The 56,561-nt window shown below is 65.2% G+C and carries 52 protein-coding genes, 1 tRNA gene and 1 pseudogene (2 of these 54 only partly in view); 30 read left to right on the top strand and 24 right to left on the bottom strand.

The genetic code is table 11. The annotated features are described in order from the left end of the window. Positions 1–951, top strand: the 3' portion of a protein-coding gene (locus tag XI02_RS02390) for a threonine synthase (protein WP_172646077.1). Its footprint begins 180 nt before the window's first position; the window shows 951 of its 1,131 coding nt (coding positions 181–1,131); its start codon lies beyond the left edge, outside the window; the stop codon is at positions 949–951. Between the two features lie 215 nt (positions 952–1,166). Here XI02_RS02390 and XI02_RS02385 read toward each other — a convergent pair whose 3' ends face one another. The 3 genes from XI02_RS02385 to XI02_RS02375 form a co-directional block, all read right to left on the bottom strand. Further along, the gene (locus XI02_RS02385) at positions 1,167–2,207 is read right to left on the bottom strand and encodes a glycosyltransferase family 1 protein (protein WP_172646078.1); all 1,041 of its coding nucleotides are present in this window, start codon (positions 2,205–2,207) and stop codon (positions 1,167–1,169) included. 76 nt (positions 2,208–2,283) lie between these two features. Continuing rightward, complete coding sequence (locus tag XI02_RS02380; protein WP_141713403.1) at positions 2,284–2,943, bottom strand: DedA family protein; 660 nt, start codon at positions 2,941–2,943, stop codon at positions 2,284–2,286. Positions 2,944–2,954: 11 nt separating this feature from the next. Next, positions 2,955–3,533 (bottom strand): class I SAM-dependent methyltransferase, encoded by a 579-nt coding sequence (locus tag XI02_RS02375; protein WP_172646079.1) that lies wholly within the window; start codon positions 3,531–3,533, stop codon positions 2,955–2,957. On the opposite strand from XI02_RS02375, the gene XI02_RS45935 reads away from it, so the two are divergent. The 3 genes from XI02_RS45935 (at position 3,532) to XI02_RS02365 (ending at position 5,917) form a co-directional block, all read left to right on the top strand. Next, positions 3,532–3,657: a hypothetical protein gene (locus XI02_RS45935; protein ID WP_016848321.1), complete on the top strand. Its 126-nt coding sequence runs from the start codon at positions 3,532–3,534 to the stop codon at positions 3,655–3,657. The genes XI02_RS02375 and XI02_RS45935 overlap by 2 nt on opposite strands. Positions 3,658–3,869: 212 nt before the next feature. Further along, positions 3,870–4,544 carry a response regulator transcription factor gene (locus tag XI02_RS02370; RefSeq protein WP_016848320.1) on the top strand — a complete coding sequence of 225 codons (675 nt, stop codon included), beginning with the start codon at positions 3,870–3,872 and terminating at the stop codon, positions 4,542–4,544. A 5-nt stretch (positions 4,545–4,549) separates the two neighbouring features. Beyond that, positions 4,550–5,917 (top strand): HAMP domain-containing sensor histidine kinase, encoded by a 1,368-nt coding sequence (locus XI02_RS02365; RefSeq protein ID WP_172648972.1) that lies wholly within the window; start codon positions 4,550–4,552, stop codon positions 5,915–5,917. A 116-nt stretch (positions 5,918–6,033) separates the two neighbouring features. Here the strand turns inward: XI02_RS02365 and XI02_RS02360 are convergent. Together XI02_RS02360 and XI02_RS02355 are read right to left on the bottom strand one after the other, a co-directional pair. Further along, positions 6,034–7,226 (bottom strand): annotated as a pseudogene (locus XI02_RS02360) (serine hydrolase domain-containing protein). 123 nt (positions 7,227–7,349) lie between these two features. After that, complete coding sequence (locus tag XI02_RS02355) at positions 7,350–8,990, bottom strand: NAD(P)/FAD-dependent oxidoreductase (protein ID WP_172646081.1); 1,641 nt, start codon at positions 8,988–8,990, stop codon at positions 7,350–7,352. 292 nt (positions 8,991–9,282) lie between these two features. On the opposite strand from XI02_RS02355, the gene XI02_RS02350 reads away from it, so the two are divergent. Continuing rightward, on the top strand, positions 9,283–10,185 hold the full coding sequence (locus XI02_RS02350; protein ID WP_069277306.1) for a helix-turn-helix transcriptional regulator: 903 nt from the start codon (positions 9,283–9,285) through the stop codon (positions 10,183–10,185). Between the two features lie 19 nt (positions 10,186–10,204). Here XI02_RS02350 and XI02_RS02345 read toward each other — a convergent pair whose 3' ends face one another. Together XI02_RS02345 and XI02_RS02340 are read right to left on the bottom strand one after the other, a co-directional pair. Continuing rightward, a complete protein-coding gene (locus XI02_RS02345; RefSeq protein ID WP_172646082.1) occupies positions 10,205–11,239 on the bottom strand; it encodes an aldo/keto reductase in 1,035 nt (344 codons plus the stop codon). Between the two features lie 22 nt (positions 11,240–11,261). Continuing rightward, positions 11,262–12,443 (bottom strand): MFS transporter, encoded by a 1,182-nt coding sequence (locus tag XI02_RS02340; protein ID WP_172646083.1) that lies wholly within the window; start codon positions 12,441–12,443, stop codon positions 11,262–11,264. Between the two features lie 100 nt (positions 12,444–12,543). Here XI02_RS02340 and XI02_RS02335 point away from each other — a divergent pair, with 100 nt between their 5' ends. After that, positions 12,544–13,500, top strand: coding sequence for a LysR family transcriptional regulator (locus tag XI02_RS02335; RefSeq protein WP_172646084.1), 957 nt, complete (start codon positions 12,544–12,546; stop codon positions 13,498–13,500). Positions 13,501–13,507: 7 nt separating this feature from the next. Continuing rightward, positions 13,508–13,996 (top strand): SRPBCC domain-containing protein, encoded by a 489-nt coding sequence (locus XI02_RS02330; protein WP_172646085.1) that lies wholly within the window; start codon positions 13,508–13,510, stop codon positions 13,994–13,996. A 5-nt stretch (positions 13,997–14,001) separates the two neighbouring features. On the opposite strand, the gene XI02_RS02325 is transcribed toward XI02_RS02330, so the two are convergent. Next, positions 14,002–14,748, bottom strand: coding sequence for a class I SAM-dependent methyltransferase (locus tag XI02_RS02325; RefSeq protein ID WP_172646086.1), 747 nt, complete (start codon positions 14,746–14,748; stop codon positions 14,002–14,004). A 339-nt stretch (positions 14,749–15,087) separates the two neighbouring features. Between XI02_RS02325 and XI02_RS02320 the strand changes: the two genes are divergently transcribed. The 4 genes from XI02_RS02320 to XI02_RS02305 all read left to right on the top strand — a co-directional run bounded on the left by XI02_RS02320 (position 15,088) and on the right by XI02_RS02305 (position 22,105). Next, positions 15,088–17,463 (top strand): glucose/quinate/shikimate family membrane-bound PQQ-dependent dehydrogenase, encoded by a 2,376-nt coding sequence (locus XI02_RS02320; RefSeq protein WP_172646087.1) that lies wholly within the window; start codon positions 15,088–15,090, stop codon positions 17,461–17,463. Positions 17,464–17,716: 253 nt separating this feature from the next. Further along, a complete protein-coding gene (locus XI02_RS02315) occupies positions 17,717–19,036 on the top strand; it encodes an Hsp70 family protein (RefSeq protein ID WP_172646088.1) in 1,320 nt (439 codons plus the stop codon). 132 nt (positions 19,037–19,168) lie between these two features. Continuing rightward, positions 19,169–20,758, top strand: coding sequence for an ABC-F family ATP-binding cassette domain-containing protein (locus XI02_RS02310; RefSeq protein WP_172646089.1), 1,590 nt, complete (start codon positions 19,169–19,171; stop codon positions 20,756–20,758). A 981-nt stretch (positions 20,759–21,739) separates the two neighbouring features. Continuing rightward, complete coding sequence (locus tag XI02_RS02305) at positions 21,740–22,105, top strand: hypothetical protein (protein ID WP_244980865.1); 366 nt, start codon at positions 21,740–21,742, stop codon at positions 22,103–22,105. A 136-nt stretch (positions 22,106–22,241) separates the two neighbouring features. On the opposite strand, the gene XI02_RS02300 is transcribed toward XI02_RS02305, so the two are convergent. Next, positions 22,242–22,331 (bottom strand) — tRNA-Ser (locus XI02_RS02300). Between the two features lie 313 nt (positions 22,332–22,644). Between XI02_RS02300 and XI02_RS02295 the strand changes: the two genes are divergently transcribed. Beyond that, the gene (locus tag XI02_RS02295) at positions 22,645–23,508 is read left to right on the top strand and encodes an alpha/beta fold hydrolase (protein ID WP_172646090.1); all 864 of its coding nucleotides are present in this window, start codon (positions 22,645–22,647) and stop codon (positions 23,506–23,508) included. Between the two features lie 433 nt (positions 23,509–23,941). On the opposite strand, the gene XI02_RS02290 is transcribed toward XI02_RS02295, so the two are convergent. Beyond that, positions 23,942–25,096: an ROK family protein gene (locus tag XI02_RS02290; protein ID WP_172646091.1), complete on the bottom strand. Its 1,155-nt coding sequence runs from the start codon at positions 25,094–25,096 to the stop codon at positions 23,942–23,944. Between the two features lie 456 nt (positions 25,097–25,552). On the opposite strand from XI02_RS02290, the gene rplU reads away from it, so the two are divergent. The 3 genes from rplU (at position 25,553) to XI02_RS02275 (ending at position 27,160) form a co-directional block, all read left to right on the top strand. Next, complete coding sequence (rplU, locus tag XI02_RS02285; protein ID WP_016847849.1) at positions 25,553–26,020, top strand: 50S ribosomal protein L21; 468 nt, start codon at positions 25,553–25,555, stop codon at positions 26,018–26,020. 102 nt (positions 26,021–26,122) lie between these two features. Next, the gene (gene rpmA / locus XI02_RS02280) at positions 26,123–26,392 is read left to right on the top strand and encodes a 50S ribosomal protein L27 (protein ID WP_016847848.1); all 270 of its coding nucleotides are present in this window, start codon (positions 26,123–26,125) and stop codon (positions 26,390–26,392) included. A 171-nt stretch (positions 26,393–26,563) separates the two neighbouring features. Beyond that, positions 26,564–27,160, top strand: coding sequence for a GNAT family N-acetyltransferase (locus tag XI02_RS02275; protein WP_016847847.1), 597 nt, complete (start codon positions 26,564–26,566; stop codon positions 27,158–27,160). 375 nt (positions 27,161–27,535) lie between these two features. Here XI02_RS02275 and XI02_RS02270 read toward each other — a convergent pair whose 3' ends face one another. Continuing rightward, positions 27,536–28,450 carry a DMT family transporter gene (locus XI02_RS02270; RefSeq protein ID WP_016847846.1) on the bottom strand — a complete coding sequence of 305 codons (915 nt, stop codon included), beginning with the start codon at positions 28,448–28,450 and terminating at the stop codon, positions 27,536–27,538. A gap of 154 nt (positions 28,451–28,604) precedes the next feature. On the opposite strand from XI02_RS02270, the gene XI02_RS02265 reads away from it, so the two are divergent. From XI02_RS02265 to XI02_RS02210, 12 genes are all read left to right on the top strand, one after another. Continuing rightward, positions 28,605–29,084 carry a MaoC family dehydratase gene (locus tag XI02_RS02265; RefSeq protein ID WP_172646092.1) on the top strand — a complete coding sequence of 160 codons (480 nt, stop codon included), beginning with the start codon at positions 28,605–28,607 and terminating at the stop codon, positions 29,082–29,084. Between the two features lie 206 nt (positions 29,085–29,290). Further along, positions 29,291–30,340, top strand: a complete 1,050-nt coding sequence (gene obgE / locus XI02_RS02260; RefSeq protein WP_038384668.1) for a GTPase ObgE — start codon at positions 29,291–29,293, stop codon at positions 30,338–30,340. Positions 30,341–30,422: 82 nt separating this feature from the next. Then, the gene (proB, locus tag XI02_RS02255; protein ID WP_076834609.1) at positions 30,423–31,565 is read left to right on the top strand and encodes a glutamate 5-kinase; all 1,143 of its coding nucleotides are present in this window, start codon (positions 30,423–30,425) and stop codon (positions 31,563–31,565) included. Positions 31,566–31,687: 122 nt separating this feature from the next. Next, positions 31,688–32,980, top strand: a complete 1,293-nt coding sequence (locus XI02_RS02250; RefSeq protein ID WP_172646094.1) for a glutamate-5-semialdehyde dehydrogenase — start codon at positions 31,688–31,690, stop codon at positions 32,978–32,980. Between the two features lie 90 nt (positions 32,981–33,070). Beyond that, complete coding sequence (locus XI02_RS02245) at positions 33,071–33,649, top strand: nicotinate-nucleotide adenylyltransferase (RefSeq protein ID WP_240536761.1); 579 nt, start codon at positions 33,071–33,073, stop codon at positions 33,647–33,649. 185 nt (positions 33,650–33,834) lie between these two features. Next, positions 33,835–34,203, top strand: coding sequence for a ribosome silencing factor (gene rsfS, locus XI02_RS02240; protein ID WP_050386445.1), 369 nt, complete (start codon positions 33,835–33,837; stop codon positions 34,201–34,203). A 128-nt stretch (positions 34,204–34,331) separates the two neighbouring features. Beyond that, positions 34,332–34,814: a 23S rRNA (pseudouridine(1915)-N(3))-methyltransferase RlmH gene (rlmH, locus tag XI02_RS02235; RefSeq protein WP_092087094.1), complete on the top strand. Its 483-nt coding sequence runs from the start codon at positions 34,332–34,334 to the stop codon at positions 34,812–34,814. Between the two features lie 40 nt (positions 34,815–34,854). Continuing rightward, entirely contained in the window at positions 34,855–36,249 is a 1,395-nt protein-coding gene (locus tag XI02_RS02230) for a murein hydrolase activator EnvC (RefSeq protein ID WP_194483363.1), read from the top strand. After that, positions 36,246–37,613, top strand: a complete 1,368-nt coding sequence (locus XI02_RS02225) for a S41 family peptidase (RefSeq protein WP_018269401.1) — start codon at positions 36,246–36,248, stop codon at positions 37,611–37,613. Before XI02_RS02230 ends, XI02_RS02225 begins: the two co-directional genes overlap by 4 nt. Before the next feature lie 150 nt (positions 37,614–37,763). Next, a complete protein-coding gene (locus XI02_RS02220) occupies positions 37,764–38,978 on the top strand; it encodes a divergent polysaccharide deacetylase family protein (RefSeq protein WP_172646096.1) in 1,215 nt (404 codons plus the stop codon). Between the two features lie 81 nt (positions 38,979–39,059). Continuing rightward, entirely contained in the window at positions 39,060–39,563 is a 504-nt protein-coding gene (locus tag XI02_RS02215; protein ID WP_069277291.1) for an RNA pyrophosphohydrolase, read from the top strand. Between the two features lie 33 nt (positions 39,564–39,596). Further along, positions 39,597–40,097 (top strand): RNA pyrophosphohydrolase, encoded by a 501-nt coding sequence (locus tag XI02_RS02210; RefSeq protein WP_069277290.1) that lies wholly within the window; start codon positions 39,597–39,599, stop codon positions 40,095–40,097. Here the strand turns inward: XI02_RS02210 and XI02_RS02205 are convergent. The 7 genes from XI02_RS02205 to XI02_RS02175 form a co-directional block, all read right to left on the bottom strand. Next, the gene (locus XI02_RS02205) at positions 40,055–41,050 is read right to left on the bottom strand and encodes a helix-turn-helix domain-containing protein (protein WP_172646097.1); all 996 of its coding nucleotides are present in this window, start codon (positions 41,048–41,050) and stop codon (positions 40,055–40,057) included. The genes XI02_RS02210 and XI02_RS02205 overlap by 43 nt on opposite strands. Positions 41,051–41,154: 104 nt before the next feature. Further along, a complete protein-coding gene (locus tag XI02_RS02200; protein ID WP_244620880.1) occupies positions 41,155–41,310 on the bottom strand; it encodes a hypothetical protein in 156 nt (51 codons plus the stop codon). 205 nt (positions 41,311–41,515) lie between these two features. Beyond that, positions 41,516–41,923, bottom strand: a complete 408-nt coding sequence (locus XI02_RS02195; RefSeq protein ID WP_026192102.1) for a F0F1 ATP synthase subunit epsilon — start codon at positions 41,921–41,923, stop codon at positions 41,516–41,518. A 118-nt stretch (positions 41,924–42,041) separates the two neighbouring features. Then, a complete protein-coding gene (gene atpD, locus XI02_RS02190) occupies positions 42,042–43,484 on the bottom strand; it encodes a F0F1 ATP synthase subunit beta (protein ID WP_016843821.1) in 1,443 nt (480 codons plus the stop codon). 25 nt (positions 43,485–43,509) lie between these two features. After that, a complete protein-coding gene (locus XI02_RS02185; RefSeq protein ID WP_026192101.1) occupies positions 43,510–44,388 on the bottom strand; it encodes a F0F1 ATP synthase subunit gamma in 879 nt (292 codons plus the stop codon). Positions 44,389–44,479: 91 nt separating this feature from the next. After that, positions 44,480–46,009, bottom strand: a complete 1,530-nt coding sequence (atpA, locus tag XI02_RS02180) for a F0F1 ATP synthase subunit alpha (RefSeq protein ID WP_069277287.1) — start codon at positions 46,007–46,009, stop codon at positions 44,480–44,482. Continuing rightward, complete coding sequence (locus tag XI02_RS02175; RefSeq protein ID WP_028340805.1) at positions 46,009–46,569, bottom strand: F0F1 ATP synthase subunit delta; 561 nt, start codon at positions 46,567–46,569, stop codon at positions 46,009–46,011. Before XI02_RS02175 ends, atpA begins: the two co-directional genes overlap by 1 nt. 630 nt (positions 46,570–47,199) lie before the next feature. Here XI02_RS02175 and XI02_RS02170 point away from each other — a divergent pair. After that, entirely contained in the window at positions 47,200–47,691 is a 492-nt protein-coding gene (locus XI02_RS02170) for a septal ring lytic transglycosylase RlpA family protein (protein ID WP_016843825.1), read from the top strand. Positions 47,692–47,899: 208 nt separating this feature from the next. Here the strand turns inward: XI02_RS02170 and XI02_RS02165 are convergent, their stop codons facing one another. Continuing rightward, a complete protein-coding gene (locus tag XI02_RS02165; protein WP_172646098.1) occupies positions 47,900–50,110 on the bottom strand; it encodes a primosomal protein N' in 2,211 nt (736 codons plus the stop codon). Between the two features lie 222 nt (positions 50,111–50,332). Here XI02_RS02165 and XI02_RS02160 point away from each other — a divergent pair, with 222 nt between their 5' ends. Next, entirely contained in the window at positions 50,333–51,304 is a 972-nt protein-coding gene (locus tag XI02_RS02160; RefSeq protein WP_172646099.1) for a tyrosine recombinase XerC, read from the top strand. A gap of 147 nt (positions 51,305–51,451) precedes the next feature. Then, positions 51,452–52,042: a DUF4337 domain-containing protein gene (locus XI02_RS02155; RefSeq protein ID WP_026192099.1), complete on the top strand. Its 591-nt coding sequence runs from the start codon at positions 51,452–51,454 to the stop codon at positions 52,040–52,042. A 144-nt stretch (positions 52,043–52,186) separates the two neighbouring features. Here the strand turns inward: XI02_RS02155 and XI02_RS02150 are convergent, their stop codons facing one another. From XI02_RS02150 to XI02_RS02130, 5 genes are all read right to left on the bottom strand, one after another. Next, entirely contained in the window at positions 52,187–52,726 is a 540-nt protein-coding gene (locus XI02_RS02150) for a hypothetical protein (protein WP_016843829.1), read from the bottom strand. A 40-nt stretch (positions 52,727–52,766) separates the two neighbouring features. After that, positions 52,767–54,167 carry a dihydrolipoyl dehydrogenase gene (gene lpdA / locus XI02_RS02145; RefSeq protein WP_172646100.1) on the bottom strand — a complete coding sequence of 467 codons (1,401 nt, stop codon included), beginning with the start codon at positions 54,165–54,167 and terminating at the stop codon, positions 52,767–52,769. A gap of 84 nt (positions 54,168–54,251) precedes the next feature. After that, positions 54,252–55,001 carry an SDR family oxidoreductase gene (locus XI02_RS02140; RefSeq protein WP_172646101.1) on the bottom strand — a complete coding sequence of 250 codons (750 nt, stop codon included), beginning with the start codon at positions 54,999–55,001 and terminating at the stop codon, positions 54,252–54,254. A gap of 72 nt (positions 55,002–55,073) precedes the next feature. Continuing rightward, positions 55,074–56,318, bottom strand: coding sequence for a 2-oxoglutarate dehydrogenase complex dihydrolipoyllysine-residue succinyltransferase (odhB, locus tag XI02_RS02135; RefSeq protein ID WP_194483362.1), 1,245 nt, complete (start codon positions 56,316–56,318; stop codon positions 55,074–55,076). Between the two features lie 185 nt (positions 56,319–56,503). Then, positions 56,504–56,561: the 3' portion of a 2-oxoglutarate dehydrogenase E1 component gene (locus XI02_RS02130; RefSeq protein ID WP_069277283.1), read on the bottom strand. 2,903 nt of this gene lie beyond the right edge of the window; only the last 58 of its 2,961 coding nucleotides appear in the window; its start codon lies off the right edge, out of view — the gene reads right to left on this strand; its stop codon occupies positions 56,504–56,506.

Raw genomic sequence — 56,561 nt, 5'->3', positions numbered from 1 at the left:
ATCAGCCAACCGATCACGATGGGCGAAGGCTGCACGCCTGCCGTCGAGAAGGCGTGGGATGACCTGCGGCCGCATTTCAAGCTCGAATGGTTCAATCCGACGGCAAGCTTCAAGGATCGCGGCACCACGGTGATGCTGTCGTTCCTGCGCCAGCTCGGCGTCGATGCGGTGCTGGAGGACAGCTCCGGCAATGGTGGCGCGTCGGTTTCAGCCTATGGCGCGGCCGGCGGCATGCGAGTCAAAATCCTTGCGCCGGCGACGACGTCGCCGATGAAGGTGGCGCAGATGCACGCCTTCGGCGCCGAGGTGCAGCTGGTCGAAGGCCCGCGCGAGGAATCCGAGGCGGAGGCGATCCGCCAGTCGAAGCAGATCTTCTACTCCAGCCACAACTGGCAGCCGTTCTTCCTGCAGGGCACCAAGTCGCTGGCCTACGAGATCTGGGAAGATTTCGGCTTCACCGCGCCCGACAATGTCATCATGCCGGTCGGCGCCGGCAGCAGCCTGCTCGGCTGCTATATCGGCTTCAAGGAGCTCCTCGCGGCCGGACAGATCACGCGGCTGCCGCGCCTGTTCGCGGCGCAGCCGCTCAACTGCTCGCCGGTCGACGCCAGCTTCGCCGCCGGCGTCGACACGCCCATCGATCGCGCGGTCCGCAAGACCATCGCCGAGGGCACCGCGATCAAGCACCCCCTGCGGCTGAAGCAGATGATCGCGGCGCTGAAGGAGAGCGGGGGAGGCACGGTGGCAATTCCCGAAGACGGCATCGTCGCCGCGTTGAAGCGGCTGGCGCGCAGCGGCCTGTTCGTCGAGCCGACCTCGGCCTCGGCCGCCGCCGCGCTCGACGTCCTCAAGGCGCGCGGCGCGATCCGGCCGGCGGAGCGCACCGTCGTCATCATCAGCGGCACCGGGATCAAGGCCGCCGGTCTGATCACGGAGCTGCTGGGCAACTAAAGCTCGATGAGATTGATTTGAATTGGAGCAGCTTCCGAGCTTCACCTCTCCCTTGGGAGAGGTCGGCGCGTAGCGCCGGGTGAGGGGTTGCGGACCCTCGTTGGAACTGCGGCCCCTCACCCGATTTGCTAACGCAAATCGACCTCTCCCCACTGGGGAGAGGTGAACCGAACCAGGCGGCCAAATCGATTCAACTTAACTCCATCCCACTCTAATCAACCTGCAACCGCTCCCGTGACGGCTGCGTGCACCGGTGCGGCATGCGCCCGCCCGATATTGTCGAGGAACTGGCGCACGCTTTCCTGCCAGGTAAACGTCAGGGCGTGGGCACGGCATTTTTCGCGCGGCACCAGCAGCGCGCCGAGCGCCGCACGACGCAGGTCGTGATCGAGACATCCGCATCCCGATCGGCCGATCACGTCGAGCGGCCCCATCACCGGATAGGCTGCGACCGGCAGGCCACAGGCCAGCGCCTCGAGCATCACCATCCCGAACGTATCGGTCAGGCTCGGAAACACCATGACATCGGCCGACGCATAGGCATCGGCCAGCGCCTGGCCGGTCCGTGTCCCGAGAAAATGCGCCTGCGGAAATCGGGCTTGCAGGCCGCGGCGCAGCGGCCCATCCCCGACCACGACTTTCGACCCCGGCAGGTCGAGAGCGAGAAAGGCTTCGAGGTTCTTCTCGATCGCGACGCGGCCGACATAGAGAAACACCGGCGCCGGGAAGGCGAGCGGCCGCTCCGCGCGGGGACAGAACAGCTCGGCATCGACGCCGCGCGACCACGGCATCAGCTTGCGGAAACCATGCGCCTTCAGCGCCTGCTCGAGCGATGGCGAGCCGACCATGATGCCGTCGCCGCCATTGTGGAAGCGGCGCAGCGCCGCATAGCTCCACCGTAGCGGGACCGGCAGTCGCGCGGCGAGATATTCGGGAAAGCGGGTGTGATAGCTGGTCGTGAATGGATAGCCGCGCGTCCGGCAGATATGCCGGGCGATCCAGCCGATCGGGCCTTCGGTTGCGATGTGCACCGAGTCCGGGCGCGCGGCCGCGATCGCGCGCGCGATGCGCCGGACCGACGGCAGCGCGAGCCGGATCTCCGGATAACCGGGCAGCGGCACGGTGCGGAAATCGGCCGGCGTCAGGAAGCTGATCGTTGCGCCGAACGAGGGCGCCTCTTTGGCGAGGTATTCGAGCGAACGAACCACGCCGTTGATCTGCGGACGCCAGGCGTCGGTCGCCACCAGCACACGCATCAGCCAACCCCCTCCGATGCCGCGGCGACATACTCAAGCGTGTCCGAGCCTCGCTGCACGCGAAACGGCAGCGCTCTCATGCGCCCTCCTCGAGCGGCAAGTGCGGGGGAAGCGCAAGCGGCGGCGCGACGCTCCGCGGCGCGAGCGAACGCTTGTAGAGGCGAAATCCCAGCACGAGCGCGACCTCCACCGCGATCAGGATGACCACGACCCAGAAGCCGAGGCTGACCGGATCGTGACCGCTGCCGCGCAGCGCATAGCCCAGGCTGAGGAACGGCATGTTCCAGATCACGGTGCCGATCGCCGTCGCCGTCACGAAGGCACGCGGCTCCAGCCGCAGCACGCCGGCGGGCAGGGCCAGATAGATCCGCACGGTGGGCAGGGTCTGGCCGATCAGCGTCACCCAGAAATGATTGCCGCGATAGGCGTCGGTGAGCTGCCGGTAGAGCGAAGGCCGCAGCAACACGAACTTGCCGAAGCGCGTCACCAGCCGCTCGATGCGGCGCGAGCCGAGCGCGCGGCCGAGCCCGTACCAGCCGATCGCACCGACGACCGACCCGGCGCTGGTCGCCAGGATCGTCATCGCGAGCGTCGTGCCGTCGGAGACCGTCAGGCCGAGCAGCATCAGCAACACATAGGACGGCAGCAGCGGAATGAACTTCTCGGCGAGGGCGAGGCAGCCAACGCCCACCAGGCCGAAATGCAAAAAGACCGCGATCGTGCTCGACGTGTCCATGACGGCCTCGATCACATGTGGGGGTGGCGGCGGCTGATCCGATACACGGAAGCCGGAGGCAGGTTGCGAAACGTCTGTCCGATGCAGCTCGCCTGCAGATCGAGGCGATCCAGGATCGCGTCTGCGACGGGACAGCGCGGGCCATAGGTGATCTGGTAGAACGCGCCATCGGGCCGGAGATAGCCGAAGGCGCCGGCAAGGATCGCCGTGACCTTCTCCGGCGGCATCATGAGAAGCCCGAGGCCGCTCACGACCGCACCGACCGGCGCCCCGTCGAACAGCCTCTCCCTCTGCAGCCAGGCCGCATCCATCCAGAGCACTCGCGCGCCCGGGAAGCGCCGCTGCAGCAGCGGGATGAACTCGGAACCGTACTCCACCAGCGTCAGATCCCGCTGCCTGACGCCACGCTCCAGCAGCGCGCGGGTGAAGACGCCGGTGCCGGGACCGAGCTCGATCACGGGGCCGGTGTCTGCCGTGATCTCCTGCACCATGAGGGACGAGACCGTCGGCCCGGACGGCGCGACTGCAGCGACAGCCAGCGGATTGCGCACCCAGGCCCGGAAGAACGGCAGGATATCAGCGGGCGACATGCTGAAGCTCCCGCACGATGTGCGCATTGCCGGTCTGGCGCTGAAGATCAATGAGCAAAGCCATTCAAATGTCTTTCGCATTGCGGGTACCCCACGATCGCGCGTGGAGATTCCCGCCGGTTGAGCCGTGTCGGCCGGCAATGGGAAACGATTCGACCCGCTCCGGCAGGCGCTTTCGTCTCATGCGAAGCTTGCGTCAGCCTGTCGCGAATCCGCCCGTGTGCCAGATTTCGATCCGCGACGCATTGGCGCGGAGCAAATCGCAAGGTTGCCGCAATGAATGGGACATAAACCGGCAAATCGAGAGACGAAACGGTGCAGGGATAACGACGACGAATGCGAGTGCTGTTGGTGGAGGACCAGCCGGACATGGTCGCGGCGTTGCGCGCGGCGCTCGCACGCCACGACATGCTGGTCGATCATGCGCCGGATCTGTTGGAAGCCGAGGCGATCGCCGCAGCGGGAAGCTACGACGCGATCGTGCTCGACCGGCAATTGCCGGACGGCGACGGACTGTCGCTGATTGCGAAATTGCGCGCGAGCGGCAATGCCGTGCCGGTGCTGGTGCTGACCGCCCGCGGTGAGCTCGCGGACCGGGTCGCGGGTCTCGACAGCGGCGCGGACGATTATCTCGGCAAGCCGTTTGCGTTCGAGGAGCTGCTGGCTCGATTGCGGGCGCTGTTGCGCCGGCCGGCGGGCGTGCAGCAACACGCCGCGCGGATCGGGCGCTTGTCGTTCGACTTCACCCATCGCGAGGCCAGCGTGGACGGACGTCCCCTGGAACTGCCGCGTCGCGAACGGCTGGTGCTCGAGAGCCTGCTGCATCGAATGGGACGCATGGTGCAGCGTTCTGCGCTGATGGAGGCGGTCTACGGCCTTGACGACGACGTGCAGCCCAATGCGCTGGACAGCCATGTGTCGCGTCTGCGCCGCAGGCTCGCCGAGGCCGACGCCGGCGTCACCATCAATGGCGTGCGTGGCCTCGGCTATGTGCTGCGGGAAACACCGTGAGCGTATTGCGACCTCGATCCCTCACCTGGCGCCTGGTCGGCCGCCTCGCAGGCCTGCAAGCCGTCACGTTGACCCTTCTGATTCTCGTGATCGGCGCCGTCGCGATCGGGCTGCTGCGGGCGGGGCTGCTGATCGGCGAGTACGAAGGCAGCACGCTCGATACGCTGCGAGACGCTCTCACGCGCAATGAAGCGGGCGGCCTGATGTTGCGCGAAACGCCGGAACTGGCCGCCCTGCGTGCCGAGCATGCCGATCTCTGGTTCATCGTTCGCGACGCCGAGGGACAACAGCTGTCCGAGGGCATGGTGCCAACGCAATTGGCGCCGATCACCTCGGCCCTCGATCATGTGAGCGAAGCGCGGCTCAAATGGAACGCTGCGGAAACCGGGCGGCCTGCCGGGCTCGTCAAATGGGTCGATACGCCGGCTGGACGGCTCCAGATCCTGACCGGCACATACGGCGAGCTCTCGATGTGGCGAGCACTGGAGAGCACGCCCCTGCTATTCCTCAACATGATCCTGCCGATCGTCGTGCTGATGACGCTGGCGACGCTGGTCGCGACCCCGTTCGTGGTGCGCCGGGCCATGACGGGCCTTGCCCAGGTCGCAGCGCAAGCCGAACGCATCGACATCGACCAGCGCGGCGTGCAGTTGCCGCTCGATACGGTGCCGGTCGAGATCGTTCCGCTGGTCAAGGCCATCAATGCCGCGCTCGGTCGCCTCGACAAGGGCTACGAACGCCACCGGCGCTTCCTCGCCGCGGCCGCACACGAGCTGCGGACCCCGATCGCAATTCTTTCGGCACGGGTCGCCTCGCTGCAGGCCGGACTGGAGAAAACCCGTCTGCTCGAAGACGCCACCCGCCTCAGCGTGCTGGCCGGGCAGTTGCTCGACCTGCAACGGCTCGATCAGCAAACCGATACGTTCGTCGAAGTCGATCTCGTCGGCATCGCCCGGCAGGTCGTGCTCGATCTGGCGCCGCTCGCCTTCGCGGCGGGATATGAAATGTCCTTTGAACAGGAGGACGAGGCTGTCGTCGTTTCCGGCGACCACACCTCGCTGGAACGTGCCCTCACCAACCTCGTGCAGAACGCCATCGACCACGGACAGCGGCGCGGCACGATCCTGGTTCGGGTGACGACAGCCGGCCGGATCGAGGTCCACGACGACGGCAACGGTATTCCGCCCGAAGAGCGCGAGCAAATCTTCGAGCCGTTCCGCCGGCTGCATCCGGGCGGGCGCGGCGCCGGCCTCGGCCTCGATCTGGTACAGACCATCATGCGGCTGCACGGCGGCCGGATCGAGGTCGATCGGGCGCCGTCCGGCGGCGCCTGCATGCGAATGGTGTTTGCGACGGTTCAGCCGTCCTGCTGATCGCGCGGATGCGGCCACGGCGAGCGCCGCGAAACGAGAGTCCGCACCGATGGTATCGGAACGGCACTCTCGTTGGTTGTTTTGGCGCGTTTTCCGTATCCAGGTCGTTCGGAAGCCTAGCCCGCCTTGCGCAGCCTCAGGGATTCGTAGAACGCCGTTTCGAAATTGATGTAGCCGATAAAGGACGTCGGATCGCCAAACGGCAGGATCTGCGTCGCCCAGTATCCGCCAAAACCGTTCTGCCGATCGATCCAGTAGAACAAATTGGCGAGCCCGGCCCAGCCGAGCGCGCCGGCGGGGCGGCCGGTCGGAGCCTGCTCGTCATTGATCATGAAGCTCAACGCCCAGGATTTCGACTGGCCGGGGAAGAACTCGGCGTCGTTGGCAAGTGACGTGATCACGCCGGTGATCGCGGTGACCTTGTTGTTGCCGAGATGGTTCTTCTCCGCCATCCGCACGGTCTCCGCCTTGAGGACACGCCCGTGCTCGCCGGCGCCGTCGTTCAGCCACATCCGGATGAAGCGCATGTAGTCGCCGATGGTCCCGTAAAGCCCGTGGCCGCCCATGTGGATTTCGGGCTTGGCCGGCAATTCGAAATCCATCGGCGTGAGCGAACCGTCGGCGTTGCGGGCGTGGATGCCGGCAAGCTTGCGGCGCATCGCATCGATGAGATCGAACGTCGTGTCCAGATCCCGAGCGGTTCGAAGATCCGTGTCTTGAAGACTTCCCCGAGCCGCCTGCCGGTGATGGCCTCGACGATCTGGCCGCACCAATCCATGTTGGTGCCGTATTCCCAGCGCTCGCCCGGATCGAACAGCAGCGGCGTCATCAGCGAAGCCTTGGACGCCGTGATGACGCTGGGCTGCCCCTTCTCCTGCGCCAGCCGGTTATAGGTGTGATTGATGAAGTCGTAGCTCAGACCAGCGGAATGAACCATCAGCATGCGGGTTGTGATGTCGCGTTTCGGCGGACGCAGCCGCGGCTCGCCCTTGTCGTCAAAACCCTCGATCACCTGGAGCTTGCCGATGTCGGGCGCGTAGGTCCTGGCGGGCGCGTCGAGATCGAGCTTGCCTTCCTCGACGAGTTGCAGAACGGCCGTCCCGGTGATCGCCTTGGTGGTCGAAAAGATCGCGAACACGCTGTCGGTCGTCATGTCGGACGGCTGGTCGAGCCGGCGCTTGCCGGCGGCACCTTCATAGATGTTGCGATGGCGGTCGGTCACCATCGCCACGACGCCGGGAATGCGCGGGTTTGAAGTCACGACGCCGTCAAGGATTGCATCGGCGGCTGCACTGAAATTCGTGCTCATTGTCTTCCTCCACATTTTGTAATGTTGACCTGCGTAGCCCGGATGAAGCGAAGCGAAATCCGGGATCGTGATTTCGGGCGTTCCCGGATTGCGCTTCGCTCCATCCGGGCTACGAAATCAGCCCTACTGCACGGCGAAGCCGCGATAGCCGCTGGCGGCGACCTCGTCGCATTTCTGGCGGTAGGTGCCGACACCGCCGCAATAGGACAGCACCCGGCGCGGCTTGCCCTCGACATTCGAGCCCAGGTACCAGGAATTGGTCTTGGCGATCAGTGTTGCGTTGGCGGTCTCGTCGTGATGCGCCACCCACTGATCCTCGGTATCCCTGGTCGGCTCGATGACGTTCAGGTTCTTGCCACGCAAATATCCGATGCAATCGGCAATCCACTCCACTTGCTGCTGGAGGCAGGTGGTCATGTTGCAGAGTGCGGCCGAGGGCGCGAGCGGCACCGCCGTGGTGAACAGGTTCGGGTAGCCATGGACCTGCAGGCCCATCGTGGTGCGGATATCCCTGCCCCAATCGTCCTTCAGCGATCGCCCGTCGCGGCCGCGGATGTCGATGCGCGTCAACGCCCCCGTTCCGGCGTCGAAGCCGGTCGCCAGGATGATGACGTCGAACTCATGCACCGTGCCGTCGGCGGTCTGGATGCCCTCGGCCGTGATGCGGGCGATCGGATTGTTCTTGACGCTGACGATCTCGACATTGGGCCGGTGGAAGGCCTCGAGGAAATTGCTCTCCAGCGGCACCCGGTGCGTGCCAAAACCGTAATCGGCGGGAATCAGCTGTTCGCACAGCTTGGGGTCTTTGATCCGCTCGCGCATCTTCTCGCGCACGAATTCGGTGATCTCGGCGTTGACGGCTTCGTCGAAGAACAGTTCGGCGAAGGACGAGACCCACAGCTTCAGGGATCCGTCGTTCCAGCAATCCTCGATCATCTGGCGGCGCTGCTGTGGCGTCAGGTCGGCCCAGGCATGCTCGAAGTCGAATTCGAAGCCGGTGAACGTCTTGGGCAGCCGCTCGGTGAGGAACTTGAACTTCGACTTGTAGGCCTCGGCATCCGACGCATCCCATTTCGGGTTCTTCATCGGGATGATGTATTGCGGGGTGCGGATGAACACCTTGAGGTGGCCGACCTCACCGGCGATCGACTGGATCACCTGGATTCCGGTCGCGCCGTTGCCGACCACGCCGACGCGTTTGCCGGCGAGCTCGATCGGCCCCTTGGGCCAGCGCGCGGTGTGGAACAGCTTGCCGTTGAACGTCTCCTGTCCCGGGAAGGACACGTGCGGGGCCGAGAGCATGCCGCAGCAGGTGACGAGGAACTGGGTATCGATCACGTCGCCCTGGTCGGTCGCGACCAGCCAGCGTTGCGTCGCCTCATTGAAATGCGCGCTCTTCACCGTGGTGCCGAACTTGATGTCCTTCCTGAGGTCGAGGCGGTCGGCGACGTAGTTCAGCCAGCGCTCGATTTCCGGCTGACCCGGGAATCGTTCGCTCCAGCTCCAGCCTTTGTAGAGCTCCTCGGAGAACAGGTACTGATAGGTGTGGCCTTCGGAATCGAAGCGTGCCCCGGGATAGCGGTTCCAGTACCAGGTGCCGCCGACGCTGGACCCGGCATCGATCGCCTTCACACTCAGCCCCTGCTCGCGCAGGCGGAACAATTGATAGAGACCGGCGACGCCGGCGCCGACGACCACGGCGTCGAGCTTGGTCGTTGCATGCGCACCATTGCTTCCATTCGATCTCGTGACGGTCTCCGTCATGGTTTCCTCCTGTATCCTGCTTCACACACGCTCCAATCGCCGGCGTCGCCGGGTGATGGTGCATTGCGTCAATTTGGTCTCGGCCGCTGTCGCCGAAACGCAGAGCAGGCTACGGGCCGCTCGACCGAACGGCTTGGATGAAACCAACAATCTCTGGAACGCTGCCGTTCAATTGCCCGACTGGCCATTGGTCTCCTTGGCAAACGGCGAAAGCGGCCTATTCTGCGCTCCGCCATCCGGCCAAGAACAAGCGGTCAACCGCGCCACCAATCCCAGGGAGGAGGCTCGCGCGATGGGCCAGTTGATCACGGTCGAGGAGCTGCCGCGCTACGCTCCCGGCGAGCTGAAGCTGGATAGCGCCTCGGTCGGGAGGAACGATTTCCGGCTGCGCATCTTCCGCTATGCGCCGTCCGACATCTGGGTCCCGCCATCGGAGAACTTCCTCCTCGTGCTCTATCGCGACGGCACGACGTCGATGAACCGCCGTGTCACCGGCGCATGGAAGCAGGATCACGTCGGTCGCGGCGTCACGTCGCTCATGACGCGCGCAGAGCCGTCAAGCTGGCACTGGAAGAATGACATCGAGGTCAGCCATTTCTACATCTCCCCTGCCCTCATGACGAAGACCGCGAGCGATGCCTTCGACCGCGACGCCGAAACGATCGAGATTCACGACCTGCTCAAGGTCGAAGACCCGATGCTGACCTGGATCAACGATCAAATGGTCCAGGAAGTTGCCTCAGGAGGTCCGGGCGGACGCCTCTGCTATGATGCGCTGGCACTGCAGGCGAGCGTGCACATCCTGCGGAAATATGCTGCGATCGAGTTCAAGATGCCCTGCGCGCAAGGACGCTTTCGCCCGGCGCATGCCCGGCTGATCGAAGACTATATCGAGCAGAACATCTTCCGGAACATCACGCTGGAGGAGCTCGCGAACATCTGCAATTGCACGCCGGTCCAGTTCGCCCGCAAATTCCGCGTGCATTACGGCATGCGGCCGCACGCCTATGTCCTGCGGCGCAAGGTCGAGCATGCGTGCCAGCATCTGCGCAAGGACCGCGTCGCGCTGAAGGAGATCGCGTTGCTCGCCGGTTTCGCCGATCAAAGCCACCTCAATCGCGTCTTCCGGCAGCACATGAACGTCACGCCGGCGGAATATCGCCGGCAGGTCTGCGAGCACACCGTCCAGGCGTGAGACTGGGCCAGCGACGGCCTCACACCGGCGGCGGATTGAGGCGCGCAAAACCTTCCTGGATTCGGTAGGGGTAGTACGGATAGGCCGGCATCACCGCGCTCGCGCGGTCGAGACGCGCGATCTGGTGCGCCGAGAGCGACCATCCGACTGCGCCGAGATTGTCACGAAGCTGTGCCTCATCGCGCGCGCCCATGATCACCGACGATACGCTCGGCCGCGTCAGCAGCCAGGCAATCGCAACCTGCGGCACGCTGCGGCCGGTCTCGGCAGCCACAGCGTCCAGCGCATCGACGATGGCATAGAGCTTCTCGTCGTCGACCGGCGGCCCGAACTGCGCGGTCTCGTGCAGGCGGCTGTTGGTCGGCAACGGCTGGCCGCGCCTGATCTTGCCGGTGAGGCGGCCCCAGCCGAGCGGGCTCCAGACCAGCGCGCCGACGCCCTGGTCGAGCGCGAGCGGCATCAGCTCGGATTCATAGTCGCGGCCGACCAGCGAATAATAGACCTGGTGCGCCACATAGCGCGGCCAGCCGTGCCGCTCTGCGACACCGAGCGATTTCATCAGATGCCAGCCGGAAAAATTCGAGGCGCCGACATAGCGCAGCTTGCCGGCACGCACGAGCGCGTCGAGCGCCGACAGCACCTCGTCGACCGGCGTGAAGGCATCGAAGGCATGAAGCTGCAGGAGATCGATATAGTCGGTGCCGAGCCGCTGCAGCGCAGCGTCGACCGCGGCGACGAGACGGTATCGCGACGTGCCGGCATCGAGCGGACTGTCGCCCATCGGCAGGCCGGTCTTGGTCGAGATCAACACCTGGTCGCGGCGGCCCTTGATCGCGGCGCCGAGGATCTCCTCCGACGCGCCGTTCGAATAGACGTCGGCGGTGTCGAACAAATTGACGCCGGCCTCGAGGCAGATGTCGATCAGCCGTCGCGCCTCGCCGGCGCCGCTGCGGCCCCAGGCCGAAAACAGCGGTCCCTGTCCACCGAACGTGCCGGTGCCGAAACTGAGCACGGGGACTTTCAGGCCGGATGCACCGAGATTGCGGTATTCCATGGTCATGCTCCCTTGATCCGATTCATTCCGCCGGGCACTGCGCGGCGAGCGCGATCGGCCGATCGAGCCGCAGGCTCCACAGCGCAAGCACCAGGCCGATTGCAGTGATGACGGCGGCCACCAGCGGCAGCGCGCCGAGGCCAAGGCCGCGATCGATGGTGACGCCGCCGGCCCAGGCGCCGAGCGCGTTGCCGAGATTGAAGGCCGCAATGTTCAGGCTGGAGGCCAGCGTCCGTCCTTCGACGCCGGCGGCTTCGAGCACGCGGAGCTGCAGCGGCGCGACGGTCGCGAACGCGGCGATGCCGAGAACGAACAGCAGCACGACCGCCAATGCCTTGATCGAGACGACCGCCGTCAGCGCGACGAGCACGGCGGCGAGGCCACCGAGCGACACCAGCAGCGCGCGGGCAAGTCCCTTGTCGGCGAGCCGTCCGCCCGCGACGTTGCCGATCGCAAGGCCGGCACCGAACACCAGCAGGATCGGCGACACCGCGGCGTCGGAGAAGCCGGTGAGCCGCGTCAGGATCGGCTGCACATAGGTGAAGACCGCGAACAGCCCGCCGAAGCCGAACACCGTCATGGCAAGTCCGAGCAGGACCTGCGGGCGGCCGAGCACGGCGAGCTCCTCGCGCAGCGGCGCGGGCTTGTCGTTGGCGCCGACATGGCCGGGGACCAGCACCGCCAGCACGATGAACGCGATCACGCCGATCGCCGCCACCGCCCAGAACGCCGCGCGCCAGCCGAGCATCAGGCCGAACCAGGCGCCGAAGGGCACGCCGAGCAGGGTCGCGACGGTGAGCCCGATGAACATCGTGGCGATTGCCGAGGCGCGCTTGTCTTCCGGGACGAGGCTTGTCGCCACCACCGATCCGACGCCGAAGAAGGTGCCGTGCGCCAGCGAGGTGAGAATGCGCGCCGCCATCAAGAGCCCGTAGCTCGGCGCCAGCGCACACGCCGCATTGCCGAGCGTGAAGATCGCCATCAGCGCCAGCAAGACCGCCTTGCGCGGCATCCGCCGCGTTGCCAGCGTCAGGATCGGCGCGCCGACGAACACGCCGAGCGCATAGCCGGAGATCAGCAGGCCAGCCGCGGATACCGATACCTGCATGTCGGCGGCGACCTGCAGCAGCAGTCCCATGATGAGGAATTCGGTGGTGCCGATGCCAAAGGCACCGGCGGTCAAGGCAAGGACTGCAGCAGGCATGTGTCGCTCCGGACAGAAGGATTCCGCAAAGCGAGATAGCGGTCCGGGCCGGGAAGGATTAGAATGGCCGCAATCCAATCATTTGTGACTTGAATTCAAGATGGCCCGCACAGACACCAACCGCTCCGGCGAGATGGACGTATTCGTCCGCGTCGTCGATCTCGGCGGCTTCACGGCTGCCGCGAACAGCCTGCGCCAGACGCCGTCCGGCGTCAGCAAGCTGGTCTCGCGGCTCGAGACGCGGCTCGGCACGCGGCTGGTCAACCGCACCACGCGCAAGCTGCAGCTCACCGAGGAAGGCCAGGCCTTCTACCAGCGCGCCCAGCGCATCCTCGCCGATATCGACGAGGCCGAACGCGAGGCCGCCTCATGTGTGCCGCGCGGCCATCTCACCGTGAACAGCAACATCCCGTTCGGCATGCTGCATGTGATGCCGCTGCTGCCGCGCTTCATGCGCGAACATCCCGACATCACGCTCGACATCGTGCTGACCGACACGCTGGTCGATCTGATGCAGGAGCGCGCCGACGTCGCGATCCGCGCCGGGCCGCTCGGCGCCTCACGGCTGATCGCGCGCAAGCTCGGCACCAGCCGCATGGCGGTGGTCGCCGCGCCGTCCTACCTCGCCCGCTTCGGCACACCGAAGACGCCGGCCGACCTCGCCGCCCATCGCGGCATCGGCTGGACCTTTCCGCGCAGCATTCGCGGCTGGCCGTTCCGCCGCGCTGAGCGAATCGAGGAAGCGCTGCCGCCACCGGTCGCCCGCGTCAGCGACGGCGAAGCCGCGCGTCAGCTCACGCTCGGCGGGATCGGACTGGGCCGGCTGGCGCTGTTCCACATCGGCCCCGACATCGAGGCCGGGCGTCTGGTGCCGGTGCTGCAAAATCTCAATCCCGGCGACCGCGAGGACATCCATGCGGTCTATGTCGGCCATGCCGGCCCGCTGCCGGCGCGGGTCCGCGCTTTCATCGATTTTCTTGCACAGCACATCCGCATCGGCGATCCCTCGCTGCGGCGCGGCGCCGATGGAAGATGGAAAGTCGTGGGTGACAAGTGAGCATGCGATGACGCACGAGCCCCCGGCCTTCCAGTCCGTCACCGAAACGATCCGCATCGTTACCGAGCCAAAGCATGTGTGGGACGCGATCATGGACCCCAATGCGGGCGTGAGATGGCGCAATGCGCATTTCAGGACCGATTGGCGGATCGGCGCGCCGATCGACATCGAGGCGGAGATCGGCGCAAAGCGCTATCGCGACAAGGGCCGCGTCCTCCATGTCGAGCCGCCGATGCGGCTCGCATACTCCTATTGGTCGCAGGTCTCCGGCCTGCCGGATGTTCCGCAATCCTATGCGACGATCACGATGACGCTCGTGCCTGACGGCGGCGAAACGGTGCTGACCGTCACCCAGCAGGTGCCGCCTTCGCCGATCCGCCGCGGAAACGGCTGGGAAATCGGGCCCGACTCAGGCGCCAAACACGTTGCCTTCTACTGGCGCATGACGCTGCCGCGCCTGAAGCACGCGGTCGAGCAAGGACGCGCCGCGCAGTAGCGCGCCTAGGCCCGCTTCAGCAGGAAGAGCTGCGTGACATAGGGGAACACCACTTCGTCGGCGTCGCCGAGACCGGCCTCACTGAGGATGCCGCTGGTCTTCTCGCGCAGGATCGCCTTCTCCACATCGGGAAGATTGGCGACATAGCTCGTCGATGCGATGCGCTCGAAGACATCCCGTCGCTTCATCCGGTGCGGATGGTCCTGCACGATTTCCCTCTCGAGCACGAAGCGCGGGTCCTTCAGGATCCAGCGCCAGCGTCCGGTCCGTTGCCGGGGCGTGTCGCCCGCATAGCCCTCGATCATGACGGACAACGCCTCGACCCACGGCGTGCGGTCATCCCGGTTGTTCCAGACCAGCGCAAGCGTCCCGCCGGGATGCAGCAGCCGCGCGATCTCGGCGACCGACGCCTCGTTGTCGAACCAGTGAAACGCCTGGGCGCAGGTGACGAGGTCGACGCCGCCGGTTTCGAGGTTGATCGCATCGGCGCGCGCGTTGATGACCTCCACCCCGGCTTCCCTGGCCAGCCTGGCCGACATCTCGGCGACCGGCTCGACCGCGACGAGGTGCGCTGTCGCGGGCAAATGCTGCAGCAGGCGGGTGAACTTGCCGGTTCCGGCACCGAGGTCGACGACACAGCGCGCGGCCGCAAGCGGCAGCGCGGCGACGATCTCCGCAGGGTAGCTCGGTCGGCCCGCCTCGTAGGCGGCGACCGCGACACGATAGTTCTCGGCAGTGGGGTTCAGTGTCATTGTTGCTTCTCCTGCGTGCCAACCGTCCGCGGTGCGATCCGCGGAACGGTATAGAGCAGCGCCTGCACAGGACTGGAAGAGCGCGTCGATTCAAAATCGGCTGAAGACCTCTCACCTTTGCGTCAGCGCGCAGCTCCGCTGCTCCCTGTTGAAGGTGCACGCATTTTGAATGATTGGCTTCGGCGGGTTTCGCATGGCAACCTTTACGCGCTTGTGTTGCGTCAACGCCGCAGTTCCAGGTTGCAAGTTGCGGTTGGCTGAACGACAGTTCGCGATGGCGGACGCGGTCTGTCGCGCTTGTGCGGGACAAGCCCGATCCCGCCCCGCACCGGAGCGACCATGCAGCGATCCAGGGCAGTCTTCATCACGGCGATCGTCTACGCCTTGATCGGCCTCGTCCTCGCCGGCGGCGGCATTTGGCTCGCCGCATTGGGTGGATCCATCTTCTACATTATCCTCGGCGTCGGCGTTCTCGCCACGGCTATGCTGCTGCTGGCGCAACGCCATCAGGCGTTATGGCTGTTTGCGATCGTGCTGCTCGGCACGCTGGCGTGGGCCGTCTATGAGGTGCGGTTCGACTGGTGGCCGCTCGCGGCGCGTGGCGACGTCGTCTTCCCGATGGCGCTTTGGTTGCTCACGCCGGTGATCGTTCGCGCCCTGACAAGAAGCGGGCCGGTGCCTTACATGCGCGCGACGGCGCCGCTCTGGATCGGCGTCGTCGCTGCTGCGGCGGTGCTCATCGCCGGGCTGCTGTCCAGCTATCACGACATCAACGGCACGATGGCCGAGTCCGGCTCTGCCGTGCCGCAAAGCGAAGCCGACCCGCAGCCGGACGGCGACTGGCGCGCCTATGGACGCACGCAATTCGGACAGCGCTATTCGCCGCTGAAGCAGATCACGCCTGACAATGTCGGCAACCTCAAGGTCGCCTGGACCTTCCGCACCGGCGATGTGCCGACGCCGGAGGACTCCGGCGAGACGACCTTCGAGGTCACCCCGATCAAGGTGCGCGATACGCTCTATCTCTGCTCGCAGCACCAGGTGCTGTTCGCGCTCGACGCCAAGACCGGCACGGAGCGCTGGCGCTACGACCCCAAGCTCGTGCACAACAAGACGTTCCAGCACATGACCTGCCGCGGGGTCTCCTATCATGAAACCGCGCAGGGCGCCGTCGACAGCAGCGGCAATCCAGCGCCGGCCGAATGCCCGCGGCGGATCTTCCTGCCCGTCAATGACGGCCGCATGATCGCGCTCGATGCCGACAGCGGCAAGCTCTGCGAAGGTTTCGCCGATCACGGCATCCTCGACCTGCAGGAGGGGATGGGAATCAAGACCGCCGGCTTCTTCGAGCCGACGTCGCCGCCGGTCGTCAGCGACAAGATCCTGGTCGTGGCCGCCGCGGTGATCGACAATTATGCGGTCGAGGTGCCGTCGGGCGTGATCCGCGGCTTCGATGTCTACACCGGCAAACTGGTCTGGGCGTGGGATTCCGGCGCGGCGGACGAGAACGCATTGCCGTCGCCGACGCGGCATTACACCAACGGCTCACCGAATTCCTGGATCACGGCCTCGTTCGATCCAAAATTGAATCTGGTCTACATCCCGACCGGCAACAACGGACCGGACATCTGGGGCGGCAATCGCGATGCGCTGGTCGAGCGCTATTCCAGCGCCATCGTCGCGCTTGACGTCAACACCGGCAAGCGCGCCTGGTCGTACCAGACCGTGCATCACGATCTCTGGGACATGGACGTTCCCTCGCAGCCGAGCCTGGTCGATGTGACGACGGCCAAGGGCGTCGTTCCCGCGCTGATCCAGCCGACCAAGGTGGGCAACATCTTCGTGCTCGACCGCAGGACCGGCGAACTGATCGTGCCGGCGCCGGAGCGCGCGGTGCCGCAAGGGCCGGCGCCCGGCGACCGCTCGGCACCGACCCAGCCGTTCTCCGAACTGACCTTCCGCCCGGAGGCGAAGCTGACCGGCGCCGACATGTGGGGCGGCACGATCTTCGACCAGCTGCTGTGCCGGATCATGTTCCACCGCTTGCGCTACGAAGGCACCTTCACGCCGCCGTCGTTGCAGGGCACGCTGGTCTTTCCGGGCAATCTCGGCATGTTCGAATGGGGCGGCATCGCGGTCGATCCTGTCAGGCAGATCGCGATCGCCAATCCGATGTCGCTGCCGTTCGCCTCAAGACTCATTCCGCGCGGCCCGCAGAATCCTCCGGCGCCGACCGCCGAGAAGCCGGTCGGCAGCGAGGTCGGGGTGCAGCCGATGTATGGCACGCCGTTCGGGGTGGGTATCTCGAGCTTCCTCTCGCCCTTCTCCGTGCCGTGCTACCGGCCGCCATGGGGCTCGATGGCCGCAATCGACCTGAAGACGATGAAGATCGTCTGGCAGCATCCCAACGGCACGATCCGGGACACCACGCCGCTGCCGCTTCCATTCAGGATGGGCGTGCCGATGCTGGGCGGTCCGATCACCACCGCCGGCGGCGTTGCGTTCTACACCGGGACCTATGAGTACACGATCCGGGCCTACGATGTGCGCAACGGCAAGGTGCTCTGGGAGGATCGCCTGCCAGCCGGCGCCCAATCGACGCCGATGAGCTACGAGGCTGGCGGCAAGCAATACGTCGTCACCGCGGCCGGTGGCCACGGCTCGTTCGGCACCAAGCGCGGCGACTACGTCATCGCCTACGCATTGAAGGAGTGAGCCGCTTCATCGGGGCCGTCATTTTCCTTCTCCTTCCCCCTGAAAGGGGAAAGGTCGGGATGGGGGTCCGCCGCAGGCGATGCTCGCTGCGGAGGAAGCGGATCCCCACCTGATTTGCTCTGGTGAGCAAAGCGACCTCCCCCTTTCCAAGGGGAGGCGGAACTGGCCCAGCAGGATAGCGTCCAGACGGGTTGGCAAATCCGGCCAAAGCCGCTAAAGGTCCGCCCCCTTTCACAGACAATCCGAGCATGACATGTCGAGCGCCCCGCCCGCTGTCTCGATTGGCGTCGATTTTGGCACCAGCAACACCGTGGTCGCGCTGTCCGACGGCGACGGCCGCGTCGAGGCTGTTCGCTTCGACCATGGCGGCCGCACGCATAGCGTCTATGTGTCCGCGCTGTGCTTCTGGGAGGAACGGCCGGGCGCCGGCCTGCATCCGCGCGCCGAGGGCGGCCCGTGGGCAATCGAGCAGTTCCTCGAGGGACGCACGATCCATCGCTTCATCCAGTCGTTCAAGACGTTCGCGGCAAGCTCGGCCTTCAACACCACCCAGATCTTCCGGCAACGCTACAAATTCGAGGACCTGCTCGCGGCGTTCCTGCGCACGCTGACGCGCCATGCCGGCGACGGATTCGATCTCGGCGCGCCGACCATCATGGTCGGCCGACCGGTGCGCTTTGCCGGCGGCAATCCCAATGACGAGCTCGCGATGCAGCGCTACCGGGCCGCGTTCGAGCGGCTCGGCGCCGGCCATGCGCGCTATGTCTACGAGCCGGTGGGGGCGGCGTTCTCCTTCGCGCGCACACTCGACCACGACGCCACGGTGCTGGTCGCCGATTTCGGCGGCGGCACCAGCGACTTCTCCGTGATGCGGTTCTCGCGCAAGGGCGGCGTGCTGCGCGCCGAGCCGCTGGGACATGCCGGCATCGGCATCGCCGGCGACACCTTCGATTACCGGATCGTCGACCATATCGTCTCGCCGCGGCTCGGCAAGGGCACCAGCTACCGCTCGTTCGACAAGGTGCTGCCGATCCCCAATCACTATTATTCGAGCCTCGCCCGCTGGCATCAGCTGGCGATGATGCGGGGCAATGGCGATTTGCGCGAGTTGCAGCAGCTCGCGCGCACCGCGCTCGATCCGGCGCCGCTGCACGATTTCATCACCATCGTCGACCACGATCTCGGCTTCGCGCTTTATCGCGCCGTGTCCGACACCAAGGTCGCGCTGTCGAGTCGCGACCGCGTCGAGTTCCGCTTCGCCCGCGAAGGCATCGATATCGGCGCGACCGTGACGCGTGACGATTTCGAATCCTGGATCGCCGACGACATCGAACGGCTGGGCGCGACGGTCGACGAGGCGCTGGCGAAGTCCGACATCACCGCGCGCGACGTCGAGAAGGTGTTCCTGACCGGCGGCACATCGTTCGTGCCGGCCGTTCAGCGGCTGTTCGCCGAGCGCTTCGGCGCGGCACGGCTGACCTCGGCGGATCAATTCGAATCGATCGCCTACGGCCTCGCCTTGATCGGCCATACGCCCGATCCCGACCGCTGGACCTTCGCCGAAGCCGCGTGACAATACGCTTCGCGCCTTGATCCTGCCTTCACAGGCGACTACATCAGTTCAATCATCAATCCGACAGGATGCCGACGACCATGGATTTCACCCTCACAGCAACGCCCATCAGCCTTGCCCTCGGGGATATCCATGCCTGCATCGATCGCGCTCTCTCATCTGACCCTGTCCGCGCCTGACGGCCGGGTTCTCCTTTCCAATATCGATCTGAATTTCGGACCCGAACGCACCGGCCTTGTCGGCAGGAACGGCGTCGGCAAGACGACGCTGCTCGGCCTGATCGCGAGGGTGCGCGCGCCGCAATCCGGCACCATCTCGGTTCAGGGACGCGTCGCGATGCTGCATCAGACGGTTCAGCTGAAGCCGGATGAACGCGTCGTCGATCTGTTCGGCGCGCGCCGCGCACTGGTCGCGCTACGTCGTGCCGAACAGGGCCTTGCGAGCACGGAGGAGATCGCCGACCTCGACTGGACGCTCGACACGCGCATCGCGACCGCGCTCGGGCGCGTCGGACTGAGCGATGCGCTCGACGCGCCGCTGGCGACGCTGTCCGGCGGACAGGCCACCCGGGCACGGCTCGCGGCCCTGACCTTCGCGCAGCCCGACTTTCTGCTGCTGGATGAGCCCACCAACAATCTCGACCGTGCGGGACGCAAGGCGGTGATCGACCTGCTCGCCGACTGGCGACACGGCGCCATCGTCGTCAGCCACGACCGCGAATTGCTGGAGACGATGGACGCGATCATCGAACTGACCTCGCTGCAAGCCAGGCGCTACGGCGGCAACTGGAGCGCGTACCGCGCACGCAAGGCCATCGAGCTGTCGGCAGCACGGCACGATCTGGCGGATGCCGAAAAGCGCGTCGCCGAGATCGACCGCAACACAAGAGAAGCCAACGAACGGAAGGCGCGCAAGGACGGCGCAGGCGCAAGGAAGCGCGCCAAGGGCGATCTCCCGCGCATCGCCGCCGGGCTGCGCAAGGACCGCAGCGAAGACAGCGGCGGCGAGAACGCCCGTCTCGCCGAACGGCGGCGGACGCAAGCGCTCGAACTTGCCAGCGCGGCGCGGCAGCGCATCGAGGTGCTGCAACCGTTCTCGGTGCAGCTGCCCTCGACGCATCTGCCGGCGAGCAGGATCGTGCTGCGGATCGACGCGGCCGATGTCGGCTACAGCACGGATGCGCCGATCCTGCGTGACGTCACCTTCTCCATGTCGGGTCCGGAGCGCGTCGCGATCACCGGCCCCAACGGCGCCGGCAAGACGACGCTGCTCAAGCTCGTCAGCGGCGAATTGACCGCGGCGCGCGGCACCGTCGAGGTGATGACCCGGTTCGCGATGTTCGATCAGGCAGTCAGCCTGCTCGATGCGTCGGCCTCGATCCTGGAGAATTTCCGGCGCATCAATCCGGATGCCGGCGAGAACGCCTGCCGCGCGGCGCTGGCGCGATTCATGTTCCGCGCCGATGCCGCGCTGCAGCCCGTCGCGAGCCTCAGCGGCGGCCAGTTGCTGCGCGCCGGTCTCGCCTGTGTGCTGGGCGGCGTGAGGCCTCCGCCTCTCCTGATCCTCGATGAGCCGACCAATCACCTGGATATCGAATCCATGGAAGCGGTCGAGGCCGGCTTGCGCGCCTATGACGGCGCGCTGCTGGTCGTCAGCCACGACGAGGCCTTCCTCGAGGCCATCGCGATCACGCGCAGACTGAATCTCGCGTCGTGGAGGTGACGCGGAGAGCGAGAAATTGCCGTTACGCAATCAATGCTCGAACGACGAAGATCAGTCAGGAATTGAACAGCCGAGCACGCGTCGCCTTGGGGTAGGTCGTAAGGCGCGGTGCCCGGCTGTCAGGCCGCGCGGCGGTGCGGCCATTCCGCCAGCCTCGCTTGTCCCCAAGCGCGAGGCCGTCGGAGCTGAATCTGGTCTGTTGCTAAATCCGCGCCGTCGAATGGAGCGCGTTTCTCCAAAGGGCAAAACCGCGATCAGGACATGCGCGAGCGTCATCTTGGAACATCCCAATTGAAAGGCTTCATGCGGAGCGATATGCGCCGCAACCTGGCAATCAAAAGCACTTCAAAATTGATTTGCCCCGCCGGCCGCCGCCGGACAGCCCGAAAGGTGGCTGGCACTGCGCTCTGCCCACCCTTCGATTTCAGAGCGGTCGTCCAGCCACTCGGCTGTTGCCGCTCATCGTGCGGTTCGTCACACCGCTCAATGGCCACGAGGATAATCGATAAAACTTTATCGACAATCGAAACGAAAAATTAAGGTTACCGAGGCGACCCGAAGGCCGGCTCCCACCAAAATATCGAAAACAACCCCATGCAAAGGAGCCGGCGGCCGCCGCTCCGGCCCGCGCGGCGGTCAATTGGAGCAACATCCTCCGGACGAAAGTTCGCAGGGCATGTCACGTTTCGACGCGCTGCCTTGTCTTGGCTTCGGCAATGGCAGCAGCAGAGGACACCATGCACACACTCGGAACCGGAGGCGGTCGTACCCTGATCGCCATCGTCTATCATAGCGCCTACGGCCATACCCGCGAATCTAGAGGACCGTTTCAAGGGTAGTGTTTGCTTCGGCTGACCACACGAGAAAGGTCGCCGACACCGATGCAACGGCTCGAGTAAACTGGTTGCCACATCTTTACTCGATGATGAGGCTGTCCTTGCCAATGAGTGAGGTGCGCATGCCCTTACGGGCCATCCGTATGTGGTATCCCGCATCGAGCAGCGGGATTGCCTCTTCGAGCTTTCGCACGAAAACCGCATTCTCAACCAGGGCGCGTTGATCGAGAGCGATGGCGGCGGCCCGGTTCCGGCACCTATCCGACCTCTGGTCGGGCTCGAAGCCGCCATGGAGCGCTTCGCCGCGCTCGCCCGGCTCTTTGCCGTGCATCCCTCACGATTGATTCGCTACGCGACCATCAACGGATTGCCGGGCTTCATCACCATCGAGGACGACCTCGTTCAAACGACAGCCTTGCATATCGAAGAACAAAAGGTCGTTGCGATCTATGTGACCCGCAATCCGGACAAGCTGCAAAATGTGCCTGATATGACGGGGCGACGAAACTGATCGCACCCCTCGAAGCACCCGCGCGCTGGGTCATTGGCTGACAATCGCGCGCCGCGGACCGGGTCGCGACGACCGGCCGCGTCCTCCTGGTCCGGCGCAGCCGGATGCTTTGGCGGGGTCGGATCGATTGGTTAGATGGCGGAGAGGGAGGGATTCGAACCCCCGATAGGCTTGCACCTATGCCGCATTTCGAGTGCGGTGCATTCAACCACTCTGCCACCTCTCCGATGGCCCGGGTGATTTGCGCCACCCGCGGTCGGGGCGTGTTCTAGGCGAGGATGGCGGGACAGACAAGGCGCTGCAATAATATTTCCGTCACCCGTGCCTCGCGCCACCGAAGCACCGGGATACGCCAGGAAAGCGCGCGGAAACAAAGCACTAGAGCGTTTTCGAGCGAAGTGGAGACCGGTTCGCGTGAAGAAAACGCGTCAGAACAAGAATCCAGAGCTTCGGTTCTGATTCAATCAGAACCGAAGGTCTAGCAGAACGGTTCTGGTTCGATCGGCACGCGAGCGAACCAGCCGGAGCAGGAGCGGGCCATGGAGCATGTGACGATTCGAGCCAATGGTGCGGCGTTCCACGTCGCGCGGACCGGCGCTGGGAGGCCGCTGCTGCTGTTGCACGGCTGGCCGGAATTCTGGCTGACCTGGAAGCCGGTGATGGCCCGCCTCGCCGACCGCTACACCCTGATCGCGCCCGACCTGCGCGGCTTCGGCGACAGCGACAAGCCGCACGGCGCCTATGGCCCCGATCAGCATACCGACGACATGCTGGCGCTGCTGGACGCGCTCGGCGTCGACAAGGCCGGCGTGGTCGGCCACGACGTCGGCGGCGCCGTGATGCAGCCCCTCGCCCGCAAGGCGCCCGACCGCTTCGCCGGCTTGTTCTTGTTCGATTTCGTCTATCCCGGCATCGGGCCGCGGATGGCCGCGCCCGACCGGCTGAACCACATCTGGTACCAGTCGTTCCACCAGATGGAGATGGCGCCCGCGCTGGTCGGCGCCAGCAGAGACAGCTGCCGCACCTATATCCGTCATTTCCTGCACCACTGGTCGCACCGCAAGGCTGCGTTCGACGACGTGATCGAGGATTTCGCCGACAATTTCTGCAAGCCCGGCAATCTCGCCGGCGGCTTTGCGCATTATCGCGCGTCACATGCCGCGCGCGTGAAGATGATGCAGGGCGAGGCCCCGGCGCTGCCGCCGATCACTGTGCCGACCTGCATTCGCTGGGCCGAGCACGACCCGCTGTTTCCCTATGCCTGGACCGACCGGCTGGGCGAGACCTTCTCCGATCTGGACCTTGGGATGTTTCCCGATGTCGGGCATTTCCCGCATCGCGAGGACCCCGACCGCGCGGCCGCCGAGATCGCCGGCTTCTTCGCGCGGATCAATTGGAAGTAGAAGTGGTGGGACCGCCAGGACGCGACAAAAACTGGCGGTCCCGTGCCGCTTCTTAATATTGCTGGCCGGGAAGTGCGGCTTCGCCGGTCGGCGGGAGCGACACGGGCCACGGTAGCGAGCGACGTCGAAACGGCAACGGGAACCCGATCTTAACCTAACCGATCAACCTTACCGCGCGTAATCCGGGGCCGCTGGATCTGCGGATGGAGGTGCCCCGGATTTCGCTTCGCTGCATCCGGGGCTACGCAGGCTTACCTCCCCTTGAAAAGGGGAGGTCGCTTTGCTCGCCAGAGCAAAGCGGGTGGGGATCTGCTCTCTCCGCAAACAGCATCGCCTGCGGCTGACCCCCATCCCGACCTTCCCCCTTTCAGGGGGAAGGAGAAGGCAGACAGTAGCACGGATGGAGCGCGCGCGATCGCCGAGCCCGCACGGCTCAGGCATCGGCTTTCTTGGCCTTCTTGGCCTTTTTCCCGTTCTTTTCGCTCTCGTCGTTTTCTTTCTTCTCGGCCTTCTTCTCGTCCTTGCCGTTGTCTTTCTTGCGATTGGTGTAGCGGGCATTGCCAAGCCCGGTTCCGATCGTCAGCACGCCCCAGCGCGCGACATCCTGCATGAACGGGACCTCGGCCAGCCCCTGCACCACGCCGTCATTATGCATCACGATCGCGGTGTCATGATCGCCGATCTGCGGGATCGCCTCGACCAGGCTCGCCGGCAAGTTGAATTTGCTGCTCTCCCAATTGCCGGGCAGGTTCTGCGCTCCCTTTTCGATCGATCCGTCCTCATTGATGACGCCGGGACAGGCGATGCCGATGAACGGCGCGAGCTTGAGATTCTCCTTCTCGGCGGCGGCAATCAACTCCTTCAGCATCTTCACCAGCCGCTTCACCGCGCCCTCGCGCGTCGGCTCGTCATCGGCGTGGCGCCACAGCTCCGATTTCCAGACCGCCGCCTTGGAGAGATCGGGCGCCTTCTTCCAGCGCGTCTCGACAACGCCGCAGCGGATATTGGTGCCGCCGATGTCGACGGCGAGGACGCCGTCATGGGCCTCGAAAATCCACGATGGCGCCAGATGCAGCGTGCCGATCAGCCCGGCATCGTCGGGGTGAAAGCGGATCGGCAGCAAATCGACCTTGAAGTCCTCCGACTTCAGGATGATCTCGGTGCGCGCGATGGCGAGCTCACCGAGCCTGGAGTCGCGGAAGCCGCCGCCAACCACGATGCGCTCGGTCCTGGCCCAGGCCTTGGTGTTGAGGAAACGCCGCGTCACATAGGCGAGCTCCTGGGCAAACTCCTCGATCGCGCTATGCACGACCGCCGAGGCCTCGGTGTCGTCGCCGACCAGCAGCTCGTCGAGCTTCTTCTTGCTGATCTTGTCCGACGGCTCGTCGCCGAACGGATCCTCGTCCGACTTGCGCAGCGGCTTGCGCCAGCGGTCGAGGATCTTGCGGAAGGCGCCCTTGGAGGCGCGATCGCCGAGAAAGCCCTCGTCGTCCTTCAGCTCGATGTTGAAGCTGTCGATGTCGACAGACGGCAGCCGCGCGGCACCGTGGTGCGCGATGCCCGTGGTCAATCCTGCGTCGTCGGCCATTCGCCCTTGCCCGTCTTGAGGTCGGGTCGTTAACGGCGGGGAACCCAATTGGTTGCTTGCAGCGCGCGCCGGCGCCATTTGATGGACGGGTTTGGCGGCAAGACCGGCTCCACGGGTGCGGCGGTCACGCTGGGCCAGCCCGCTCCAGACCATACGGCGCCAAACGGACCGCCAGCCTGGCCGCGACCAAGCGTCGGCTTGGCCGCCGATTCGGGCCAAAACCATGCCAAACCCTTCATTTTTGGCCGGGTTTTGCCCTGCTTTACCTTGACTCTCGGTCGTTTGCGGCTATAAGTCCCCCCATCCGGCGCGGGGATTTCTCGCGCCGATTGTTTTTGTGCGGACCATTTGGGAATTCATTCCCTTCGCACGAGACACGCAACCCATAGCGACTGAACAAAAAGCCGACCCGGGCGAACCGTCCGAGGCCGGGATCGAACACGAAGGAATCAAACGATGTTCGCAGTCATCAAAACCGGCGGCCGGCAATACCGCGTCGTTCCGAATGATGTACTCGAGATAGGCAAGATCGCCGGCGATGTCGGCACGATCGTGCAGCTTGGCGAAGTTCTGGTGCTCGGCGGTGATACGCCGGTGCTGGGAACGCCCACCGTGGCAGGCGCATCCGTTGCAGCCGAAGTGCTGCAGCACAAGCGCGGCGCCAAGGTGATCGCGTTCAAGAAGCGTCGCCGCAAGAATTCACGCCGCAAGCGCGGCTATCGCGACGAGCTCACGGTGCTTCGCATCACCGAGATCCTCGCCGATAACGCCAAGCCGACCGTCGGCCCGCGGCCGAAGAAGGAAAAGGTCGCAGCGCCCGCCGATGGCGAGGACGCCGCGCCGAAGGCGGCCAAGAAGAAGGCGCCCGCAAAGGCGCCGGCCGCCAAGAAGGCTCCGGCCAAGAAGGCCGCGGCCAAGGCTTGAGAAGAAGTGATCGTCGCGCTTTCAGATGTGAAGCGTGACAAAACGTGAAATGATTCCGTCAAGGAATTGATCTAGAGATCAAAGCGAAGTCGGAGACGAGCCATGGCTCACAAAAAAGCAGGCGGTTCATCGCGCAACGGACGTGATTCCAAGGGCAAGCGCCTTGGCATCAAGGCGTTCGGTGGCGAGCGCGTGATCCCCGGAAACATCATCGCGCGTCAGCGCGGCACCACCTGGCATCCTGGCCTTAATGTCGGCATGGGCACCGATCATACTCTCTTCGCCAAGGTCGAGGGTCATGTCGAGTTCCGTGCCAAAGCCAACGGCCGCACGTTCGTATCGGTTATTCCGATGGCAGAGGCGGCCGAGTAGACGGTGGACACACATGAGTCCGCCGGGTCCTGTTGAACCGGCGGAGTCGCAAAGGGCTCCAAGGGGAGGCGGGATGACCGGCCTCCCCTTTTTTGTTGCGCGCGTTCGACTTCGAACGCGCGTGACGTTCCAAGCGTTGCGTATCGATTTTTCGCATCACAGGAGCTCGACATGTTGCAGGACATCCCGACGCCGACCTTGCGCGAGGCAAGAGCATGCGTCCTCGAGACCGAACGGCTGACATTGCGCAAGCCGACGCTCGCGGACGTAAAAGCAATCGCACGCCTCGCCAATGACCGCCGCATCGCGGAGAACACCCGCCGCCTGCCGCATCCCTATACCCACGACGACGCCATCGACTTCGTGCGCGCGCTCGGCGCCGGCGGACGTGAAACCGTTTTCCTGATCGAGAACAATCACACGCCGATCGGCATGGTCGGCATCGACTGGCGCGAGGAGACATCGGCCGAACTCGGCTACTGGCTCGGCGTCGACTATTGGGGCCAGGGTTTCGGCACCGAGGCCGCGCGCGCCGTGATCGATTACTTCTTCGAGGAATTCGATCTCGACCAGCTGATCTCGGGCGCCCGCGTCGTCAATCCGTCGTCGCGCAACATCCTCGAGAAGTGCGGCTTCCAGTGGGGCGGCGTCGAGCTGCACCGCTTCGAGGCGCTGGGCTCGTCGAGCCCGGTCGACTGCTTCCGCCTGTCGCGCGGCGTCTGGGCGTCGCTGAAGAGCTGGAACAACTCGACCCGGCGGGAGAGCTGAGACTTCTGGTCTTCACCCTCCCCTGGAGGGCAGGGCAATCGCATATGGAATGAACCGATTCTTCCGCGCCGTCATGGCCGGGCTTGTCCCGGCCATCCACGTCTTTTCTTCGCGTGGAAACGAAGACGTGGATGCCCGGGACAAGCCCGGGCATGACGAGTTTGTGGGAACTCCGATTACCTCAAACGCCACATGCGATTGCCCTGCCCTGGAGGGGGAGGGTCGCTGGGCATGCAGCGGAGCGGAATGCGCAGCAGGGTGGGGTGACAGTCGCTCCACCCGGATGCTGCCCGTGTTGAGAGATCACCCCACCCCGTCTCACATTTCGCTGCGCTCAATGTGATCCGACCCTCCCCCTCCAGGGGAGGGTAAACATCACGCCGGCGGATTCACTGCGGAATCCGGGCGCCCAAGCTGCTGCTCGCGGACGAAGATGTAGAGGCCGGCGGCGATGATGATGGCGGCGCCGATGATGGTGGCCCAGGACGGCACGTCGCCGAACACCACGAAGCCGAAGATCACCGCCCAGACGATCATCGAATACTGGTAGGGCACCACCACGCTCGCCGGCGCGAGCTTCAGCGAACGATTGACGCAGAGCAGCGCCGCGACCGAGATGATGCCGGCCGTGAAGAACAGCACGAGGCTGCCGGCTGACGGCGTCACCCAGCCGAACGGCGAGAGCACGAGGCCGAGGATGAAGGTGCCGCCGAACTGCGACGTCGCCAGCACGATATCGGGCGTCGCGCGCAGCGAGCGCGTGATCAGCATCAGCACCGCAAACGACAGGCTGCCGCCAAGCGCGATCATCGCCGGCCAGCTGATCGTCTGCGCCGACGGCCGGAGCGCGATCAACACCCCGCAGAAGCCGACCAGGATCGCGGTCCAGCGCCGCCAGCCGATATGCTCGCCGAGCACGAGGCCCGACATCGCGGTAACGAAGATCGGTCCGGCCAGATAGTAGGTGATGACGTCGGCGAGCGGCAGATAGACGGTCGCCAGGAAGAACGCCGCAACCTCCACCGTCGACAGCGTGACGCGCAGCAATTGCAGCCACGGGCGCTCCAGATGCAGGAAATCCGCGCGCCGCTGCCACACGATCGGCAGCAGCACGAGCAGCGCCGCGCAGGCGCGCAGCCACAGCAATTGCCCGACCGAATAGGTGGCGACGATGAATTTGCCCATCGCGTCGCCGAACGAGAACATGAAGATCGACAGCAGCATCAAGCCGATGCCGGCGAGCCGCGCCGACCGGTCGTCGTAGGAAGACAGTTTTGCGAACAGGCTCATGAGCAGACTTGCGCTATTGTTCCCGAGTCGTCCGGTTTTAAAGACGTGGATGCCCGGGACAAGCCCGGGCATGACGAATTGAACGGATTGCCGCACCTGCGTCGCTGCGATACCGGTAGCTGATCCCGGCAACAAGAAGAGCAGGAAACGCCGCATGAGCGAATTCGACCCCACCCAGCATCGCATGGTCCCCGCGCAGCGCTGGTTCGAGGATTTCGTGCTCGGCGAGCGCTTCGTGATTCCGAGCCGGACCCAGACCTCGGCCGTGTTCGCGGCATTCCAGACCGCCAGCGGCGACACCCATCCGATCCACTACGACGTCGAATATTGCCGCACGCGCGGCATGCCTGATCTGCTCGCCCACGGCTTCCAGACCCTGGTGCACACCGCGCCCGGCGCCGGATTGTTTCCCTATGTCGTGGAGGAGTCGCTGATCGGCTTCCTCGAGCAATCGAGCAAGTTCCTGAAGCCGGTCTATGCCGGCGATACCATCTACCCCGCGCTGGAGGTGATCGAGCTGTCGCCGGGCAAGACCACCGGCGTCGTGACGCTGCGCTCGACCGTGCACAACCAACGCCGCGAGCTGGTGCTGGAGGGGATGCAGAAATTCCTGGTCCGGCGGCGGCCTGCTTAGCCGCAAGGGTCGTAAAAAGGCCCGAAAATTAAGGCTTTTCGCTGAAGTCAGGGCCTTTCCGGGTTGCCGCCGCGGCCACCCTGCCCTAACTAGAGCACACCGGTCCTGATGAGATCAGAACCGGTGCACTCTCGATTCTCGTTTTGACGCGTTTTCTTCACGCGAACCGGCGACCACTTCGCTTGAAAACGCTATAGTTGAAAACCATGAAATTCCTCGATGAAGCCAAGGTCTATATTCGCTCGGGCGACGGCGGCAACGGCTGCGTCGCGTTCCGGCGCGAGAAGTTCATCGAGTTCGGCGGTCCCTCCGGCGGCAATGGCGGTCGCGGCGGTGACGTCATCATCGAGTCCGTCGACGGACTGAACACGCTGATCGATTACCGCTACCAGCAGCACTTCAAGGCACAGAAGGGCACCAATGGCATGGGCAAGGACCGCCATGGCGCCAACGGCAAGCCGATCGTGCTGAAGGTGCCGGTCGGCACCCAGGTGTTCGACGAGGACCGCGAGACCCTGCTGCACGACTTCACCGAACTCGGCGAGAAATTCGTGCTGGCTGAAGGCGGCAATGGCGGCTTCGGCAACGCGCATTTCAAATCCTCCACCAACCGCGCGCCGCGCAACGCCAATCCCGGCGCGCCCGGCGAAGAGCGCTGGATCTGGCTGCGGCTGAAGCTGATCGCCGATGCCGGCCTGGTCGGCCTGCCCAACGCCGGCAAATCGACCTTCCTGTCGGTGGTCAGCGCGGCACGGCCGAAGATCGCCGACTATCCCTTCACCACGCTGCATCCGCAGCTTGGCGTGGTGAATTTCGGCGGCCGCGAATTCGTGCTGGCCGACATCCCCGGCCTGATCGAAGGCGCGCATGAAGGCGCCGGCCTCGGCGACCGCTTCCTCGGTCACGTCGAGCGCTGCCGCGTGCTGCTGCATCTGGTCGACGCGACCTGCGAGCATGCCGGCAAGGCCTACAAGACGGTGCGCACCGAGCTCGAAGCCTATGAGGGCCATCTCGCCGACAAGATCGAGATCGTCGCGCTCAACAAGATCGACGCCGTCGCGCCCGACGAACTGAAGAAGCAGAAGGACCGCCTCAAGCGGGCGGCGAAGAAGACGCCGCTGTTGCTGTCAGGCGCGACCGGCGAAGGCGTGCAGGATGCGCTGCGCGCGCTGGTCGATGTGATCGGCGAGGCGCCGGTGTCCAACAAGGCCAAGGGTCAGGCGGAGCCGTGGGCGACGCCGGTTCCGCAGGGTTGAACGGCACAAGCCGCGCAACGCCTGGACTTCCCAAGCCACATCGTGGCGTCTATTGCTTCCACCTTCCTGCCAGACCGAATCCATGAAACGCCCCGCGCTCAAGAACTTTCGCCGCATCGTCGTCAAGGTCGGCTCATCGCTGCTGGTCGACTCGCAGGCCGGCGAGGTGCGCGCGTCCTGGCTCGCCGCGCTGGTCGAGGACATCGCAAAGCTGCACAAGCGAGGCTGCGAGGTCATGGTAGTGTCGTCGGGCTCGATCGCGCTCGGCCGCAGCCGCCTGAAGTTGCCGCGCGGCCCGCTGAAGCTCGAGGAGAGTCAGGCGGCCGCAGCGGTCGGCCAGATCGCGCTGGCTCGAATCTGGTCGGAGGTGCTCGGCCATCACGGCATCGGCGCCGGGCAGATCCTGGTGACGCTGCAGGACACCGAGGAGCGCCGCCGCTATCTCAACGCGCGCTCGACGATCGCCAAGCTGCTGGAATGGGGCGCGGTGCCCGTGATCAACGAGAACGACACGGTCGCCACCACCGAGATCCGCTATGGCGACAATGATCGCCTCGCCGCCCGCGTCGCCACCATGGCGAGCGCGGATCTTCTGATCCTGCTGTCCGATATCGACGGCCTCTACACCGCGCCGCCCGCGCTCGATCCCGACGCCAAGCTGATCCCGGTGGTCGAAAGCATCACCTCGGAGATCGAGGGGATGGCCGGCTCGGCCGGCTCGGAGCTGTCGCGCGGCGGCATGACCACCAAGATCGAGGCCGCGAAGATCGCGACCACGGCCGGCACCCATATGCTGATCGCGTCCGGCAAGATCGAGCATCCGCTTGCTGCGATCGCCGATGGCGGCCGCTGCACCTGGTTCCTGACCCCGGCCAATCCCGTCACCGCGCGCAAGCGCTGGATCGCGGGCTCGCTCGAGCCGAAGGGCACGCTGACCATCGACGCCGGCGCGGTGGCGGCGCTGCGCGCCGGCAAGAGCCTGCTGCCGGCCGGCGTGATCCGGGTCGACGGCCAGTTCGCCCGCGGCGATGCCGTGGTGGTGCGCGGCCCCGACACCCATGAGATCGGCCGCGGCCTGGTCGCCTACGACGCCGAAAACGCCGAGAAGATCATGGGCCGCTCTTCGCCCGACGTGATGACCATTCTGGGCATCAGCGGCCGGTCCGAGATGATCCATCGCGACGACCTCGTGATCGGCCCGGCCGGGGCGATCCCGCCCAAGTAGGCCATTGGATAGGCCATTGGCCGAGCGGGCGGCCTGCCGCCCACCTGCCATGCCGGTTCCGCGCCTCGCCACCCTTCAATTGCCATGCTAGAATATGGCCTTAGTCCAAAGCTGGTAGTTTCATGAGCGCCCCCCTGAAGGCGATCGACGGCAACGCCGATCTCACCGCCCTGATGACCGACCTCGCCGCCAAGGCGCGCGCCGCCGCGCGCGTGCTCGCGCTGGCGCCGCCGGAGCAGAAGGACCGGGCGCTCGCCGCGATCGAACGCGCGATCCGCGCCAATGCGCCGGCCATCCTCGCCGCCAATGCCGAGGACGTCGCCGAGGCGCGCGCGGGCGGCATGAGCTCTGCCTTCGTCGACCGCCTGACGCTGACAGAGGCGCGCGTCGCCGGCATGGCCGATGGCGTCGCCACCGTGCGCGAGATCATTGATCCGGTCGGCGCCGTCACCGAAAGCTGGCAGCGGCCGAACGGCATGACCATCGAGCGCGTCCGCGTGCCGCTCGGCGTGATCGGCGTGATCTTCGAGAGCCGGCCCAACGTCGCCGCCGACGCCGGTGTGCTGTGCCTGAAGTCCGGCAACGCGGTGATCCTGCGCGGCGGCTCGGACAGTTTCCGCTCCTGCCGCGCGATTCATGATTGCCTGGTGCAGGGCCTGCGCGAAGCCGGCCTGCCTGAGGCCGCGATTACCCTGGTGCCGACCCGCGACCGCGCGGCTGTCGGCCTGATGCTGACGGGATTGAACGGCGGCATCGATGTGATCGTGCCGCGTGGCGGCAAGAGTCTCGTCGCGCGCGTCGAGGCGGAGGCACGCGTGCCGGTGTTCGCGCATCTCGAGGGCGTCAACCACATTTACGTCGATGCCAGCGCCAGGCTCGATATGGCCAAGGCGGTCGTGCTGAACGCCAAGATGCGCCGTCCCGGCGTCTGCGGCGCCGTCGAGACCCTGCTGGTCGATCGCAACGCTGCCGCGACGCAGCTGAAGCCGCTGGTCGAGCTGTTGATCGATGCCGGTTGCGAGGTGCGCGGCGACGACGTCGTGCAAAGCGTCGATGCCCGGGTGAAGCCCGCATCCGACGAGGACTGGGACACCGAATACGAGGACGCGATCATCTCGGCGAAGATCGTCGACGGCCTCGATGAAGCGATTGCACATATTCATAATCACGGCTCGCATCACACCGATGCGATCGTGACGGAGGATGCCGCTGCCGCGCAAAGATTTCTCAACGAGGTCGATTCGGCGATCGTGCTGCACAACGCCTCGACCCAGTTCGCCGACGGCGGCGAGTTCGGCTTCGGCGCGGAGATCGGAATTGCCACCGGCAAATTCCACGCCCGCGGGCCTGTCGGCGCCGAGCAGCTGACGAGCTTCAAGTACCGCGTCCACGGCACCGGGCAGACGCGGCCGTGATCATTGTCGCACGCGCACGGTAAGCCATTGCAGCAAGCATCGAGCGTGTCGTTATCCGCAGCCCAGGCGCTTCCGTTCTATACCAACGGCATGCGCATCGGGCTGCTTGGCGGCTCGTTCAATCCACCGCACGCCGCGCATCGCGCCATCAGCCTGTTCGCGCTCAAGCGCCTGCAGCTCGACCGCGTGTGGTGGCTGCTGACGCCGGGCAATCCGCTGAAGAACCATGATGGCCTGCACGCGCTCGCCGAGCGCGCCGAGGCCGCGCGCCGCGTTGCCGACGATCCGCGCATCGACATCAGCTGTCTCGAAGCTGTCATCGGCGTCAGCTACACTGTGGACACGATCATCCACTTGCGCCGCCGTGTCTCCGGCGTGCACTTCGTCTGGATCATGGGCGCTGACAATCTCGCGCAATTTCATCGCTGGAAAGATTGGCGGCGCATCGCGTCCGATGTGCCGATTGCCGTGATCGATCGTCCGCCCCAAAGCTTCCGCGCCCTTGCCGCACCGGCGGCGCAGGCGCTCGCGCGCTATCGCATGCCCGAAAATCAGGCGACACGGCTGGCCGACCAGCGGGCGCCGGCCTGGGTGTTCCTGACAGGAATGAAATCCAATCTGTCTTCGACCGGACTTCGGAACCCGGACGGGAGCTGGAGAACGGCATGAAGCGCAAAAGGGTTACTGGAATATTGAAACCATTAACCCACATGCGTAGTATGGTGCGTGGGGCCGAGGATTCGGCACCCGCGATACAGTGAAAGGAATGGTCCCTGGCCACATCTGTATTGTCAAAGTCTGTTTTACCCAAGGTTCCAAAGACTGCGCGTAAAACATCGACCAAAACCGCGGCCTTGCAGGCGCAACCGGACGCCGACAAACCGGATGCCAACAAGACGCTGAGCCTGATCCTCTCCCGCCTCGAGGACATGAAGGCGGAAGAGACGGTCACCATCGACCTTCGGGGCAAATCCGCATATTCCGACTACATGATCGTCACCACGGGCCGGGTTAACCGGCACGTTGGCGCGATCGCGGAAAATGTGACGAAGAGCCTCAAGGAGAACGGGATCAAGAACATCCACGTCGAGGGCTTGCCCAATTGCGACTGGGTGCTGATCGATTCCGGCGAGGTGATCGTGCACGTGTTCAGGCCTGAGGTACGCGAGTTCTACAATCTCGAACGGTTGTGGACTCAGAACCCGGCGGTCGCGGCGGTCTAACGGGTATGAAGCCGATGCGAATCGGCTGCGGCGCATATAGCTTGTGCGCGCGCCCTAAGGCGCGCGAGTCATAGACTTGACGCGTTTTCTGCGGCAAACCGGTTTCCACTTTGCCGGAAAATGCGTGTATGCGCCTTGTCGTGATCTGTATCGGCCGTTTGAAACAGGGCCCTGAACGGGAGCTCGCCGAGCGTTACCGCGAGCGCTTCGAGGATATCGGCCGCAAGCTCGGGTTTCGCGGCCTCGACATCCACGAGATCGCGGAAAGCCGCGCGCGCGACACCGCCGCGCGCATTGCCGAGGAGGCTGCGGCGATCTCCGCATTGCTGCCTGAGAAGCACGCGCTGGTCGCGCTCGACGAACGCGGCAAGAGCATCGACAGCGCGAGCTTTGCCCGGCAGCTCGGCCGCTGGCGCGACGAGGGAACAGCGCATACTGTCTTCGTGATCGGCGGCGCAGACGGACTTTCGCCCGAATTGCAGCGCAAGGCTTTGTTGCGAATTGCATTCGGCTCCGCGACCTGGCCGCATCAAATGGTCCGCGTCATGCTTCTGGAACAGATTTATCGCGCCGCGACCATTTTGGCCGGCCACCCCTATCATCGCGCGTAAGGCGTGGTGACGGACAGTCGAAAGCGCTGAACTCACGCGAATGCAGCACAAGCGGGACACAGCTTCGTATTCGGCTTCGCATGCCGGCGCCGCGCGCCGCCGCTGGCTGCCGGCATCGCTGCCGCTGTCGATCGCGATGTTCGCCGCCTATCCGCTGGCCGCGGCGCATGGGCAAGCGACACCACCCGCACAACAGCCTGCGCCGCCAGCGACAGCAGAGACATCGCCCGACGCCATCAAGCAGCGCGAGCAGGAGCTCGAGGCCGCGCGCGAGCAGCAGCGCAAGGCGACCGAGTTGCAGGAGAAGCTGAAGGCCGACATCGCCGCGATCGGCCAGGACCGCAGCAAGCTCAATCAGCAGCTGATCGATATTGCCGGCCAGGTGCGCGGCGTCGAGACCCGGATCGCCGACGCCGAGGCACGCCTGCAGCCGCTCGACGGCCGTGAGCGCGACATCCGCGCCTCACTCGATTCGCGCCGCTCCGAGGTGATCGAGGTGCTGGCCGCGCTGCAGCGCGCCGGACGACGCACGCCGCCGGCGCTGCTGGTGCGGCCCGAGGACGCGCTGCAATCGCTCCGCACCGCGATGCTGCTCGGCGCCGTGGTGCCGGAGTTGCGGGTCCGCGCCGAGAAGCTTGCGACCGATCTCGGCGAGCTGGTGGCGCTGCGCAAGACCATCTCGACCGAGCGCGACGCGCTGGCGGCCGACCGCGACAAGCTGAGGGAAGACCAGACCCGCCTGGCGGCGCTGGTCGACGAACGGCAGCGGCAGCAGAGCGCAGCCGAAAAGGACATGGAGGCCGAAGGCGCCCGCGCCATCGCACTATCGAAGCAGGCCGACAATCTGCAGACCCTGATCGCCAAGATGGAGCAGGATCTCAAGAGCGCGGCCAAGGCCGCCGCCACGGCCAGCCTCCAGGGAGCGCCGGCGACGGTTAACGGCAAGCCGAATCTGGGGGCGCTCAAGGACCCGGCCCGCATGAGCCCGGCGGTCGCTTTCGCCTCGGCCAAAGGCCTGTTCTCCTATCCCGTGAATGGCACCAAGATTCGCGAATTTGGCGGTTCCGACGGCGCGGGGGGCGTACAAAAAGGCATTTCTTTGGCAGCCAAGCCGGGCGCGCAGGTCACAACCCCGTGTGACGGCTGGGTTGTTTACGCTGGTCCTTTCCGCAGCTATGGACAACTCTTGATCCTCAATGCCGGGGGCGGGTATCATATCCTGATCGCCGGGATGGAGCGTATTTCGGTAAACATCGGTCAGTTTGTACTTGCGGGGGAGCCGGTTGCGACCATGGGGTCGACGTCCCAAGTTGCATCCATTCTCGCCACCAATGCGAGCCAGCCAGTGCTCTATGTCGAGTTCCGGAAAGACGGCACTCCAATCGATCCAGGTCCATGGTGGGCCGCAAATGAAGGCGAAAAGGTTCGCGGATGATGCGCAAGACTTCGGTAATTCTCCTTAGCGCCGCCACCGGCGCGGCCCTGACGCTTTTCGTCACGCAGCCCCGCGCTGTGCTGATGGGATCGAGCGCGCGCGCCGCGACGTCGGACACCTATCGCCAGCTCAATCTGTTCGGCGACGTGTTCGAGCGGGTGCGCAGCGACTATGTCGAGAAGCCCGATGACAGCAAGCTGGTCGAATCCGCGATCTCCGGCATGCTGTCCGGCCTCGACCCGCACTCGAGCTACATGGACGCCAAGAGCTTCCGCGACATGCAGGTGCAGACCCGCGGCGAGTTCGGCGGCCTCGGCATCGAAGTCACGATGGAAGACGGCCTGATCAAAGTGGTCTCGCCGATCGACGACACCCCGGCCTCGAAGGCCGGCATCATGGCCAACGACATCATCACGACCCTCGACGACGAGGCCGTGCAGGGCCTGACCCTGAACCAGGCCGTCGAGAAGATGCGCGGTCCGGTCAACACCAAGATCAAGCTCAAGATCATCCGCAAGGGCCAGGACAATCCGATCGACGTCACGCTGGTGCGCGACAACATCCGCGTCCGCTCGGTGCGTGCGCGCGTCGAGGCCGATGACATCGCCTATATCCGCATCACCACCTTCAACGAGCAGACCACCGAAGGCCTGAAGAAGGAGATCACCAATCTGCAGGGCCAGATCGGCGACAAGCTGAAGGGCTACGTCATCGATCTTCGCAACAACCCGGGCGGCCTGCTCGAAGAGGCGGTCACGGTGTCCGACTCCTTCCTGGAGCGCGGCGAGATCGTCTCGACCCGCGGACGCAATGCCGAGGAAACCCAGCGCCGCGCCGCCCATCCGGGCGACCTCACCAAGGGCAAGCCGGTGATCGTGCTGATCAACGGCGGCTCGGCCTCCGCCTCCGAAATCGTCGCCGGCGCGCTGCAGGACCACAAGCGGGCGACGCTGGTCGGCACCCGTTCGTTCGGCAAGGGCTCGGTGCAGACCATCATCCCGCTCGGCTCGGGCAATGGCGCGCTGCGCCTGACCACCGCGCGCTACTACACGCCGTCGGGCAAGTCGATCCAGGCCAAGGGCATCGTGCCCGACATCGAGGTGCTGCAGGACGTGCCGGAAGAGCTGAAGGCGCGCACCGACACCAAGGGTGAAGCCTCGCTGCGCGGCCATCTGAAGAACGACGGCGACGAGAAGACCGGCTCGCAGTCCTACGTCCCGCCGGACGCCAAGGACGACAAGGCGCTGAAGATGGCCGACGACCTGCTGCACGGCATCAAGTCGACCTCGAGCGCGCCAGCGGCGCCGGAGGCTGCGCGCGACAAGGCCGCGGTCGACAAGCCGGGCAACAAGGCCGCGAACTGATTTCATCCGATCGATTCGGCGAACAGGGCGGCCCGCGGGCCGCCCTTTCTGCTTTCGCTGTCCACCCGTAACCGTGCTTTGACGGGGAGGCCGGCGCGCGGGAATGCACCGCATCGTGCTATCGTTCGCGCTGTTGATTCGGGGAGGGTCATGGCAGAGGCGGCCGACGAACTGAGCACGCCGCTTGGGCAGCAGACCGTGGGCAGGACGCGCCGGTTTCGCCTGCCGTTCACGGCGATGCAGGCGCTCGCCGTGCTGCTCGGGCTCGTACTGGTCGGCTTTGTCGGCATCGCGCTGTTCAATGACAACCCGCTCGGCGGCGAACCGATCGCCCGTGTCACGCTCCGCAATCCCCCGCCCGCCGCCGCTGACGACAAGCACGCTCCGGCCAGCCAGGCGGCGGCCGAACCGGTGGCCAAATCCGCCGCCAAGGCGCCGGCCGCAGCCAGCGACGCGAGAACCGTCACCATCATCGACGGCTCCAGCGGCAAGCGTCAGGACGTGGTGATCGGCGCCGGCGATCCGGCCGAAAAGGCCGATGGCGATACGTCGCCGCTCGCGATGACCGGCATCGATCCGCGCCTGCTGGAAAAGTCACGCTATGGCATGATCCCTGTTGTCGCCGACGGCCTGAAGCCGTTCACCGTCTACGCAGCCGAGGCCGACCGCGCCAAGGCCGCCCGGATGCCCGTGGTCGCCATCGTGGTCGCCGGCCTCGGCGTCGGCGCCGCCAAGACCACCGACGCCATCATGAAGCTGCCGCCGGCGGTGACGCTGGCCTTCACGCCCTATGGCTCCGATCCGGGCAAGCTTGCGGAACGCGCCCGGACCCAACGCCACGAGATCCTGCTGCAGATCCCGATGGAGCCGTTCGACTATCCCGACAACGATCCGGGGCCGCAAACTCTGCTGACCACGCTGAGCAGCGAGCAGAACCTCGACCGCTTCTATTGGCACCTGAGCCGCCTGCAAGGCTATGCCGGGATCGCCAATTTCATGGGAGGCCGGTTCGTTGCGGCCGATCCCGTGATGCAGCCCATCGTCCGCGAAGCGGCCAAGCGCGGCCTGAGCTATTTCGACGACGGTTCCACGCCGCGCAGCGTCGCGCAGACCCTCTCCGCGGGCCAGTCATTGCCGTTCGCCAAGGCCGATTTCGCCATCGACGCGGTACCGACGTCGGCGGAGATCGACCGCGCGCTGGTCAAGCTGGAAACCATCGCCAAGGAACGCGGCACGGCGGTGGGCGTCGCCTCGGCGTTGCCGGTCTCGATCGAGCGGCTCGGCGCCTGGCTCAAGACACTGGATTCCAAGGGCATTATGCTTGTGCCATTGACAACGGCGATGCTGAAATCAAAATCGGGCTAAAGATCAATCCGTTGGTGCTGCTCGAGACCTTGCCGGGGGGCCGGGTCGGGCAGCGCCGGAACTGTGCGAGGTAGCGGCAGCATGGCACGTTATGAAGACCTGCCCTATCGAACCTGCGTCGGCATCATGCTGCTGAATACAGCAGGGCTGGTCTTCATCGGACGCCGTGCGGGCGGCATCGAGCATGTCGACGACGCGCATGTCTGGCAGATGCCGCAAGGCGGCGTCGATCCCGGCGAGGATACGTTTCAGGCCGCACGGCGCGAGCTCTATGAGGAGACCAGCATCAAGTCCGTGGAGAAGCTCGGCGAGGTCTCGGACTGGTTGATCTACGATATCCCGCGCACCGTCGCGGGCCGCGCCTGGAAGGGCCGCTATCGCGGACAGCGGCAAAAGTGGTTCGCGTTGCGCTTCACCGGCGATGAGAACGAGATCAACGTCGCCAATCCGGGCGGCGGCCACAAGGCCGAGTTCATCACCTGGCGCTGGGAGCCGATGAAGAATCTGCCGGCGCTGATTGTGCCGTTCAAGCGTCCGGTCTATGAGCGCGTCGTGAAGGAATTTGCCGGTCTCGCAGCCAAGTAACCGGCCAGGTAGACGCGCGACGTAGCCACCGAGATGTCATCAGATAAGCCTTATCGCCCCAATGTGGGCATCGCGCTGTTCAATGCCGACGGACGTGTGCTGATCGGCCACCGGATCAAGGACGATGGTCCGGAGATCGTGCTGCCCGGCCTCGAATGGCAGATGCCGCAGGGCGGCATCGACGCCGGCGAGGATCCGCGCCAGGCCGTGATGCGCGAATTGTGGGAGGAGACCGGGGCGGTCAACGCCGACTATCTCGGCGAGACCGACTGGATGACCTACGAATTCCCCGCCTATGACGGGCCGACATCGCACCGGCTGGCCAAATTCCGCGGCCAGCGGCAGAAATGGTTTGCGCTGCGCTTCACCGGACGCGACGAGGAGATCGATCCATTGACGCCGCGCAACGGCCAGCCGGCTGAATTCGATCGATGGCGCTGGGAGCGCCTCGACCGCGTTGCCGATCTCGTGGTGCCGTTCCGCCGCGACGTCTACCGCGCGGTCGCGACCCGGTTCGCGGAATTCGCCGGCTGATCCTGCGGCGGAATGCGCCGCGCGTCGCCCGGCGTCATGCCGTAGGTCGAACGGAAGACGCGATAGAAGGTCGCGATGCTCTCGAAGCCGCACGAGAACGCGATCTCGTCGATGCTGCGCTCCCGTATGGCGTAGAGCGCACGCCTCGCCGCCTTCAACCTTGCCGCCGTCAGCGTCCGCGCAAATGACAGGCCGGTCGGCTCGAACAGCGCATGCAATTGCCGCAGTGAGATGCCGAGCTCGGCGGCAACCGCGGCCGGCGTGAGCGAGGCGCGATGCAGGTCGCGGAACAGAATTTCGCGGGCGGCATGCAGGTAGCCCGCATGCAGCGCGGCACGGATTTCGTCCTGGCGTGGCCGCAGGCGACCGCGCGCGAGCAGCGCCAGGCGCAGCATATGCGCAACGTCGCCGGCGAACTGCCCGGCTTGCGCGAGATCTCGTGTCATCGAGCGGAACATGGCGCCGACAAGCCGGGTCAGGCTCGCATCGCGCGCCAGCGCGACCGGCGGAGCGTCCTCGATCCGCGCGCCGAGCACGAGCTCGTCGGTGGCCGGGATCTTGAGGCTGAAGAAGTCGAAGCCATCGGTCCGTTCGGGCGTCGAGGCAAACGGAAGATTGGAATGGCCGAACACCAGGTCGCCGTTGCGCACAAACTGGACGCGATCGCGGCCGATATTCATGTGGCCGGGGCCGCGCACCTGCCAGGCAAGATGCAGGCTGTTGCTCGGAACGCGCGCGATGTCGGATGCGGTCCGGCTGACGCAGTAGGAGGAGGCCGACATTTGCGCCAGCACGGCACTGCCCACCGGCGTCGCGGAGAAGCGCCCGCGGAAATCGGCCCTCTTGTCGCGTTCGAGCTCGATCGTGACCCCGAACAGGCTCTTGCCGCGCACCTCGCACCAGTGCTCGAAGCGGTCCTGCGGGCGGAGAGCATCGGTGGTGAAAGTCAGCACGGCAGCTTGTCCGTTATGTCAGGAATGAAATCGCGATGCGGTCGGGCCAAATCGTCGTCGCGCTGCAGCTTGTCATTTGTGCACGATCCCTGCTGTAAGCTGCTTCACATATTCGCAGGTCGTTCGTTCGGGCCGACCGCGAAGAAGCGGACTTGTCGAGAAGAGGCGAGCCGCCGCAGCGTCTCTCCCTCATCGTCGGCAACCAATCGGCTCTGACTTGCGATATCGGCCGCGAGGATCGCTGCGACCTTGCGCTTCATGAGGACCAGCCCCCGAACCCAGATATGCCGGGGAGAATGCCGCCAGACGATCCCGCGCGCAACAAGCATTGAACGCTCGCCACGGCGTGGCGAGCGTTGAATTATTCAAGCCTTCTCAGGCGATGATCGAAAAAGTGTGAGCTATTCCACTAAGGGGGTCGGCTCACTCGACATGGCGGCGCGATCGCCGGTCGGCAACCGCGCCTTAGTGCATAGCCGTCGTGTTGAGCTCTTGCTGGATGCTCTTGAAGTGGTCGAGCCGCTCGATTGCGTGGTCGAGCTCGGAGCCCTCCTTCTCGGCAAGCTTTTCCTGCATCTCGTTGATCGTCTCGGCGAACTTCGCGCGATCGATGTCCGCAAGCGCGGTCGCGACGTCGGCGAGCACGGTGAGGCCCTTGTCCGAAACCTCGGCGAGGCCGCCGAGCACGATCACCTTCTCGCGCTTGCCGGCGGCCGTGATCGTCAGGATGCCCGGACGAACCGTGGCGACCACAGGTGCATGACCGGCGAGCACACCGAAATCCCCCTCCACGCCGGGGACGTCAACCTGATCGACCTCGCCGGAGAAGGCGAGCTTTTCGGGAGAGACGAGATCGAAGTGGAAGGTGGCCATGGTCTTTCCGTTCTTTGCGCTGTCACCCGCGGGCTCGACCCGCGGGTCCATCAGTCAAAATACTTCTCGTGCGATGGATCGCCGGATCAAGTCCGGCGATGAGACGACATCCCGAAGCTTAGGCGGCTTCAGCCGCCAGCTTCTTGCCCTTCTCGACGGCTTCTTCGATGGTGCCGACCATGTAGAACGCCGCTTCCGGCAGATGGTCGTACTTGCCCTGGCAGAGATCGCGGAAGCCCTTGATGGTGTCGGCGAGGTCGACGAACTTGCCCGGCGAGCCGGTGAAGACTTCGGCGACGTGGAACGGCTGCGACAGGAAGCGCTCGACCTTGCGGGCGCGGGCCACCGTCAGCTTGTCCTCTTCCGACAGTTCGTCCATGCCGAGAATGGCGATGATGTCCTGCAGCGACTTGTAGCGTTGCAGGATCTGCTGGACCATGCGCGCGGTGTTGTAGTGCTCATCACCGACGACGAGCGCCGACAGCATGCGCGAGGTCGAGTCGAGCGGATCCACCGCCGGATAGATGCCCTTTTCCGAGATCGCGCGCGACAGCACCGTGGTGGCGTCCAAGTGCGCGAACGAGGTGGCGGGCGCCGGGTCGGTCAAGTCGTCGGCCGGCACGTAGATCGCCTGCACCGAGGTGATCGAGCCCTTCTGGGTGGTGGTGATGCGCTCCTGCAGCGCGCCCATGTCGGTCGCGAGCGTCGGCTGATAACCCACCGCCGAAGGAATACGGCCGAGCAGCGCCGACACTTCCGAGCCCGCCTGGGTGAAGCGGAAGATGTTGTCGACGAAGAACAGCACGTCCTGGCCCTGGTCGCGGAAGTGCTCGGCAACGGTGAGACCGGTCAGACCGACGCGGGCGCGGGCGCCCGGCGGCTCGTTCATCTGGCCGAACACCAGCGCGCACTTCGACTTCACGCTCGGATCCGGGTTATGCGGATCGGCGTTGACCTTCGATTCGATGAACTCGTGATAGAGGTCGTTGCCTTCACGGGTGCGCTCGCCGACGCCGGCGAACACGGAGTAACCGCCGTGCGCCTTCGCGACGTTGTTGATCAGCTCCTGAATCAGCACGGTCTTGCCGACGCCGGCGCCGCCGAACAGGCCGATCTTGCCGCCCTTCGCGTACGGAGCAAGAAGATCGACGACCTTGATGCCGGTGACGAGGATTTCGGCTTCGGTGGACTGGTCGGTGTAGGTCGGTGCTTCCTGATGGATGGCGCGCAGGCCGTCAGACTTGATCGGGCCGGCTTCGTCGATCGGCTCGCCGATGACGTTGATGATGCGGCCGAGCGTGCCCTCGCCGACCGGCACCCGGATCGGTTCGCCGGTGTCGGTCACTTCCTGACCGCGCACGAGGCCCTCGGTGATATCCATCGCGATGGTGCGGACGGTCGATTCACCGAGGTGCTGCGCGACTTCGAGCACCAGGCGGTTGCCGCCGTTCTTGGTCTCGAGCGCGTTCAGAATCGCCGGAAGGTGGCCTTCGAACTGCACGTCGACCACGGCGCCCGTGACCTGGGTAACGCGACCGATCTGGTTGGCTGCTGTAGCCATGGACTGTTCTCCTTCGAAATCTGCCTTAGACCGCCTCAGCGCCGGAGATGATCTCGATCAGCTCCTTCGTGATCTGGGCCTGACGGGTTCTGTTGTAAATCAGGGTTTGCTTGCGAATCATCTCGCCGGCATTGCGGGTCGCGCTGTCCATCGCGCTCATCTGCGCGCCATAGAACGAGGCGTTGTTCTCCAGCAGCGCGCGGAAGATCTGCACCGCGAGGTTGCGCGGCAACAGGCTGCCGAGAATCTGGTCCTCTTCAGGCTCGTATTCGTAGGACGTGGAGGGCGCCGCATTGGCCGCGGGCGCAGCCACCTCGAGCGGGATGATCTGCTGCGCGGTCGGAATCTGCGCGATTACCGACTGGAAGCGCGAATAGAACAGCGTGCAGACATCGAACTCGCCGGCCTCGAACCGCGCCAGCACCTTGTTGGCGATGTCCTCGGCGTTGGTGAAGCCGATTTGGCGTACCGAGCGCAGGTCGAGGTGCTCGACGATGCGCTTCTCGAAGGTCCGCCGCAGCTGCTCGTAGCCCTTGCGGCCGACGCAGAAGAATTTGACTTCCTTGCCCTGCGCGAGCAGCGCGTTCGCCCGCTCGCGCGCCAGGCGCACGATGGCGGAGTTGAACGCGCCGGACAGGCCGCGCTCGCCGGTGCAGACCAGAAGCAGGTGCACCTGATCGTTGCCGGTGCCGGCAAGCAGCGCGGGCGCCCCGGGCGTGCCGTTGGCCGCCGCGGCGATGTTGGAAATCACCGCATCCATCTTGGTGGCATAGGGCCGCGCCGCTTCGGCGGCGTTCTGCGCGCGGCGCAGCTTCGAGGCTGCGACCATCTGCATGGCCTTGGTGATCTTCTGCGTCGCCTTGGTCGAGGCGATGCGGACCCGCATGTCTTTTAGTGACGCCATTCTTCGTTCACCCCGGCGATCCGACCATAATGGTCAGATCGCAAGCCTCCGTTCGTCACGCCCGGCGGCGAGCCGGGCGACGCCCCATTCGTTATGCAAAGGTCTTGGCGAAGCCCTCGACGGCCGTCTTGAGCTTGGCGGCAGTCTCGTCGGACAGATCGCGGCTGGTGCGGATCGCATCGAGGATGTCGGCGTTCTTGCCGCGCAGCAGCGACAGCAGGCCGTCCTCGAACGCCTTCACCTTGTTGAGCGGCAGCGGATCGAGATAGCCGTTGGTGCCGGCCCAGATCACGCAGACCTGCTCTTCCATCTTCAGCGGCGAGAACTGCGGCTGCTTCAGGAGTTCGGTGAGGCGCGAGCCGCGGTTGAGCAGGCGCTGGGTCGAGGCGTCGAGGTCCGAGCCGAACTGCGCGAACGCCGCCATTTCGCGGTACTGCGCGAGCTCGCCCTTGATCTTGCCGGCAACCTTCTTGGTCGCCTTGGTCTGCGCCGACGAACCGACGCGCGACACCGACAGACCGACGTTCACCGCGGGACGGATACCCTGGAAGAACAGGTCGGTTTCCAGGAAGATCTGACCGTCGGTGATCGAGATGACGTTGGTCGGAATGTAGGCCGACACGTCGTTGGCCTGGGTTTCGATGACCGGCAGCGCCGTCAGCGAGCCCAAGCCATGCTCCTTGTTGAGCTTGGCGGCGCGCTCGAGCAGTCGGGAATGCAGGTAGAACACGTCGCCCGGATAGGCTTCGCGGCCCGGCGGACGGCGCAGCAGCAGCGACATCTGGCGGTAGGCGACGGCCTGCTTCGACAAGTCGTCATAGATGATCACGGCGTGCATGCCGTTGTCGCGGAAGTACTCGCCCATGGTGCAGGCGGTGAACGGCGCGATGTACTGCATCGGGGCCGGATCGGACGCGGTGGCCGCGACGATGATCGAGTATTCCAGCGCGCCCTGTTCTTCGAGCACCTTGACGAACTGCGCGACGGTGGAGCGCTTCTGGCCGATCGCGACGTAGACGCAATACAGCTTGAGGTTTTCGTCCGGCTGGGCGTTGAGCGGCTTCTGGTTCAGGATGGTGTCGAGCGCGATCGCGGTCTTGCCGGTCTGACGGTCGCCGATGATCAGCTCGCGCTGGCCGCGGCCGATCGGGATCAGCGCATCGATCGCCTTGAGGCCGGTGGCCATCGGCTCGTTCACCGACTTGCGCGGAATGATGCCGGGCGCCTTGACGTCGACGCGCTTGCGTTCGGTGGCCTGGATCGGGCCCTTGCCGTCGATCGGGTTGCCGAGCGCGTCGACGACGCGGCCGAGCAGACCCTTGCCGACCGGCGCGTCCACGATCGCGCGGGTGCGCTTGACGGTCTGGCCTTCCTTGATCTCGCGGTCGGCGCCGAAAATCACGATACCGACGTTGTCGGTTTCGAGGTTGAGCGCCATGCCGCGCGTGCCGTTCTCGAACTCGACCATTTCACCGGCCTGAACGTTGTCGAGACCGTAGACGCGGGCGATACCGTCACCGACCGACAGCACCTGGCCAACTTCGGTGACCTCGGCTTCCTGGCCGAAATTCTTGATCTGGTCCTTGAGGATCGCAGAAATTTCTGCGGCGCGGATGTCCATCAGCCTGCCTCTTTCATCGCGTTCTTGATCGAATTGAGTTTGGTGCGAAGCGAACTATCCACCATGCGGCTGCCGAGCTTGACCACCAGGCCACCAATAATGGAGGGATCGACCTTCACGTTGAGCGCGACGTCCTTGCCCGTCACTGATTTCAGTGCGGCCTTCAGCGCGTCGAGATTCTTGTCACTGAGCTGCTCGGCGACGGTGACTTCCGCAGTCGCCTCGCCCTTGAACTTCGCCACCAGCGCGCGATAGGCGCGGATCACATCGGCAACGGCGAACAGCCGGCGATTGGCGGTGAGCACCTTGAGGAATTTGGCCGACGTGCCGGCGATGCCGGCCTTGTCGAGCACCGCGGTCAGCGCCTTCAGCTGGGCGTCGGCGGCGAACACCGGGCTGCGGACGAGGCGCTTGAGATCGGCGCTCTCGTTGAGCAAGGCCTCGAACTTGTCGAGGTCGGCCCGGACTTGATCGACGGATTGCTCGTCGCGCGCCAACTCGAACAGGGCCGTTGCGTAACGACCGGACACTCCCGAAACGGACGGATCTTCAGCAGCCACGAGCTCGCTCTTTTTTGCTGTCGAATTCGCAAGGGAAAAACCGTCGCCACCAAAGCAGCGCCTAGCGATCCAAGCCCTTGGAATTCAAGCGGGACTTCGATTTTCGACCGGCACAGGACGTGCCGGGACCGTTAAAATCGCGGCTTTGCTAACATAGCAATCGCGCAGGTGCAACATGACGGCATCGTGAGTGCCGCCTTGTCGCACGCGCTTTTTGCCGACCGCAGCCGGCGGCCGAATCGGAAAAATTTGGCGCGCGGAAATTCGGCGTGTCAGGCCTGATTCACGCCGCCGCGATTTTGTTCCATCGAAATTTGCATAGGCCTATGGCCGAGCGCGCAGGGAACCCCGGGCAGGTTGCGGTTTCATTTGGCGATTACTTACCGAAAACTTACCGTCGCTTCGATAATCAGTATTGGCAAGTATATTGGTCGTTAAAAATTGGTTAAATAGCAAGATTACGGAACCTCGATCGACTACCACCAGGCGGTAACAAGATATTTCAGCACGAGATAATCGAGATTTACTGCCCAATTCGTGCCTCATTGGGAAACCAAACGGCCTTGGTCAACGAAGGGACGGGGGTTCCACTTGCCGCGTTAGCGGCAATACTGTCTGAGGGTCTTATCAATGCTGAATATCAAGAAGGCGGCGGGCAACGTAACCCGCTCGCGTACGGCGCTTGCGTTTGTAGCCGCAACTATTCTGGTCGGGGGCAGCGTGACCGAGGCGTCCGCGAAGTCCCGGCACCACCATCATCGCCACCACCATCATCACCACGCCCGCGCCGAAGGCTCGTCCTGGCGCGACGCCAATGCATCGATCCAGCCGTCCGGCGGCCACTCGTTCTCGGGGATGGCCTCCTTCTACGGCAATGAGTCGGGCAGCCGCACCGCTTCCGGCCAGCGCTTCAACCAGAACGCCATGACAGCGGCCCACCGCTCGCTGCCGTTCGGCACCAAGCTCCGCGTCACCCATGGCGGCCGCAGCGTCGTCGTCACCATCAACGATCGTGGCCCGTTCATCCGCGGCCGCGTGCTCGACCTCTCCACCGGCGCAGCCCGCGCCATCGGCCTGACCGGTGCCGGCGTCGGCCGCGTCACCGCCGAGGTCGTCTCGTAAGCGCGTTCAGTAAGCGTTGCGTTGCGTAACGGCCGCGAGGCTTGCTTCGCGCCAAAAAATGGCCTGCCGTCGCAAATGACGGCAGGCTTTCTCTTTTGCGGGCTCAGTAGAGCGCAATGGCTCCACTTCTACCCGTCATCCCGCTCTACTTCTTTGTCTTGAGCATGATCTTGTCGGAAAACCGCGACACCCTTTTCCGGATCATGATCTACAGGAAGCTCTGCGGATCGACGTCGACCTCGAGCTTCAGATTGCCCTTGGTCTTCGGACCCGCCGCCAGCCATTCGCGCAGATATTGCGACAGGTCGACATTGCGCAGCGACTTCACCAGCAGGCGGAAGCGGTAGCGACCCTTGATGACGGCGAGCGGCGCCTCGGCGGGGCCGAGCACCTGGATCCGCTCATCGAGCGGCGCCACCGCGGCGAGCTTGCGGGCGAAGCCTTCCGCGGTCGGACGGTCGCCGGCGGAGACGATCAGGCTCGCCAGCCGGCCGAACGGCGGATAGCCGGTGCGCTCGCGAATCTCGATCTCGCTGGCATAGAACGCCTCGCGGTCATTGGCGATCAGGGCCTTGATCACGGGATGCTCGGGCTGGTGGGTCTGCAGAAAGCCGACGCCGCGGCCCTGCTCGCGGCCGGCGCGACCGACCACCTGGTTCAGCAGCTGGAACGTCCGCTCGGCGGCGCGCGGATCGCCATTGCTCAAGCCGAGATCGGCGTCGATGACGCCGACCAGATTGAGCCGCGGGAAGTTGTGGCCCTTCGCCACCAGCTGGGTGCCGATGATGATGTCGACGCGGCCCTCGGCGATCTCGTTGAGCTCGCTGCGCATGGTCTCGATCGAGGTGATGAGATCGCTCGACAGCACCATGGTGCGGGCCTCGGGGAAGATGTGGGCTACCTCCTCCTGCAGGCGCTCGACGCCGGGCCCGACCGCGACCAGCGATTCCTCGGCCGCGCAATGCGGGCAGATATTCGGCCGCGGCATCGAGAAGCCGCAGTGATGACAGACCAGCCGCTGCCGGAACCGGTGATCGACCAGCCATGCATCGCAGATGGTGCAGGCGAAGCGGTGGCCGCAGGCCCGGCACAGCGTCAGCGGTGCGTAACCGCGGCGGTTGAGGAACAGCAGCGCCTGCTCGCGGCGCTCGATGGCATGGCGAATCTGCTCGGCCAGTACAGGCGAAATGAAGCGGCCGCGCGGCGGCGGCGCGCGGCGCATGTCGATCGCCTCGATATGCGGCATGTGCTGGCCGCCGAACCGCGACGGCAGCGCGACGCGCTGGTAGCGCCCCTTGCGCGCATTGACCTCGCTCTCGACCGACGGCGTGGCCGACGCCAGCACGATCGGGATCTTTGCGATATGGGCGCGGACCACCGCCATGTCGCGCGCGTGATAATGCGCGCCGTCGTCCTGCTTGTAGGCCTGGTCGTGCTCCTCATCGACGATGATGAGGCCGAGATCGGCATAGGGCAGGAACAGCGCGGAACGGGCGCCGACCACGACCGGCGCCTTGCCCTCGGAAATCGCCGCCCAGTTTCGCGCCCGCGTGCGCGGCGTGAGCTCCGAATGCCATTCCAGCGGCCGCACGCCGAAGCGTTGCGCGAAACGGTCGAGGAACTGGCCGGTCAGCGCGATCTCCGGCATCAGGATCAGCGTCTGCTTGCCGCGACGGATATTCTCGGCGATCGCCTCGAAATAGACTTCGGTCTTGCCGGAACCGGTGACGCCGTCGAGCAGCGCAACGTGAAAGCTGCCGCTCGCAGCCAGCGCCCTCATCACGTCGACGGCGCTGCGCTGCTCGCGCGAAAAATCCGGCTGCGCATAGGAGGGATCCGGAACGGGCGGCGGTGCCGGCGGCGGCATCGCCTCGACCGTCAGGGTGCCTTCGTCGACAAGGCCGTCGATCACGCCGGAACTGACGCCGGCCTCCCGCGCCGCCTCCGACTTGCCGTGCAGCAACCGGTCTGACAGCACCTCGATGACCCGCCGGCGTGCCGGCGTCAGGCGCCGCGGCGGCTCGCCGACCAGTCGCACGCCGAGCCGCGTCCGCTCCGGCCCGAGATTGTCGCCCATCCGCAGCGTCATCCGCAGCACCATGCCGCGCGCCGACAAAGTGTAATTGGAGACCCAGTCGACCAGCTGGCGCAGCTCCGGCCTTAGCGGCGGAACATCGAGCTTCTCGCTGACGTCCTTGAGCCGGTTGTGCAGCCGCGGATCCGGATTGGCATTTTCCGCCCACACCACCGCAACGACCTCGCGCGGCCCGAGCGGAACGCCGATCACGTCGCCCGGCGCAAGCTCCATGCCGCGCGGAACGCGATAGGAATAGGTCTGGTTCAGCGCGACAGGCACCAGCACGTCGACGACACGTGTCGTCGATGCGGAGGCTGGGCCAGGGCGCGTGGTATGGTCCATTGAATCAGAAACCTTGAACCCGAGCGGGCTGGAGATTTGGTTTCTGATCGAATCAGAACCAAATCTCCAGCTCCTTGTTTTGATGCGTTTTCTTCACGCGAACCGGCGTCCACTTCGCTCGAAAACGCTCTCCCGCCGCTTCACGCTCTTAGCGAACGGTAAACGAAGGCAGTGCGATATAATCAGGAGATGGGCAGCGCCAATAGCCCTTAAGACACGGACATGGCCCGGACCGATCAGCCCATCCAACCGCTCGAGCTCGACTGCGCCGACGCATCGGTCACGCAGGAGATGACGTGCTGGCTGTCGCATCTGCGTGCGGAGCGGCGGCTGTCGCCGAAAACGCTCGAGGCCTATGCCCGCGACGTGCGCCAATGCCTCGCCTTCCTGGCCGGGCACTGGGGCGCGCGGGTGACGCTCAAGGCATTTTCCGCGCTCGAGGCGAGCGATGTGCGCGCCTTCATGGCGATGCGCCGAACCGAGGAGATCGGCGGGCGATCGCTGATGCGGGCGCTGGCGGGCCTGCGCTCGTTCGGACGTTTCCTGGAACGCGAAGGCAAGGGCAAGGTCGGCGCGCTCTCGGCGATCCGCGCGCCCAAGGTGGCGAAGAGCCTGCCGAAGCCGATCCACTTGGAAGCGGCGAAACGCTTTGCCGATGCCGACGAGCGCGCGGATGAGACCCGCGAGACCTGGATCCTGGTGCGTGACGCCGCCGTCATGGCGCTGCTCTATGGTTCGGGCCTGCGCATCTCCGAAGCACTGGGGCTGAAGCGCCGCGACGTGCCGAAACCCGGCGAAGGCGACGTGCTCGTGGTGACCGGCAAGGGCAACAAGACCCGCATGGTGCCGGTGCTGCAGAACGTGCTGCAATTGATCGCGGACTATGCGGCGATCTGCCCGCATCAACTCAGCCCCGCGGGGCCGATGTTCGTCGGCGCGCGCGGCGGCCCGCTCAGCCCACGCATCATCCAGCTCACCATGGAGCGGCTGCGCGGCGCGCTCGGCCTGCCCGACAGCGCAACGCCGCATGCACTGCGGCACTCCTTCGCCACGCATCTGCTCAGCCGCGGCGGCGATTTGCGCGCGATCCAGGAATTGCTCGGCCACGCATCGCTGTCGACCACTCAGATCTACACCGGCATCGACAGCGAGCGCCTGCTCGAAGTCTATCGCTCCGCGCATCCGCGCGGCTGAACGCCTGGGTCTGGATTCAAAATAAAGCGCGAGCTTTGGCCCGCCGTCATGCGCCGTTCATCTTCCGACGGCTACTCCACACCGTTCGGCCCTTGCCTTGTGCGCTGCATTCGGCAATCGTGGCGCGGTCTCATCCGGAGGGGAATCATGAGCGCACATGAAAGTATGGAGCACGCGGAGCATGCCGAGCATGCTTCGGGCGAGAACAAGAAGATCGCGCTCCTGATCGCCGTGATCGCCCTGTGCCTGGCGCTGTCGGAAACGCTCGGCAAGGGCGCCCAGACCGAATCGATCAGCAAGAATGTCGAGGCCTCCAACCTGTGGGCCTTCTTCCAGGCCAAGAGCATCCGCCGTACCGCGGTGCAGACCGCGGCCGAACAGGGCAAGCTGAACCTCGCGACCACCACCGACGAGGCGGCCAGGGCTGCGCTGCAGAAGCAGATCGACGACTGGCAGAAGACCGCGGCGCGCTATCGCTCGGAGCCGGAAACCGGCGAGGGTTCAGAGCAGCTCTCCGAACGCGCCAAGCACGCCGAGCATGAGCGCGACGAGGCCACCGCGAAATATCATCATTTCGAGCTTGCCTCCGCCGCCTTCCAGATCGCCATCGTGCTGGCGTCGGCGACCATCATCACGGGCATCCTCGCGCTCGCCTGGGTGTCCGGCCTGGTGACGCTCGCCGGCATCGTGATGACGGCGCTCGGCCTGTTCCAGCCGCACTTGCTGCATCTGCATTGAGGCGCAGCGCGCCGCTTTCGAACCGTCATCCTGAGGAGCGCGCCCTTGCGCGCGTCTCGAAGGATCGACGGCCACCGGCCGGGCCGTGCATCCTTCGAGACGCGCGTTCCGCGCTCCTCAGGATGACGGAATAGAAAGTTTTGATCAAAGAGGCTTGCTGGTCTGATGCACGCTTTTGCGGAAGCGCGCGATCACGCGCAGCGTGCGTGCCGCCCAGCCCTCGCCGTCGCCACGGATCATCTCGCGAATGCGCCGCTTGATCGGCTCGACCAGCGCGGTGGCCTTGGCCCGCAGCGCCATCACGAAATTATAGAGCGCCTCGAACCAGGGCATCTCCAGCAGTTTCGGCCGCGTCACGTCGAACAGGAAGGCCGTCACGCCGACACCGACGAACTTGGCGAACAGGATCAGCGAGACCGCACTGAACCAGTATTGGTTCGCGAGCAGCCAGAGCCCGACCAGCTTGAGCGGAAACAGCGGGATCACCGGCACGACGAAGACGATCAGCGTCATCGCCGGCGACAGCGAATCGACCCGGTCGGCAAGCCATTGCTTGAGCGCGCGGAGCGGAATCCACGCCACCACCCGTGCCACGATCGGCTCGAGGTGGTCCCATAGCCAAGCCTCGACCAGGAAGATGATCGCAAGCAGGACCCAGAACGGCTGAAGCAGGCGGCGCAGCATCGCTATGATCTCAACCCGGCTGACGCCGGACTTTCGATCATCACATATGGATGGCGCGCTTGCCCACCGCAAGCGCGGCTTCCTTGATCGCCTCCGAACGGGTCGGGTGCGCGTGGCAGGTGCGCGCCAGATCCTCGGCCGATCCGCCGAATTCCATCAGAACGCAGGCTTCATGGATCATTTCGCCGGCTTCGCGGCCGACGATGTGGACGCCAAGCACCCGATCCGTCTTCGCATCTGCGAGAATTTTCACGAAGCCGTCGGTGGTCTGATTGACCTTGGACCGGCCGTTCGCCGTGAACGGGAATTTGCCGACGGTGTACGCGACGCCGGTCTGCTTGAGATCTTCCTCGGTCTTGCCGACCGACGACACTTCCGGCGTGGTATACACAACACCTGGAATGACGTCGTAGTTCACGTGGCCGGCCTGGCCCGCGATGATCTCCGCGCAGGCAACGCCTTCGTCTTCCGCCTTGTGCGCGAGCATCGGCCCGGCCACCACGTCGCCGATCGCGTAGATGCCCTTCACGTTGGTCGAGAAGTGCGCGTCGATCTCGACGCGGCCGCGATTGTCGAGCGCAACGCCGGCTTCCTTCAGCCCGAGGCCCTCGGTGTAGGGCACCCGTCCGATGCAGACGAGCACGACATCGGCTTCGATGGTTTCCGCAGCGCCGCCCGAGGCCGGCTCGACCTTGACCTGCAGCGTCTTGCCGGAGGTATCGACCGCAGTGACCTTGGCGCCGAGCTTGAAGACGAAGCCCTGCTTCTCGAGCATGCGCTGAAATTGCTTCGCCACCTCGCCGTCCATGCCGGGCAGGATGCGGTCGAGGAATTCGACGACCATGACGTCCGCACCGAGACGCCGCCAGACCGAGCCAAGCTCGAGTCCGATCACCCCGGCGCCGATGATCAACAATTTCTCCGGCACCTTCTCCAGCGACAGCGCACCGGTCGACGACACGATGCGCTTCTCGTCGATGTCGATACCCTTCAGGCGGGCGATATCGGAGCCGGTGGCGATAACGATGTTCCTGGTCTCGACGGTCTCGGTCTTGCCGTCGCCGGAGACCTCGACCTTGCCGGCACCGAGGATCTTGCCGGTCCCCTTGAGCACGTCGATCTTGTTCTTCTTCATCAAGAACTCGACGCCCTTGACGTTGCCGTCGATGCCCTGCTGCTTGAAGTTCATCATCGCGGGCAGATCGAGCTTCGGCGCCGGGACGCTGACGCCCATCTTGGCGAAGGAGTGCGCGGCTTCCTCGAACATTTCGGAGGCGTGCAGCAGCGCCTTCGACGGCATGCAGCCGACATTGAGGCAGGTGCCGCCCAGCGTCGCGTTCTTCTCGACGACGGCGACCTTCATGCCGAGTTGCGCCGCGCGGATTGCGCAGACATATCCGCCCGGGCCGGTGCCGATGACGACGAGATCGTAAGAAGCCATGATGGAAGGTCCTGTAGCTAAGCTCTGTGACAATTACGCGGGCGCGATCGTGTCGGCAGACCGCCGCCCGCTCTTGATCGTGTGCTAGCGACCGCCCGACACGTCGAGGATCGCGCTGGTGACATAGGAAGCCTCGTCCGAGATCAGCCAGACGATGGCGTTGGCGATTTCATCGGCTGTGCCGACACGCTTCATCGGCACCATATGGGCGAGCCGGTGCGCGCGATCGGGCTCGCCGCCCGCGGCGTGGATGTCGGTGTCGATCAGTCCGGGCCGGATGCCGGCGACGCGGATGCCCTCATTCGCGACTTCGTAACCGAGGCCGATCGTGAAGGAATCGATCGCGCCCTTGGACGCGGCATAGTCGACATAGGTGTTGGGCGCACCGAGCTTTGCCGCGACCGAGGACAGGTTGACGATGACGCCGCCCTGGCCGCCGTGCCTGGTCGACATGCGCTTCACCGCCTCGCGCGCACACAGGATGCTGCCGGTGACATTGACCGCCATCATCTGCTGGATGCGCTCGGCCGACATCTCGTCGACACGCACGCCGCTCTTGCCGACAATGCCGGCATTGTTGACGAGCGCGCCGAGCGTGCCGAAGCCGTCGGCCGCCTTGAACAGCGCCAGGATGTCCTGCTCGCTGCCGACATCGCATTTCACCGCGATCGCCTTGCCGTTCCTGGCCTCGATCGCGGCGACGACCTCGTCCGCCGCGGTCTTGTTGGATGCATAGCCGACCACGATGCGATAGCCGCGCGCGGCGGCAGCGAGCGCGGTGGCGCGGCCGATGCCGCGGCTGCCGCCGGTGATGACAACGACCTTATCCGTCACTTTGATCCCCAAATGTGAGCACCCAACAGATCGCGGCGCCCGAGCCGATCGGACGCCGCGCGCGATACGGTCTTAGAGGTCCAGCACCAGGCGGGCCGGATCCTCCAGGCTCTCCTTGACGCGGACCAGGAAGGTGACCGCTTCCTTGCCGTCGATGACGCGGTGATCGTAGGACAGCGCCAGATACATCATCGAGCGCACCTCGATCTTGCCGCCGACCACCATCGGCCGCTCCTGGATCTTGTGCATGCCGAGGATGCCGGACTGCGGCGCATTCAGGATCGGCGTCGACATCAGCGAACCGTAGATGCCGCCATTGGTGATGGTGAAGGTGCCGCCCTGCATCTCGTCGATCTTGAGCTGGCCGTCGCGGGCTCTACGGCCGTAGTCGGCGATCGACTTCTCGATCTCGGCGATCGACTTGTGGTCGCAGTCGCGCACCACAGGCACCACGAGGCCGCGGTCGGTGCCGACCGCAACGCCGATGTGATAATAGTTCTTGTAGATCAGGTCGCTGCCGTCGATTTCGGCGTTGACCGCCGGAATGTCCTTCAGCCCCTGCACGACCGCCTTGGTGAAGAAACCCATGAAGCCGAGCTTCGAGCCGTGCTTCTTCTCGAACGTGTCCTTGTAGAGGGCGCGCAGCTTCATCACCTCGGTCATGTCGACCTCGTTGAAGGTCGTCAGCATCGCGGCGGTGTTCTGCACGTCCTTGAGGCGGCGCGCGATGGTCTGGCGCAGCCGGGTCATCTTCACGCGCTCCTCGCGCGCGGCATCGTCCGCCGGCGACGGCGCACGAACCTGCACGGCGGCGGCCGGCTGGTTGACCGGGGTCGGCGCCGAGGCGGCCTTCTCGATCGCGGCCAGCATGTCGCCCTTGGTCACGCGACCATCCTTGCCCGAACCAGGAACGGTGGACGCATCGATGCCGCTTTCGGCGGACAGCTTGCGGACCGAGGGTGCCAGCGGCGCATCCGCCGGCGGCGCCTTCGGCGCGGCAGGAGCCGGGGCGGCAGAAGCCGCGGCAGCCGGGGCGGCCACCTTGGCGGAAGCCGCAGCAGCCGGCTTGGCGGCCGCGGCCGCGCCGTCATTGATCTGGCCGAGCAGCGCGCCGACGGCGACGGTCTCGCCGTCCTTGGCGATGATCTCGCCGAGCGTACCGGCAACCGGCGCGGGCACCTCGATCGTGACCTTGTCGGTCTCCAGTTCCACCAACGGCTCGTCCACCGCGACGGCTTCACCGGCCTTCTTGAACCAGCGGCCGATCGTGGCCTCGGTCACGGATTCGCCGAGCGTTGGAACGCGAATTTCAGTCATGGTCTTTTCCTCGATAACCCTGCAATCGCAAAATTTGCGGTCGTGAAACTTGTCCGCCATCGCCCGCCAAAGCGAGCGATCCGGTACTCCGTGACGACAGCACTTCTGCTGGATGACGCGGGATACCGGATGCCCCGCTCCAGTGCGCAATTGCGCACAGGGCGGGGCATGGTCAGTGAAGGTCGTTAGTTCAGTGCGTCGTCGAGCAGCGCCTTGAGCTGCGCCAGATGTTTCGACATCAAG

It is taken from the genome of Bradyrhizobium sp. CCBAU 21365, assembly GCF_015291305.1.
Taxonomy (GTDB): domain Bacteria; phylum Pseudomonadota; class Alphaproteobacteria; order Rhizobiales; family Xanthobacteraceae; genus Bradyrhizobium; species Bradyrhizobium elkanii.
The sequence above is the reverse complement of the archived record's forward strand: the minus strand, read 5'-3'. Positions and strand labels throughout refer to the sequence as shown.

Excerpts from the sequence above, each read along its gene's own strand:
- XI02_RS02385 (WP_172646078.1), bottom strand. The coding sequence starts at position 2,207 with ATGCGTGTGCTGGTGGCGACCGACGCCTGGCGTCCGCAGATCAACGGC.
- XI02_RS02380 (WP_141713403.1), bottom strand. The coding sequence starts at position 2,943 with ATGGACACGTCGAGCACGATCGCGGTCTTTTTGCATTTCGGCCTGGTG.
- XI02_RS45935 (WP_016848321.1), top strand. The coding sequence starts at position 3,532 with ATGCTGAAGCTCCCGCACGATGTGCGCATTGCCGGTCTGGCGCTGAAG.
- XI02_RS02375 (WP_172646079.1), bottom strand. The coding sequence starts at position 3,533 with ATGTCGCCCGCTGATATCCTGCCGTTCTTCCGGGCCTGGGTGCGCAAT.
- XI02_RS02370 (WP_016848320.1), top strand. The coding sequence starts at position 3,870 with ATGCGAGTGCTGTTGGTGGAGGACCAGCCGGACATGGTCGCGGCGTTG.
- XI02_RS02355 (WP_172646081.1), bottom strand. The coding sequence starts at position 8,990 with ATGACGGAGACCGTCACGAGATCGAATGGAAGCAATGGTGCGCATGCA.
- XI02_RS02350 (WP_069277306.1), top strand. The coding sequence starts at position 9,283 with ATGGGCCAGTTGATCACGGTCGAGGAGCTGCCGCGCTACGCTCCCGGC.
- XI02_RS02345 (WP_172646082.1), bottom strand. The coding sequence starts at position 11,239 with ATGGAATACCGCAATCTCGGTGCATCCGGCCTGAAAGTCCCCGTGCTC.
- XI02_RS02340 (WP_172646083.1), bottom strand. The coding sequence starts at position 12,443 with ATGCCTGCTGCAGTCCTTGCCTTGACCGCCGGTGCCTTTGGCATCGGC.
- XI02_RS02335 (WP_172646084.1), top strand. The coding sequence starts at position 12,544 with ATGGCCCGCACAGACACCAACCGCTCCGGCGAGATGGACGTATTCGTC.
- XI02_RS02330 (WP_172646085.1), top strand. The coding sequence starts at position 13,508 with ATGACGCACGAGCCCCCGGCCTTCCAGTCCGTCACCGAAACGATCCGC.
- XI02_RS02325 (WP_172646086.1), bottom strand. The coding sequence starts at position 14,748 with ATGACACTGAACCCCACTGCCGAGAACTATCGTGTCGCGGTCGCCGCC.
- XI02_RS02320 (WP_172646087.1), top strand. The coding sequence starts at position 15,088 with ATGCAGCGATCCAGGGCAGTCTTCATCACGGCGATCGTCTACGCCTTG.
- XI02_RS02315 (WP_172646088.1), top strand. The coding sequence starts at position 17,717 with ATGTCGAGCGCCCCGCCCGCTGTCTCGATTGGCGTCGATTTTGGCACC.
- XI02_RS02310 (WP_172646089.1), top strand. The coding sequence starts at position 19,169 with ATGCCTGCATCGATCGCGCTCTCTCATCTGACCCTGTCCGCGCCTGAC.
- XI02_RS02295 (WP_172646090.1), top strand. The coding sequence starts at position 22,645 with ATGGAGCATGTGACGATTCGAGCCAATGGTGCGGCGTTCCACGTCGCG.
- XI02_RS02290 (WP_172646091.1), bottom strand. The coding sequence starts at position 25,096 with ATGGCCGACGACGCAGGATTGACCACGGGCATCGCGCACCACGGTGCC.
- rplU (WP_016847849.1), top strand. The coding sequence starts at position 25,553 with ATGTTCGCAGTCATCAAAACCGGCGGCCGGCAATACCGCGTCGTTCCG.
- rpmA (WP_016847848.1), top strand. The coding sequence starts at position 26,123 with ATGGCTCACAAAAAAGCAGGCGGTTCATCGCGCAACGGACGTGATTCC.
- XI02_RS02275 (WP_016847847.1), top strand. The coding sequence starts at position 26,564 with ATGTTGCAGGACATCCCGACGCCGACCTTGCGCGAGGCAAGAGCATGC.
- XI02_RS02270 (WP_016847846.1), bottom strand. The coding sequence starts at position 28,450 with ATGAGCCTGTTCGCAAAACTGTCTTCCTACGACGACCGGTCGGCGCGG.
- XI02_RS02265 (WP_172646092.1), top strand. The coding sequence starts at position 28,605 with ATGAGCGAATTCGACCCCACCCAGCATCGCATGGTCCCCGCGCAGCGC.
- obgE (WP_038384668.1), top strand. The coding sequence starts at position 29,291 with ATGAAATTCCTCGATGAAGCCAAGGTCTATATTCGCTCGGGCGACGGC.
- proB (WP_076834609.1), top strand. The coding sequence starts at position 30,423 with ATGAAACGCCCCGCGCTCAAGAACTTTCGCCGCATCGTCGTCAAGGTC.
- XI02_RS02250 (WP_172646094.1), top strand. The coding sequence starts at position 31,688 with ATGAGCGCCCCCCTGAAGGCGATCGACGGCAACGCCGATCTCACCGCC.
- XI02_RS02245 (WP_240536761.1), top strand. The coding sequence starts at position 33,071 with ATGCGCATCGGGCTGCTTGGCGGCTCGTTCAATCCACCGCACGCCGCG.
- rlmH (WP_092087094.1), top strand. The coding sequence starts at position 34,332 with ATGCGCCTTGTCGTGATCTGTATCGGCCGTTTGAAACAGGGCCCTGAA.
- XI02_RS02230 (WP_194483363.1), top strand. The coding sequence starts at position 34,855 with ATGCAGCACAAGCGGGACACAGCTTCGTATTCGGCTTCGCATGCCGGC.
- XI02_RS02225 (WP_018269401.1), top strand. The coding sequence starts at position 36,246 with ATGATGCGCAAGACTTCGGTAATTCTCCTTAGCGCCGCCACCGGCGCG.
- XI02_RS02220 (WP_172646096.1), top strand. The coding sequence starts at position 37,764 with ATGGCAGAGGCGGCCGACGAACTGAGCACGCCGCTTGGGCAGCAGACC.
- XI02_RS02215 (WP_069277291.1), top strand. The coding sequence starts at position 39,060 with ATGGCACGTTATGAAGACCTGCCCTATCGAACCTGCGTCGGCATCATG.
- XI02_RS02210 (WP_069277290.1), top strand. The coding sequence starts at position 39,597 with ATGTCATCAGATAAGCCTTATCGCCCCAATGTGGGCATCGCGCTGTTC.
- XI02_RS02200 (WP_244620880.1), bottom strand. The coding sequence starts at position 41,310 with ATGAAGCGCAAGGTCGCAGCGATCCTCGCGGCCGATATCGCAAGTCAG.
- XI02_RS02195 (WP_026192102.1), bottom strand. The coding sequence starts at position 41,923 with ATGGCCACCTTCCACTTCGATCTCGTCTCTCCCGAAAAGCTCGCCTTC.
- atpD (WP_016843821.1), bottom strand. The coding sequence starts at position 43,484 with ATGGCTACAGCAGCCAACCAGATCGGTCGCGTTACCCAGGTCACGGGC.
- XI02_RS02185 (WP_026192101.1), bottom strand. The coding sequence starts at position 44,388 with ATGGCGTCACTAAAAGACATGCGGGTCCGCATCGCCTCGACCAAGGCG.
- atpA (WP_069277287.1), bottom strand. The coding sequence starts at position 46,009 with ATGGACATCCGCGCCGCAGAAATTTCTGCGATCCTCAAGGACCAGATC.
- XI02_RS02170 (WP_016843825.1), top strand. The coding sequence starts at position 47,200 with ATGCTGAATATCAAGAAGGCGGCGGGCAACGTAACCCGCTCGCGTACG.
- XI02_RS02165 (WP_172646098.1), bottom strand. The coding sequence starts at position 50,110 with ATGGACCATACCACGCGCCCTGGCCCAGCCTCCGCATCGACGACACGT.
- XI02_RS02160 (WP_172646099.1), top strand. The coding sequence starts at position 50,333 with ATGGCCCGGACCGATCAGCCCATCCAACCGCTCGAGCTCGACTGCGCC.
- XI02_RS02155 (WP_026192099.1), top strand. The coding sequence starts at position 51,452 with ATGAGCGCACATGAAAGTATGGAGCACGCGGAGCATGCCGAGCATGCT.
- XI02_RS02150 (WP_016843829.1), bottom strand. The coding sequence starts at position 52,726 with ATGCTGCGCCGCCTGCTTCAGCCGTTCTGGGTCCTGCTTGCGATCATC.
- lpdA (WP_172646100.1), bottom strand. The coding sequence starts at position 54,167 with ATGGCTTCTTACGATCTCGTCGTCATCGGCACCGGCCCGGGCGGATAT.
- odhB (WP_194483362.1), bottom strand. The coding sequence starts at position 56,318 with ATGACTGAAATTCGCGTTCCAACGCTCGGCGAATCCGTGACCGAGGCC.